The 57,671-nt window shown below is 73.0% G+C and carries 48 protein-coding genes, 1 rRNA gene, 1 pseudogene and 2 riboswitches (1 of these 52 running past the window's edge); of the genes and pseudogenes, 21 read left to right on the top strand and 29 right to left on the bottom strand.

Annotated features, from left to right (window positions below; translation table 11 throughout):
* The 3 genes from ACIOGZ_RS12510 to ACIOGZ_RS12500 all read left to right on the top strand — a co-directional run.
* On the top strand, positions 1-1,540 hold the 3' portion of the coding sequence (locus tag ACIOGZ_RS12510) for a peptide-N4-asparagine amidase (protein ID WP_400985855.1). The gene continues 125 nt to the left of window position 1, outside the view; only the last 1,540 of its 1,665 coding nucleotides appear in the window; its start codon lies off the left edge, out of view; its stop codon occupies positions 1,538-1,540.
* A 522-nt stretch (positions 1,541-2,062) separates the two neighbouring features.
* A complete protein-coding gene (locus tag ACIOGZ_RS12505) occupies positions 2,063-3,646 on the top strand; it encodes a metallophosphoesterase family protein (RefSeq protein WP_363585275.1) in 1,584 nt (527 codons plus the stop codon).
* Positions 3,647-3,823: 177 nt separating this feature from the next.
* Positions 3,824-4,588: a (2Fe-2S)-binding protein gene (locus tag ACIOGZ_RS12500; protein WP_363631899.1), complete on the top strand. Its 765-nt coding sequence runs from the start codon at positions 3,824-3,826 to the stop codon at positions 4,586-4,588.
* A gap of 96 nt (positions 4,589-4,684) precedes the next feature.
* Here ACIOGZ_RS12500 and ACIOGZ_RS12495 read toward each other — a convergent pair whose 3' ends face one another.
* Entirely contained in the window at positions 4,685-5,452 is a 768-nt protein-coding gene (locus tag ACIOGZ_RS12495) for an FCD domain-containing protein (RefSeq protein ID WP_363631901.1), read from the bottom strand.
* A 180-nt stretch (positions 5,453-5,632) separates the two neighbouring features.
* Here ACIOGZ_RS12495 and ACIOGZ_RS12490 point away from each other — a divergent pair, with 180 nt between their 5' ends.
* Positions 5,633-7,165 carry an APC family permease gene (locus tag ACIOGZ_RS12490; protein ID WP_400985852.1) on the top strand — a complete coding sequence of 511 codons (1,533 nt, stop codon included), beginning with the start codon at positions 5,633-5,635 and terminating at the stop codon, positions 7,163-7,165.
* A gap of 250 nt (positions 7,166-7,415) precedes the next feature.
* Here the strand turns inward: ACIOGZ_RS12490 and ACIOGZ_RS12485 are convergent, their stop codons facing one another.
* The 5 genes from ACIOGZ_RS12485 to ACIOGZ_RS12465 form a co-directional block, all read right to left on the bottom strand.
* Positions 7,416-8,468, bottom strand: a complete 1,053-nt coding sequence (locus tag ACIOGZ_RS12485; protein WP_363631903.1) for a hypothetical protein — start codon at positions 8,466-8,468, stop codon at positions 7,416-7,418.
* A 173-nt stretch (positions 8,469-8,641) separates the two neighbouring features.
* The gene (locus tag ACIOGZ_RS12480; protein WP_400811844.1) at positions 8,642-10,222 is read right to left on the bottom strand and encodes an alpha-amylase family glycosyl hydrolase; all 1,581 of its coding nucleotides are present in this window, start codon (positions 10,220-10,222) and stop codon (positions 8,642-8,644) included.
* A gap of 171 nt (positions 10,223-10,393) precedes the next feature.
* Entirely contained in the window at positions 10,394-11,035 is a 642-nt protein-coding gene (locus tag ACIOGZ_RS12475) for a bifunctional 4-hydroxy-2-oxoglutarate aldolase/2-dehydro-3-deoxy-phosphogluconate aldolase (protein ID WP_208869124.1), read from the bottom strand.
* A complete protein-coding gene (locus ACIOGZ_RS12470; protein ID WP_400985849.1) occupies positions 11,032-12,651 on the bottom strand; it encodes an amidohydrolase family protein in 1,620 nt (539 codons plus the stop codon). Before ACIOGZ_RS12470 ends, ACIOGZ_RS12475 begins: the two co-directional genes overlap by 4 nt.
* Entirely contained in the window at positions 12,651-13,952 is a 1,302-nt protein-coding gene (locus tag ACIOGZ_RS12465; protein ID WP_363585283.1) for an alanine racemase, read from the bottom strand. Before ACIOGZ_RS12465 ends, ACIOGZ_RS12470 begins: the two co-directional genes overlap by 1 nt.
* A 126-nt stretch (positions 13,953-14,078) precedes the next feature.
* Between ACIOGZ_RS12465 and ACIOGZ_RS12460 the strand changes: the two genes are divergently transcribed.
* Genes ACIOGZ_RS12460 through ACIOGZ_RS12450 form a run of 3 tightly spaced genes read left to right on the top strand, consistent with a single transcriptional unit; the run spans position 14,079 to position 16,421 of the window.
* Positions 14,079-15,182: a sugar kinase gene (locus ACIOGZ_RS12460; RefSeq protein ID WP_363631908.1), complete on the top strand. Its 1,104-nt coding sequence runs from the start codon at positions 14,079-14,081 to the stop codon at positions 15,180-15,182.
* 37 nt (positions 15,183-15,219) lie between these two features.
* The gene (locus tag ACIOGZ_RS12455) at positions 15,220-15,969 is read left to right on the top strand and encodes an IclR family transcriptional regulator (protein ID WP_363631910.1); all 750 of its coding nucleotides are present in this window, start codon (positions 15,220-15,222) and stop codon (positions 15,967-15,969) included.
* 26 nt (positions 15,970-15,995) lie between these two features.
* On the top strand, positions 15,996-16,421 hold the full coding sequence (locus ACIOGZ_RS12450; protein ID WP_363585285.1) for a RidA family protein: 426 nt from the start codon (positions 15,996-15,998) through the stop codon (positions 16,419-16,421).
* Positions 16,422-16,498: 77 nt separating this feature from the next.
* Here the strand turns inward: ACIOGZ_RS12450 and ACIOGZ_RS12445 are convergent, their stop codons facing one another.
* The gene (locus ACIOGZ_RS12445) at positions 16,499-17,713 is read right to left on the bottom strand and encodes an MFS transporter (RefSeq protein WP_363585286.1); all 1,215 of its coding nucleotides are present in this window, start codon (positions 17,711-17,713) and stop codon (positions 16,499-16,501) included.
* A 179-nt stretch (positions 17,714-17,892) separates the two neighbouring features.
* Here ACIOGZ_RS12445 and ACIOGZ_RS12440 point away from each other — a divergent pair, with 179 nt between their 5' ends.
* Positions 17,893-18,612: a DUF2470 domain-containing protein gene (locus ACIOGZ_RS12440; protein ID WP_400985847.1), complete on the top strand. Its 720-nt coding sequence runs from the start codon at positions 17,893-17,895 to the stop codon at positions 18,610-18,612.
* A gap of 261 nt (positions 18,613-18,873) precedes the next feature.
* Here the strand turns inward: ACIOGZ_RS12440 and ACIOGZ_RS12435 are convergent, their stop codons facing one another.
* A complete protein-coding gene (locus tag ACIOGZ_RS12435) occupies positions 18,874-19,830 on the bottom strand; it encodes a LysM peptidoglycan-binding domain-containing M23 family metallopeptidase (RefSeq protein ID WP_363631913.1) in 957 nt (318 codons plus the stop codon).
* A gap of 2 nt (positions 19,831-19,832) precedes the next feature.
* Positions 19,833-20,015: riboswitch (cyclic di-AMP (ydaO/yuaA leader) on the bottom strand.
* Between the two features lie 312 nt (positions 20,016-20,327).
* Here ACIOGZ_RS12435 and ACIOGZ_RS12430 point away from each other — a divergent pair.
* Positions 20,328-21,860, top strand: coding sequence for an MFS transporter (locus ACIOGZ_RS12430; RefSeq protein ID WP_363585289.1), 1,533 nt, complete (start codon positions 20,328-20,330; stop codon positions 21,858-21,860).
* Between the two features lie 7 nt (positions 21,861-21,867).
* On the opposite strand, the gene purB is transcribed toward ACIOGZ_RS12430, so the two are convergent.
* The 4 genes from purB to ACIOGZ_RS12410 all read right to left on the bottom strand — a co-directional run bounded on the left by purB (position 21,868) and on the right by ACIOGZ_RS12410 (position 25,179).
* Complete coding sequence (gene purB, locus ACIOGZ_RS12425) at positions 21,868-23,298, bottom strand: adenylosuccinate lyase (protein ID WP_363631915.1); 1,431 nt, start codon at positions 23,296-23,298, stop codon at positions 21,868-21,870.
* Between the two features lie 137 nt (positions 23,299-23,435).
* Positions 23,436-23,891, bottom strand: coding sequence for a MarR family transcriptional regulator (locus ACIOGZ_RS12420; RefSeq protein WP_363585291.1), 456 nt, complete (start codon positions 23,889-23,891; stop codon positions 23,436-23,438).
* A gap of 119 nt (positions 23,892-24,010) precedes the next feature.
* The gene (locus ACIOGZ_RS12415; RefSeq protein ID WP_363585292.1) at positions 24,011-24,427 is read right to left on the bottom strand and encodes a DUF3037 domain-containing protein; all 417 of its coding nucleotides are present in this window, start codon (positions 24,425-24,427) and stop codon (positions 24,011-24,013) included.
* The gene (locus ACIOGZ_RS12410; protein ID WP_079136059.1) at positions 24,424-25,179 is read right to left on the bottom strand and encodes a HipA family kinase; all 756 of its coding nucleotides are present in this window, start codon (positions 25,177-25,179) and stop codon (positions 24,424-24,426) included. Before ACIOGZ_RS12410 ends, ACIOGZ_RS12415 begins: the two co-directional genes overlap by 4 nt.
* A gap of 169 nt (positions 25,180-25,348) precedes the next feature.
* Here ACIOGZ_RS12410 and ACIOGZ_RS12405 point away from each other — a divergent pair, with 169 nt between their 5' ends.
* Entirely contained in the window at positions 25,349-26,707 is a 1,359-nt protein-coding gene (locus tag ACIOGZ_RS12405; protein WP_363585293.1) for an NAD(P)/FAD-dependent oxidoreductase, read from the top strand.
* A gap of 142 nt (positions 26,708-26,849) precedes the next feature.
* Here the strand turns inward: ACIOGZ_RS12405 and ACIOGZ_RS12400 are convergent, their stop codons facing one another.
* Both ACIOGZ_RS12400 and ACIOGZ_RS12395 read right to left on the bottom strand, forming a co-directional pair.
* On the bottom strand, positions 26,850-28,067 hold the full coding sequence (locus ACIOGZ_RS12400; RefSeq protein WP_363585294.1) for a GDSL-type esterase/lipase family protein: 1,218 nt from the start codon (positions 28,065-28,067) through the stop codon (positions 26,850-26,852).
* Positions 28,068-28,292: 225 nt separating this feature from the next.
* Positions 28,293-29,630, bottom strand: a complete 1,338-nt coding sequence (locus ACIOGZ_RS12395) for an aminotransferase class I/II-fold pyridoxal phosphate-dependent enzyme (RefSeq protein WP_400985845.1) — start codon at positions 29,628-29,630, stop codon at positions 28,293-28,295.
* 34 nt (positions 29,631-29,664) lie between these two features.
* Here ACIOGZ_RS12395 and ACIOGZ_RS12390 point away from each other — a divergent pair, with 34 nt between their 5' ends.
* The 6 genes from ACIOGZ_RS12390 (at position 29,665) to ACIOGZ_RS12365 (ending at position 35,374) form a co-directional block, all read left to right on the top strand.
* Positions 29,665-30,336, top strand: coding sequence for a pyridoxamine 5'-phosphate oxidase family protein (locus tag ACIOGZ_RS12390; RefSeq protein ID WP_400985843.1), 672 nt, complete (start codon positions 29,665-29,667; stop codon positions 30,334-30,336).
* A gap of 14 nt (positions 30,337-30,350) precedes the next feature.
* Positions 30,351-31,004, top strand: coding sequence for an FMN-binding negative transcriptional regulator (locus tag ACIOGZ_RS12385; protein ID WP_363585297.1), 654 nt, complete (start codon positions 30,351-30,353; stop codon positions 31,002-31,004).
* Between the two features lie 242 nt (positions 31,005-31,246).
* Entirely contained in the window at positions 31,247-32,656 is a 1,410-nt protein-coding gene (locus ACIOGZ_RS12380) for a sugar porter family MFS transporter (RefSeq protein ID WP_363585298.1), read from the top strand.
* Between the two features lie 54 nt (positions 32,657-32,710).
* On the top strand, positions 32,711-33,412 hold the full coding sequence (locus ACIOGZ_RS12375) for an alpha/beta fold hydrolase (RefSeq protein ID WP_363631920.1): 702 nt from the start codon (positions 32,711-32,713) through the stop codon (positions 33,410-33,412).
* Positions 33,413-33,472: 60 nt separating this feature from the next.
* Complete coding sequence (locus tag ACIOGZ_RS12370) at positions 33,473-34,741, top strand: MFS transporter (RefSeq protein WP_363585300.1); 1,269 nt, start codon at positions 33,473-33,475, stop codon at positions 34,739-34,741.
* A gap of 96 nt (positions 34,742-34,837) precedes the next feature.
* Positions 34,838-35,374 (top strand): HAD domain-containing protein, encoded by a 537-nt coding sequence (locus ACIOGZ_RS12365; protein ID WP_380426624.1) that lies wholly within the window; start codon positions 34,838-34,840, stop codon positions 35,372-35,374.
* Here the strand turns inward: ACIOGZ_RS12365 and ACIOGZ_RS12360 are convergent.
* Together ACIOGZ_RS12360 and ACIOGZ_RS12355 are read right to left on the bottom strand one after the other, a co-directional pair.
* Positions 35,352-36,140: a CPBP family intramembrane glutamic endopeptidase gene (locus ACIOGZ_RS12360; RefSeq protein ID WP_363585301.1), complete on the bottom strand. Its 789-nt coding sequence runs from the start codon at positions 36,138-36,140 to the stop codon at positions 35,352-35,354. The two genes, ACIOGZ_RS12365 and ACIOGZ_RS12360, sit on opposite strands and share 23 nt — an antisense overlap.
* A gap of 76 nt (positions 36,141-36,216) precedes the next feature.
* Complete coding sequence (locus tag ACIOGZ_RS12355; RefSeq protein ID WP_363585302.1) at positions 36,217-37,722, bottom strand: glutamate--cysteine ligase; 1,506 nt, start codon at positions 37,720-37,722, stop codon at positions 36,217-36,219.
* A gap of 367 nt (positions 37,723-38,089) precedes the next feature.
* Between ACIOGZ_RS12355 and ACIOGZ_RS12350 the strand changes: the two genes are divergently transcribed.
* Positions 38,090-38,662: a hypothetical protein gene (locus ACIOGZ_RS12350; RefSeq protein ID WP_400985841.1), complete on the top strand. Its 573-nt coding sequence runs from the start codon at positions 38,090-38,092 to the stop codon at positions 38,660-38,662.
* 394 nt (positions 38,663-39,056) lie between these two features.
* Entirely contained in the window at positions 39,057-39,248 is a 192-nt protein-coding gene (locus ACIOGZ_RS12345) for a DUF5999 family protein (protein WP_363585304.1), read from the top strand.
* Between the two features lie 90 nt (positions 39,249-39,338).
* Here ACIOGZ_RS12345 and gcvP read toward each other — a convergent pair whose 3' ends face one another.
* Positions 39,339-42,239 carry an aminomethyl-transferring glycine dehydrogenase gene (gene gcvP / locus ACIOGZ_RS12340; RefSeq protein WP_363585305.1) on the bottom strand — a complete coding sequence of 967 codons (2,901 nt, stop codon included), beginning with the start codon at positions 42,237-42,239 and terminating at the stop codon, positions 39,339-39,341.
* A gap of 237 nt (positions 42,240-42,476) precedes the next feature.
* A riboswitch (glycine riboswitch) is annotated at positions 42,477-42,580 on the bottom strand.
* A gap of 223 nt (positions 42,581-42,803) precedes the next feature.
* Here gcvP and ACIOGZ_RS12335 point away from each other — a divergent pair.
* The 3 genes and pseudogenes from ACIOGZ_RS12335 to ACIOGZ_RS12325 all read left to right on the top strand — a co-directional run.
* Positions 42,804-43,166: pseudogene (locus tag ACIOGZ_RS12335) on the top strand (PRC-barrel domain-containing protein); the annotation flags it as partial.
* 129 nt (positions 43,167-43,295) lie between these two features.
* A complete protein-coding gene (locus ACIOGZ_RS12330) occupies positions 43,296-43,976 on the top strand; it encodes a YsnF/AvaK domain-containing protein (RefSeq protein ID WP_400986007.1) in 681 nt (226 codons plus the stop codon).
* Between the two features lie 179 nt (positions 43,977-44,155).
* On the top strand, positions 44,156-45,652 hold the full coding sequence (locus tag ACIOGZ_RS12325) for an MFS transporter (protein WP_363585306.1): 1,497 nt from the start codon (positions 44,156-44,158) through the stop codon (positions 45,650-45,652).
* Between the two features lie 145 nt (positions 45,653-45,797).
* Here the strand turns inward: ACIOGZ_RS12325 and ACIOGZ_RS12320 are convergent, their stop codons facing one another.
* The 12 genes from ACIOGZ_RS12320 to rrf all read right to left on the bottom strand — a co-directional run.
* Positions 45,798-47,225 (bottom strand): DNA polymerase IV, encoded by a 1,428-nt coding sequence (locus ACIOGZ_RS12320; protein ID WP_400985839.1) that lies wholly within the window; start codon positions 47,223-47,225, stop codon positions 45,798-45,800.
* Positions 47,226-47,276: 51 nt separating this feature from the next.
* Entirely contained in the window at positions 47,277-47,999 is a 723-nt protein-coding gene (locus tag ACIOGZ_RS12315; RefSeq protein ID WP_400985837.1) for a vancomycin high temperature exclusion protein, read from the bottom strand.
* Positions 48,000-48,092: 93 nt separating this feature from the next.
* Complete coding sequence (locus ACIOGZ_RS12310; protein WP_363585308.1) at positions 48,093-48,737, bottom strand: MerR family transcriptional regulator; 645 nt, start codon at positions 48,735-48,737, stop codon at positions 48,093-48,095.
* 237 nt (positions 48,738-48,974) lie between these two features.
* Positions 48,975-49,451 (bottom strand): bifunctional nuclease family protein, encoded by a 477-nt coding sequence (locus ACIOGZ_RS12305; protein ID WP_063350203.1) that lies wholly within the window; start codon positions 49,449-49,451, stop codon positions 48,975-48,977.
* A 133-nt stretch (positions 49,452-49,584) separates the two neighbouring features.
* Positions 49,585-50,280 (bottom strand): MerR family transcriptional regulator, encoded by a 696-nt coding sequence (locus ACIOGZ_RS12300; RefSeq protein WP_363585318.1) that lies wholly within the window; start codon positions 50,278-50,280, stop codon positions 49,585-49,587.
* A gap of 179 nt (positions 50,281-50,459) precedes the next feature.
* Positions 50,460-51,341 carry an FHA domain-containing protein gene (locus tag ACIOGZ_RS12295; RefSeq protein WP_400811828.1) on the bottom strand — a complete coding sequence of 294 codons (882 nt, stop codon included), beginning with the start codon at positions 51,339-51,341 and terminating at the stop codon, positions 50,460-50,462.
* A gap of 226 nt (positions 51,342-51,567) precedes the next feature.
* Positions 51,568-52,464 carry a DUF881 domain-containing protein gene (locus tag ACIOGZ_RS12290; protein ID WP_400811871.1) on the bottom strand — a complete coding sequence of 299 codons (897 nt, stop codon included), beginning with the start codon at positions 52,462-52,464 and terminating at the stop codon, positions 51,568-51,570.
* Between the two features lie 187 nt (positions 52,465-52,651).
* On the bottom strand, positions 52,652-52,984 hold the full coding sequence (locus ACIOGZ_RS12285) for a small basic family protein (RefSeq protein ID WP_030062488.1): 333 nt from the start codon (positions 52,982-52,984) through the stop codon (positions 52,652-52,654).
* Positions 52,981-54,075, bottom strand: coding sequence for a DUF881 domain-containing protein (locus ACIOGZ_RS12280; RefSeq protein WP_363620831.1), 1,095 nt, complete (start codon positions 54,073-54,075; stop codon positions 52,981-52,983). Before ACIOGZ_RS12280 ends, ACIOGZ_RS12285 begins: the two co-directional genes overlap by 4 nt.
* Positions 54,076-54,243: 168 nt before the next feature.
* A complete protein-coding gene (locus tag ACIOGZ_RS12275) occupies positions 54,244-56,739 on the bottom strand; it encodes a mannose-1-phosphate guanyltransferase (RefSeq protein ID WP_063350200.1) in 2,496 nt (831 codons plus the stop codon).
* Positions 56,740-56,865: 126 nt separating this feature from the next.
* Positions 56,866-57,486, bottom strand: coding sequence for a CDP-diacylglycerol--glycerol-3-phosphate 3-phosphatidyltransferase (gene pgsA / locus ACIOGZ_RS12270; RefSeq protein ID WP_363585311.1), 621 nt, complete (start codon positions 57,484-57,486; stop codon positions 56,866-56,868).
* A gap of 98 nt (positions 57,487-57,584) precedes the next feature.
* Positions 57,585-57,671 (bottom strand): 5S ribosomal RNA (rrf, locus tag ACIOGZ_RS12265); the annotation flags it as partial.

Below are 57,671 nucleotides of genomic sequence, written 5' to 3'. Positions count from 1 at the left end.
GGTCACCGCCACCCGGCCGCTCACCCGCCCCGACACCCGCTCCTGCACCGTCGAGGTGATGCACGACCAGCAGTTCCGCAACGGGTACGGCAACCCGCCCGACACCCCGTACACCACCACCCTCACCCCGCCCGCCGACTGCGCCGGGCCCTGGTCGGCGGTGGTCCTGGACCTCCACGGGCAGGTCGCCGGGCGGCAGTTCGACCGCATCTTCAGCGCCCGCGTCGGCGGCGTCCAGGTGCTGCTCTCCTCCACCCCCGAGCCGTCCAAGGACGGCATCGAATGGAAGCTCGAACGCGATCTCACCCGCTACGCCCCGCTGTTCGCCGCCGGCCCGCAGCCGTTCTCCCTCGACCTCGCCAACGTCACCGACGCCACCTACACCGGCGTCTTCACCATCAGCGCCAGTGTCACCTTCTACACCGCGAACGACCGCCGGCCCGCCGCCCGCGCCGCCGACCGCCTGCTCACCACCGGGCCGTTCGCGCTCACCCAGGCCGCCCCCGCCGCCACCCGCGAGCTCACCTTCCCGCAGAACCTCGAACGCCTCACCGCCGAGGTCTACACCCGGGGCGGCGGCGCCTGCGAGGAGTTCGCCTACGCCTCCGCGCCCGACGCCTTCGTCAGCGCCAACCCCGGCCTCGGCTCCTGCGGCAAGGGCCCGTTCCGCGAACTGCGGCTCACCGTCGACGGGCGGACGGCCGGCGCGGTCTGGCCCTACCCCGTCATCTACACCGGCGGGTGGGATCCGCTGCTCTGGCGGCCCGTCCCCGGCGTCTTCGCCTTCGACCTGCCCGCCTACCGGCTCGACCTCACCCCCTACGTCGGACTGCTGCTCGACGGCCGCCCGCACACCGTCGGCATCGCGGTGAACGCCACCGAGGCGCAGAACAACGACACCTGGACCGGCCAGGTCAACCTCTTCGCCGACGTCGACCACGGCACCGCCCGCACCACCGGGCAGCTCACCGACCACCGGGTCGCCCCCGAGGCCGCCGTCGACACCCGGCTCACCGACCACGGCGGCGGCAGCGGCGACTGGACCGTCACCGCAGGCCGGCACGACCTCGCCCGCGGCTGGGTCCAGACCTCGCACGGCCGGATCACCACCGAGGTCCGCGACGACCTCGCCTTCCGCTCCGCCCAGCAGCTGCGCGACAGCGGCAACGACGTGACCCTGCACAACCGCACCGACCTCACCCGCACCACCGCCACCTGGGGCGGCGGCCCGCACCGCACCACCACCGTGCGCGAGGGCGAACCGCTGGACGTCACCTACCGCGTCACCCACGACGCCGCCGGCAACACCGACCAGCGGACCGCCATGGACCTCGGCTACCACCGCGAGGCCACCGCGGCCACCGGCGGCCACGTCACCGAGCGTTCGACCGTCGACCACACCCTGCGCCCCACCGCCCGCCGCCACGACGGCGACTCCACCGTCCGCACCGGCACCAGCACCGAGGACTACCGCAGCACCGGGCCCGACGGGCCGTACCACCGCACGCTCGCCTTCGTCGACGGCTGGCCGAAGCCGTAACACCGCCCCGAATCTCCCGACTTGCGAAATCCATCCGATTTCGGGCGGTTGACCCCTGGTGCACACGGCGTGGGAAGCGCATGATGGGAGGTGGACCTGCGAGGCAGCTGAAGGAGTTCGACCGCAGGAGGCAGTGGTGACAGATCGAGACGGATCAGGGTCTGCCACTGGCACTACCTCGGTCGACGATCGAACTGCCAGGCCGGAGGACACGATGTCCGGAGGCCACCCCCGCCTCGTAGGTTCCCCGCGTCCACGGAGCGCCCCCTCGGCTCCGTGGACGCGTCCGTCGCGGCAGGGCCCGTCACTGCGGCGCCCGTGACCGCGGGGCCCATCGCCGCGGCGCCCGTCACTGCGGCACCCATCACTGCGGCACCCATCACTGCGGCACCGGGTAGCCCGTCCCCCAGGCGTGGACGGCGATGCCGACCGGCGCTCCCCGTCCGCCGCCGATGCGGCCCGGCGGGAAGTTCACGTCACGGCCCCGGCGCGGTTCACCAACGCGCGGTGAGGCTGGCGGCCATGAACGCTTCCAGTGGACATCTCCCCGTCAGCCGGCGCGGGATCCTGGCCGGTGCCACCGGTCTCGGTCTCGGCGGCGCCGTCTCCCTCTCCGGCATCGCGGCCACGCCCGCCGCCGCCTCTCCACTGCTGCTGGAGCGGCCGGACCGCTCCGGCGCCCCGCGCGTCGCCGGGCTGCACCTCCAGTTCGGCTCGGACGCCTCGCGCGAGGTCGTGGTCTCCTGGCACACCACCGCCTCGGTCGGCAACCCCCGTGTCCGGTACGGCACTTCGCACGGCGGCTTGGGCCGCAGCGTGCAGGCCGACACCAACACCTACCGGGACGCCAAGTCCGGCACCGAGGTCCAGATCCACCACGCCCGGCTGAGCGGCCTGCACCCCGACACGGACTACGTGTACGCCGCCGTCCACGACGGTGCCACCCCGGAGCTCGGCACCGTCCGCACCGCCCCGCGCGGCCGGGCCGCCTTCACCTTCACCAGCTTCGGCGACCAGGGCACCCCCACCCTCGGCAAGAAGACCGCGAACGGCTACGCCAACGACAACCTGGGCAGCCCCGCCGCCGGCGACACCACCGCCGGAGTCGAGCGGATCGCCCCGCTGTTCCACCTCGTCAACGGGGACCTCTGCTACGCCAACCTCGCCACCGACCGGGTCCGCACCTGGTCCGACTGGTTCGAGAACAACACCCGCTCCGCCCGCCACCGCCCCTGGATGCCCGCCGCCGGCAACCACGAGAACGAGCGCGGCAACGGCCCGACCGGCTACGGCGCCTACCAGGCCTACTTCGACCTCCCCCCGTCCGGCTCCGACGACGAACTGCACGGCCTCTGGTACGCGTTCACCGCCGGCGCGGTCCGCGTCATCAGCCTCAACAACGACGACGTCGCCTACCAGGACGCCGGCGACTCCTACGTCCACGGCTACTCCGGAGGCGCCCAGCAGCGCTGGCTGGAGCGGGAGTTGGCCGCCGCCAACGCGAACCCCGAGATCGACTGGATCGTGGTCTGCATGCACCAGGTCGTCATCTCCACCGCCGACAAGTTCAACGGCGCGGACCTCGGCATCCGCGAGACCTGGGTGCCGCTGTTCGACAAGTACGGCGTCGACCTGGTGGTCTGCGGCCACGAGCACCACTACGAGCGCTCGCACCCGATCCGCGGCCAGCAGCAGACCGACACCCGCACCCCCGTCCCGGTCGCCACCGACACCGCCACCATCGACACCACCCGGGGCACCGTCCACCTGGTGATCGGCGGTGGCGGCACCTCCGCCCCCTCCAACCACCTCTTCTTCGAGCCCGCCAAGGCCCGCGTCATCACCGGCGTCGGAGCCGTCGACCCGGCCACCGGCAAGCGGCCCCCGCAGTACGTGATCGAGGACGCCCCCTGGTCCGCCTTCCGGGACGCCGAAAACCCGTACGGCTTCGCCGCCTTCGAGGTCGACCCGGGCGAGCGCGGCGGCCGGACCACCATCGACGTCACGTACTACTCCGTCAGCGGCCCGTACGGAGACCTCGTCCCCGTCGACCGCTTCACCCTCACCCGCCCGCGCGGCGCCCGCGGCGGCGGCCGGGGACGCTGACCCCGGGCGCGCCCGGGGCGGTGGCGCCGGCCCGGACCGGCGCCACCGCCCCGGCAGCGCGCTCACCCCCCGACAGGCGCGGTACCGTTCCTCCGCGCGCCCGAACGCACCGAGCGCACCGAGCACACCGAGCACACCGAGCACACCGAACGCCTGAACGCCCTGGAGGCCCGCCCGATGCCCGTCGACCGCCCCGCCGACGGCACCGGGAACGCCGGCCGCCCCGACTACGGCCGACTCGCCGCCGTCGGCCCGTACTTCGCGCTCGACACCCCCGCCACGCCCGGCGCGGGGCCGCCCCCGGGCTTCCGGCCGCTGCCCGAGCTGTACGGCGCCGGGCCGGACGCGCCGCTGGCCCGGCGGATCCGGGTGGTGGCGCAGCGGCTCGGCACCGCCGAGCCGCGGGTCGCCGCGTCGATCCTGCACCTCGGACTGGCCGCCCGTTTCTGGTCGGTGGGCCTCGGGGCGGCCGTCCTGCTGGGTACGGTCCCGACACTGGAGCACGCCTGGGTACGGATCCCGGATCAGGGGCCGCTCGACCTCTGGGCACCGCCGGAGCCCCCGCTCCCCGCTCCGTTCCCCACTTCGCTCCCGCTCGCCGACCAGCTGTACGAGGCTGTCCTGGTGGGCCAGTTGGAGCCGCTGGCGGCGGCGGTGCGGTCCGCCGTCCCGCTCTCCGCCCGGCTGCTGTCGGGCAACGCCGCCTCCGCCCTGGCCGGTACGCTGCGGGTCCTGGACGCCCACGCACCGGTCCCCGCAAGGGCGTTGGTGGCGGAGCTGCTCGCGCGCCCGTCACTGGCCGGTACCGGGACGCTGCGGACCGGCCCGCGCGGCGCCGCCTTCCGGCGGACCAGCTGCTGCCTGTACTACCGGGTGGGGCCGGGCGCCGGGGTCTGCGGCGACTGCTGCTTCACCCGGCCGCCCGCGCCAAAACGGGGCTGATACATCCAGGAGTGGAGGTCATGTCCGGACCACCTCCCGGTTCGCCGCCGCCGACGGCACCGCCGCCCGCCCCACCACCGGGCCTCCGGTCACCCGTCACCCGTCCCCCGTCACCCGTTCGTCCGCCAGCTGGAGGTGCCCCCGCACCAGGTGGTGCACGCAGGCGACGGTGTGCACCTCGGCGGCGGCCCGGGCCCCGGCCGCGTCGCCGGCCAGGACGGCGACCAGGATCTCCCGGTGCTGCTCGGCGAACCGTTCCTGGTCGGGGCCGTGCGGTGCGGGCAGCCAGAGCAGCGGCCCGAGTTCGGCCTGGAGCCGGACGGCGAGCCGGGTGAGGCGCACGGACTGGGCGGCGACGGCGAGTTCGATGTGGAAACGGGCGTCGGCGCGGCGCTGTTCGGCGGGCCCGGCGGCGTCGCGCAGGTCGTGCACCAGCCGGGTGAGCCGGGGTGCGAGGTCGACGGGGGCGCGTTCGGCAGCGAGCCGGGCGGCGGTGCCGGAGACGGCCAGTTCCTCGTCGCCGAGGTCACGCAGGTCGACGGTGGCGAGGTCGCGCAGCCGGGCGAGTTGGAGGCGCTCGGGGCCCTCGCCGGGGGTGCGGACGAAGCTGCCGCCGTTGCGGCCACGCCGGGTCTCGATCAGGTCGGCCTCGCGGAGCAGGGCGAGCGCCTCGCGGACGGTGCCGTTGGCGACGCCGAGTTGGTCGGCGAGGTCGTTCTCGCTGGGCAGTTGATCCCCGTCGGCGACCAGGCCGAGGGCGATCGCCTCGGTGATCCGGCGGGCCACGGCATCGGCGCGGCCGAGGTCGGTCAGCGGCGCGAGGACGGCGCTGAGCAGCGGGGTCGCGCTCCCGATCGTCGCCACGCCGACCCTCTCCTCGATCACCGTCGGACTGGGTGCTTCCGGCAGGGTACCTCCCGGTCGGGCACGCACCCTTGCCGCTAGAAACCCGATCTCGTATGTTTTCCCGCGATCCCGGTCCGAGCACCACCCCCCGGTAAGCCCTCACGCGTCACGCCACGTTCCCAGGAGCAGGAGCAGGTCATGACCGATGCCAGCGCACGTGCCACCTCCCCGACCGGCCCCCTCCCCCCTCAGGGCCCCGACCTCGGTGCCGATGCCGACGCCGCACGGCTGGCCGCCCTCGGCTACGCCTCCGAGTTCAAACGCGACATGAGCCTCTGGGCGAACTTCTCCCTCGGCTTCACCTACCTCTCCCCGGTCGTCGGCGTGTACACACTCTTCGCCTCCTCCCTCGCGACCGCCGGCCCGCCGATGGTGTGGAGCTTCCTGATCGCCGGGGTCGGCCAGTTGCTGGTGGCACTGGTGTTCAGCGAGGTGGTCGCCCAGTTCCCGGTGGCGGGCGGGGTGTACCCGTGGTCGCGCCGGCTCTGGGGCCGCACCTGGGGCTGGCTGACCGGCTGGGTGTACCTGCTGGCGCTGATGTCCACCATCGCCGCGGTCTCCTACGGCGCCGGCCCGTACGTGGCCGCGCTGCTGGGCGTCGAACCGAGCACCGCGACGACCGTCTGGTGCGCGCTCGGCCTGCTGCTGCTCGCCACCGTGATCAACCTGGGCGGCACCAAGGTGCTGTCGGCGGCGGCCGTGTTCGGCTTCGCCGCCGAGCTGCTGGGCGCCCTGGCGGTCGGCGCCTGGCTGCTGCTGACCCACCGCTACCACGGGCTCGGTGTGGTCTTCGACCGCTTCGGCGCGGGCGACGGCGGCTCGTACACCGACGCCTTCCTGGCCGCCGGACTGATCGCGGTCTTCCTCTTCTTCGGCTTCGAGGCGTGCGGCGACGTCGCCGAGGAGGTGCCGAACCCCGGTCGACAGATCCCCAAGTCGATGCGGCGCACCCTCTACGTCGGCGGCGCGGCGGCGATCGGCGTCAGCCTGGCGCTGGTGATGTCGATCCAGGACATCGGCGCGGTGGTCTCCGGCGACGACAAGGACCCGGTGGCCTCGGTGCTGCACGACGCGTTCGGCGCCACCGGCGCCCGGGTGGTGATCGGCGTGGTGCTGATCTCCTTCCTGTCCTGCGTGCTGAGCCTCCAGGCGGCGGCGAGCCGGCTGGCGTACTCCTTCGCCCGGGACCGGATGATCGTGGGCAGCCGGCTGCTCGCCACCGTCTCGGACCGCCTGCGGGTACCGCCGTACGCGCTGCTGCTCGCTGCGGCAGTGCCGGGCGTGATCATCGTCGGCGCCTCGGCGCTCTCCGAGGGCGCCCTGACGAAGATCATCTCCTTCTCCAGCATCGGCATCTACCTGGCCTTCCAGATGGTGGTGCTGGCCGCCCTGCGCGCCCGGCTGCGTGGCTGGCGCCCGAGCGGGGACTTCCGGCTCGGCCGCTGGGGCCTGGCGGTGAACATCGGCGCGCTGGTGTACGGGCTCGCCGCGATCGTCAACATCTGCTGGGGCCGCACCCCGGACGCCGCCTGGTACGACGACTACCTCGTGCTGCTCTCGGCCGTGGCGGTGCTCGCGGCCGGCGGGCTCTACCTGCTGCTGGCCCGCCCGCACCTGCGCGGCGACGCCCCGTCCGGCGACGCGACGGCCCCCGCCGGGGACGCCCGATGACCCTCACCCCTGGAGGAATCCCCGTCGCCGCCCTCGACTGCCTCCCGGACGACGGGCACCCCGAAGGCGCGCCATGAGCCCGGAGCCATGAGCCCGGAGCCACGGAACCCGGAGTCACAGAGCTTGAGTCACGGAACCGGAGCCGCGAAACCGGCCCGCGTCCGGCTTGTCCAGAGCCGGGCGCGGGCCGCCGGTCCCCACCCGGTGCCGATGCCCTTGGCGGCGGGTGAAGCACTCGCGTGCGGTGCGGTCAGACCGCGACCGCCTCCGCCATCTCCCCCTCGGCCTCCACCGGGCTCTCCACCGCCCGGCGCCCGCGCCCCTCGTAGAGCGCGGCGGCCACCAGCGCGGCCCCGCCCAGCAGCAGCCAGACCGCCAGGGTCACGACGTGCCCGCCGAGGCCCGCGCCGCCGTCGAAGTACAGGATGCTGCGCGCGCCCTCCAGGAAGCCGGCGCCGGTCCAGAAGCCGTGCAGCGCGCCGAAGAAGCCGTTCTGCAGCTCGGGCCGGAAGACGCCGCCGGAGCTGGTGAAGTTCAGCATCACGAACAGCACCATCAGGGCCAGGGTGGTCCACCTCTTCAGGAAGCTGTGCAGGCCGATGCCGATCAGGACGACGCCCGCCGAGTAGAGCCACCCGAGCGCCCACACCGCGGCCAGGTCGTGGTCGACCACATGGAAGACCGGTCCGGCGGTGACGATCCCGATCACGCTCACCACCAGCGACACCGCCACGCCGACCAGCGCCCGGATCCGCATGCTCAGCCCGGCGCCGGCCGCGCCGATCACGGCGACGCTGGCGTAGGAGCCGATGCTCAGCGCGACCAGCAGGAAGAACAGGCCCTGGCCGGTCGGGTCGCCCTCGGCCGGGGTGGTGAGATCGGTGACGTGCAACGGCACGCCCTGCCGGTCGGTGACGTTGCTGAACACCGCCGTGGCGGCCACCGCCGAGGTGTCCGAGTTCCCCTTGGCGACGAGCAGTTCGGGGCTCCTGGCATCCGGGAGGAAGGCCCCCACCAGGTCGCGGTCGCGCAGCTGCTGCTCGGCGGTCGCCCGGTCTGGCAGGGTGCGGACGTCGACCGCCGCCCCGGCCTTGGCCTGGATCGCCTGTGCCAGGCCCTGCGCCTGCGGGGTGGTGCCGACCACGGCGACCTTCAGGTGGTGCGGCTCGGGCTGGTGGAAGGCGCCCTGGTAGGCGAGCGCCATGCCGAGGCACATCAGCAGCGGGGTGATCAGGTGGAGGGCGAGGTGCTTGAGCGAGTGCCCCAGGGCGGGCGCTGCGGCAGGGGTCTGGGATGTGCTCATGGCGTTCGTACCGTCCTCCGGTGGCGTCGAGTCAAGATAGGTGGCAAATACAACCATGAGGGGTGTCGAATGCGCCTACATCAGGTGGTAAATGCAACTATCTTGGATGTAGCTTACAACTATCTGACGCCGTTCGAAAGCCGGCCGCCCCAGCAGGGGACACGGCCGAGCGCTCAGGACAGCTCGAACACGCCGTACGAGAAGCCGTCCGCCCGCAGTTCCCCGTCCGCCACCCGCACGCCCCGCACCTCCAGCGGGCGCACCCCGCCGTGCTCCAGCCGCACCGCCCCCGGCTCCCGGCGCGGATTCACCGCCACCAGGTACCGTCCGGCCCGGGTGTACACCAGCGGGTACCCGGCGTGCCGGACCTCCACCCCGCCGGAGGCACCCAGCCCCGGATGCGCCCGGCGCAGCGCGATCAGCCGCCGGACGGTGTGCAGCAGCGACGTCGGATCGGCCCGCTGGGAGAGCACGTCCGGGCGCCGCGGGTCCGGGTCGACGGGCAGGTAGAGGCGCTCGGGCGACGCGCTGGAGAAGCCCGCCGTCGGCCCGGGCTCCCACTGCATCGGGGTCCGCGAGCCGGCCCGGTTGTACCGCGGGCCGAGCACGCTGCCCTCGACGTCGGGCAGTCCGGGCAGGTAGCGCATGCCGATCTCGTCGCCGTAGTAGACGGCCGGCAGGGTGGGCCAGGTGAGCAGGAACGCGAAGGCGGCGGCCAGTTGCCCGTCGGCGCGCGGGCCGGTGGCCAGCCGGGAGAAGTCGTGGTTGGCGGTGGGCAGGGCGATGTGGCCGACACCCCCGGTCGCTTCGGCGGCGGCGCGCCAGGCGTCCAGGAACACCTGCGGGGTGCCGCGCCCCTCGGCCTCGAAGTAGCACGGGCCCTGCTGCCAGAACTCCTCGACCGTGCCGGCGCCGTTGTTCCACAGCGAGCGCAACGCCAGGCCGTGGTCGGCACCGCCGAACTGCAGGAAGAAGTCCGCGTGGAAGCCCGCCGCGACGGCGGCCGCCGGATCGCCCCACTCGGCGAACAGCGCGGCCTGCGGGTGGGCGCGGTCCAGCCAGTCCCGCAGCCCGGTCCACAACTTGGCGGTCTCCACCAGGCCCGGGTCGTCCTTGACCAGCGAGGAGGCCATGTCGACCCGGAAGCCGGCCAGGCCGAGGCCGAGCCAGTGCGCCATGATGTCGCGCAGGGCCGCCCGGTTGGCGCGCGGGCCCTCGGCGTCCACCGGCTGGCGCCAGGGCTCCTCGGAACTCGGGCGCGCGTAGCCGAAGTTGAGCGCGGGCTGGCAGTCGAAGAAGTTCGGCCGGTACCAGCCGGGGCGGCTACCGGGCGAGGCGACGAAGCCGTCCACCCGCTGGTCGGACCAGATGTACCGGTGGTCGGACGGGTCCTCGGCGGCGGCCAGGAACCAGGGGTGGCGGTCGGAGGTGTGGCCGGCGACCAGGTCGAGCAGGATCCGGATGCCCTTGCGGCGGGCGGCCTCGACCAGCGCGACCAGGTCCTCGGTGGCACCGTAGCGCGGGGCCGGGGCGAGGTAGTCGGCGACGTCGTAACCGGCGTCGCGGAACGGGGAGGCGAAGCAGGGGTTGAGCCAGACGGTGTCGACGCCGAGCCAGGCGAGGTGGTCGAGGTGCGCGGCGATGCCGGCGAAGTCGCCGATGCCGTCGCCGTCGGAGTCCGCGAAGCTCTGCGGGTAGATCTGGTACAGGACGGCGTCGGCCAGCCAGTCGGGGCCGGGGCGGGGCGGGGTCATGGGGTGGGTCCTCCTGCCGGATCCGGGGGCCGGGGCCAGGGCTGGGGCCGGGGCTGGGGAGCACGATTCTCGCCCATCCCCGGCCGCGCCGACAGCCCGCCGACAGCCCGCCGAGGCCGTCCCGACAACTCGCCGACCGACCGCCCCGGCACCCCGCCGCCCACCGGCCCCTCAGGCCCGCGCCACCGCGCACGCCGCGGTGAACGCCCGGGCCCGCCGGGTGATCTCCGCCCAGTCCCCCGCCGCGACCGCGTCCGGCGGCACCACGTCCGTGCCCGCGCAGACCGCGAGCGCGCCGTGCGCCAGGAAGTCGGCGGCGTTGCCCGCGTTCACCCCGCCGGAGGCCACCAGCGGGACGTCCGGGTACGGGCCGCGTAGGTCCTTGAAGTAGCCGGGGCCGAACGCCCGGGCCGGGAAGATCTTCACGGCGGCGGCCCCGAGGTCCACCGCCCGGGCCACCTCGGTCGGGGTGAGCGCCCCGAGCACCACCGGCACCCCGGCGGCCCGGGCGGCCTGCGCGACCTCGGGCCGGCAGCCGGGGGTGACCAGGAAGGACGCCCCGCTCGCGACCCCGCGCTCGGCCTGCTCGGCGGTCAGCACGGTGCCCACGCCGACCCGCCAGCCCGCGTCCGCGGCACGCCGCAGGTGCGTCGTCACCTCCGGTGTGGTGTAGGTGAATTCGGTCCAGTTGATGCCGCCGTCGGCGAGCGCGGCGCACAGCGCGGCCGCGTCCGGGATGCGGGGCGCGCGGACCACGGCGATCACCGGGTCGTCCCGCAGATCGGCGAGGGGGTTCACGGAGGGGGGATTCACAGGGATCTGGTTCCTCGGTCGGTGCGGCGCAGGGCGCGCCCGGGCCGGGCGCCCGTGGTGCGGCCCTGCCGGACGACGGCGGTGCCGTTGACGTACACGTGCTGGACGCCCTCGGCGGGCAGCCGGGGGTGCTCGAAGGTGGCGGCGTCCCGGACCTTCTCGGGGTCGAGGAGCACCAGGTCGGCGTGGTGGCCGGGGGCGATCAGGCCGCGCCGGTGCAGCCCGAGCCGGGCGGCGGGCCGACCGGTCATCCGGGCGATCGCCTCCTCCAGTGTCAGCACGCCCAACTCCCGGCTGTAGTGGCCGAGGTAGCGGGGGAAGGTGCCCCAGGCGCGCGGGTGCGGCCGGGCGCCGACCAGCAGTCCGTCGCTGCCGACGGTGTGCGCCGGGTGGCGCATGATCGCCCGGACGTTCTCCTCGTGCCCGACGTGCTGGAGGATCGTGGTGGCCAGTTCGTCGCGGCGCAGCAGGTCGAGGAAGACCTCCGTGCCGCTGCGGCCCCGCTCGGCGGCGAGTTCGGCGACGGTCCGGCCGACCGCCCGCGCCAGCTCGGCCGTCCGGACGCCGGAGATCTGGATCGTCGCCCAGTCGGTGACGACGCCGTGGCAGCCGTCGCTGCCCTTCTCCTCCACCTCGTACCGGATCCGCTCGCGGGCGGCCGGGTCGGCGAGCCGGGTGAGTGTCGCCACCGGACCGCCCTCGGTGGCCCAACTGGGAAGCAGGGCGGCCAGGGTGGTGGAGCCCGGCAGGTAGGGGTAGCTGTCCAGGGTGAGGTCGACGCCGTCGGCGAGCGCCTGGTCGACCAGTTCCAGCAGTTCGCCGGCCCGGCCCCGGTTGACGCCGAAGTTCATCGTGGCGTGGGTCAGGTGCAGCGCGCAGCCGGTCCGCCGGGCGATCTCCACCATTTCCGCGTAGCCCTCCAACGCGCCCTCACCGTACGAGCGTTGGTGCGGGGCGTGGAAGCCGCCGTAGGCCGCTACCACGGTGCACAGCTCGACCAGCTCGGAGGTGTCCGCGTACATCCCGGGGGTGTAGCTGAGGCCGCTGGACATGCCGACCGCGCCGTCCAGCAGGCCCTGCGCCAACTCCTGGCGCATCCGGTCGAGTTCGGCCGGGGTGGGCGGCCGGTTGGCCCAGCCCATGGCGAGCATCCGCAGCGAGCCGTGCGGGACGAGGTAGCAGGCGTTGACGGCGACGCCGGTGCGGTCGATCCGGTCCAGGTAGCCCGCGACGCCGCGCCAGTCCCAGTCGAAGCCCTCCGGATCGCCGTTCCAGCCGGCCAGTTGGCGACGCAGCGCGGGCAGCGTGGCGTCGTCCACCGGGGCGTAGGACAGGCCGTCCTGGCCGAGGACCTCGCAGGTGACGCCCTGGGTGACCTTGGCCGGGTGCTCGGGTTCGAGCAGCAGGGCGAGGTCGGAGTGGGCGTGCATGTCGATGAAGCCGGGGGCGAGGACCAGCCCGTCGGCGTCCACCACCGTCGGCGCGTCGAGGCCGTGGCCGATCCCGGTGATCAGCCCGCCGGCGATCCGCACGTCCGCCCGGTAGCGGTCCGCGCCGGTGCCGTCGACGACGGTGGCGCCCCGGAAGACGGTGTCGGGCGCTCTGCCGCCCGCCATCAGAAGAACGTCCTGACCAGCCCGGTGACCTTCGGCTCGGCCGCGTCGGCGGAGTCCAGCACCGGGATCGCGGTCCACTTGTCGAAGGCCGTGCACGGGTGGGAGACGCCGAGCCGCAGCACCGCGCCGATCGGGGCGAGGTCGCCCGCGTCGCGCAGGAAGGCGTGCTGGTCGTTGAGTGCGGTGATCCGGGCCGCGGTGCCGGTCAACTCGGCGCCGCCGCGCACGCGTTGCGGCTCGGGCAGGCCCTCGTCGAAGGGCAGGTCGCGCTTGCCGGCGTCCAGCAGGGCCAGTTGCGGCTCGGGCCGGGACACCACCCGGGCCCAGCCGTGCAGCGCGCTGCGGAACGGCGTGGCGCCGGCACCCCGGACCAGCGGCGAGATGCCCCGGTAGAAGCCGTCGTCGTGGGCGATGTACGCGCCCGAGCGCAGGACCACGAGGGCGTCCGGCAGGCCTGCCAGTTCCTCGACGACCAGGTCGAAGTAGGCGCTGCCGCCGGCCGTCACGATCGGCCGGGCATCGTCCGGGTAGGCGCGGGCGAGCCGACCGTGCAGGTCGGCGAGCGCCTTGAGGTAGTCGCGGACGGTGGCCAGCCCGTCGGCGGTGGCGTCGTGGGCGAGCGCGCCCTCGTAACCGCCGACGCCCGCGAGGCGCAGGGTGGGGGCGCGCAGCACGGCGGCGGCGATCTCGACGGCCGCGTCCACGCCGCGGGCGCCGGTGCGCCCGCCGGGGCCGCCGAGTTCGACCAGGACCTCGACGGGCCGCTGGGCCCCGGCGGCGCGCAGCGCCTCGTCCATCAGCCGGACGCTCTCGGTGGAGTCCACCCAGGAGACGAAGGCGAACGCCGGGTCGGCGGCCAGTTCGGCGGCGAGCCAGGCCAGTCCGGCCGGGTCGAGCAGGGTGTTGGCGAGCAGGATCCGCTCGACTCCGAAGGCCCGGGCGACGCGCACCTGCGGCAGGTTGGCGAGGGTGATGCCGTGGCTGCCGGCGGCGAGCTGCGCCTGCCACAGGGCGGGCGCCATGGTGGTCTTGCCGTGCGGCACGAGCGCGACCCCGGCCTTGGCGCACCAGTCGGCCATGGTGCGGAGGTTGTGGTCGAGCGCGGCACCGTCCAGGGTGAGCAGCGGGGTGCCGAGCCCGGTGAGGGTGGGTCCGGTGGCCAGCCAGTCGCGGACGGAGTGCCCCCAAGCCTCCGGAGGGGCGGCCTTGAACCGCCAGTCGAGCGTCTCGTCGGCGAGGGCCGCCACCGCGCCGTCGTCGATGCCCGGCCCGGTGCCGATGCTTGCGAAGGTCTGCTCCACCGTCTTCCTCCATCTGCCGTGTTGCAACATGTGCAATGAGGGTTGCACATGTTGGCATGACGGTTCTAGCATCGGCGCCGGATCACGGTCAACGGAACGGCCGCCGCAGACGGAGGAGCCCAGCAGATGCCGCGACAGGACACCCCGGGCCCGGCCCGCCCCGGTCCTTCCCCGACGGCCGTGTGCGTGGGCGAGTCCATGGCGGTGCTGCTGCCGGACCGGCCGGGCCCGCTGGAGGCGGTGGAGAACTTCCGGTTGTCGGTCGGCGGCGCGGAGTCCAACGTGGCCGGCGCGCTGGCCGCGCTCGGCGTCCCGACCGCCTGGATCAGCCGGGTCGGCGACGACGGCTTCGGCCGCCGGCTGCTCGCCGAGGTCGCCGCCCGCGGCGTGGACGTCTCGGCGGTCGCCGTCGACCCGCACCGCCCCACCGGCCTGTACCTCAAGGAGGTCGGCGGCGCCACCGGCCACCACCACGACCTCGGCCCCGGCCGCAGCCGGCTGCACTACCACCGGCGCGGCTCCGCGGCCGCCGCGCTCTCCCCCGCCCTGCTGGCCGACCCGGCGGCCGTCCGGCTGCTGTCCGGCGCCCGCCTGCTGCACCTGTCCGGCATCACCGCCGCGCTCTCCGACGACTGCCTGGCGCTGCTGCGCGCCCTGCTCGCCGACCGCCGCCCGGAGCGGACCGTCAGCTTCGACCTCAACTGGCGCCCCGCGCTCTGGCACGACCGCGACCCGGCCGTCCTGCCGCCGCTGCTGGACGCCGCCGACCTGCTGCTGATCGGCGCCGACGAGGCCGAGGCCGCGTTCGGCACCGGGGAACCGGCCGCGCTGCGCCGCCGCTTCGCCTCCCCGGCCACCGTGGTGGTCAAGGACGCCGCCCGGCTGGTCACCGCCCTGGAGCGGGACGGCACGGCGGTGAGCGAACCGGCCCTGGCCGTCGAGGTGGTCGAGGCCACCGGCGCGGGCGACGCCTTCGCCGCCGGCTACCTGGCCGGCACCATCCGCGGCCTGGACCAGCGCCGCCGGCTGCGGCTCGGCCACCTGAGCGCCGCCTGCGCGCTGACCGCCCACGGCGACCAGGCCGAACTGCCGCCCGCCGCCGTGGTGGCCGCGCTGCTCGACGCCTCGCCCGCCGACTGGGCCGCCACCCGGGTCTCGGTGGAGGGCATCACCGGCCCGGCCGTCCCCGCGGACCGGTCCCGCGACACCCGGCGGGCCCGGGCACAATGAGCACGAACCCGAGCCCGAACGACCCCGGCGGAGCACGATGAGCCAGACCGTCACCCGCGCCCTGCGCCTGCTCGCCGAACTCGGCGAGGGCGAGCGCTCCCTCGACCAGCTGGCCGAGGTGCTCGGCGTCCACAAGACGACCGTGCTCCGACTGCTCCAGAGCCTGGAGGAGGAACGGTTCGTCTACCGTGACGCCGCCTACCGCTACCACCTGGGCGCCGGCCTGTTCGCCCTCTCCGGCCTCGCCCTGGAACAGCGCGGCGTCCGCCGGATCGCCGCCCCGCACCTGGCCGAGCTGAACGCCACCACCGGCCAGACCGTGCATCTGGCCGCGTACGAGGGCGGCGAGGTCGTCTACATCGACAAGTTCGACTCCCGGCACCCGGTCAGGATGTACTCCCGGATCGGCCTGCGCGCCGCCCTGCACAGCGCCGCCGTCTCCAAGGTGCTGCTGGCCGACCTGCCGCTGCCCGAACGCCGCCGGGTGGCCGCCGGGATCGACTTCACCCCGCACACCCCCCGCACCCTCAGCACGCCCGAGGCGCTGCTCGCCGAGCTGGAGAAGGTCGCCGTCCAGGGCTGGGCGCAGGACCACGCCGAGCACGAGGCGTTCATCAACTGCGTGGCCGCACCGATCCGGGACGCCAGCGGCCGGGTCGTCGCCGCCGCGTCCATCTCGGTGCCGGACGTCGTCCTCCCCTACGAGCAGGTGCTGGACCTCCTCCCGCAGCTGCTCGCCACCACCCGCGCCATCTCGGCCGACTGCGGCCACCCGGACCACAACTGATCAACCGTCAGACCGTAAGGAACCCCATGAACGAGCAGCACCCGACCAGCGGCAAGACCGAGGTCCGCACCGACGGCGCCCCCGCCCCCGCCTGGATGTTCTCCCAGGGCGTCCGCAAGGGCCCGATCCTCCAGGTCTCCGGCCAGGGCCCGCAGGACCCGGCGACCGGCGAGTACCTGTACCACGGCGACGTGAAGGCGCAGACCCGGCGCACGCTGGAGAACGTCAAGGCGATCGTCGAGGCCGGCGGGGCCACCATCGAGGACGTGGTGATGTTCCGGGTCTACCTCACCAAGCGGGCGGACTTCCCGCTGATGAACGAGGTGTACGCCGAGTTCATCGACGAGAACATCAAGCCCGGCGGCGTGAAGCCCTGCCGCACCACGATCTTCGTCGAGCTGCCGCAGGAGCCGATGCTGGTCGAGATCGACGCCCAGGCCGTCGTCGCCTGAGACACCGTCGAGCGGCCCGACCACCGCAAGGGCCCGGACGCGCACCAGGCGTCCGGGCCCTCCGCCGTCCCCCTCGCTCACCGCCCCGCGGGCACGCCCTGCTCGGCCGGGGCCCCCGAGCGCGCCACGACCCGCCCCTCGCCCGCCGCGCCGCGCCGGTCGAGCGCCGCCGCGAACACCGTCACACCGAGGGCGACCGCGGTGAGCAGCCCGCCCACCCAGTTCGGCGCGTCGTAGCCGAGGCCGCCGGAGATGACCAGCCCGCCGAGCCAGGCGGCCAGCGCGTTGCCCAGGTTGAACGCGGCGATGTTGGCGGCCGAGGCCAGCGTCGGCGCGCCCGCCGCCTGGTCCATGACCCGCTTCTGCAGCGGCGCGACGGTCGCGAAGCCGAACAGCCCGATCAGCGGGATGAGGACGATCGCGGCCGGCTTGCTGTGCGCGGCGAAGGTGAAGGCGAACAGCAGCACCGCGAGCACCGCGAGGATCACGGTGAGGCTGCGCATCAGCGCGCGGTCGGCGAACCAGCCGCCCAGCAGGTTGCCGACGAACAGGCCGACGCCGAACAGGAAGAGCAGCCAGGTGACGCTGCTCGGGGCGAAGCCGGCCAGTTCGGTCATCATCGGCGTGATGTAGGTGAACATCGCGAAAATGCCGCCCCAGCCGAGCACGGTCATGGCGAGCGCGAGCCAGAGCCGCAGGGTCCGGAAGACGGCCAGTTCGGGGCCGAGCCGGGCGGCGCCCGCCCGCGGCTGGACGGGCACCAGCGCCGCGATCCCGGCGAGGCCGAGCAGGCCGAGCCCGGCGACGACGTAGAACGTGGAGCGCCAGCCGAAGTGCTGGCCGAGCAGGGTGCCCATCGGGACGCCCAGCACGTTGGCGGCGGTGAGGCCGGTGAACATCAGGGCGATGGCGCCGGCCCGCTTGTGCGGGGCGACCAGGTCGGCGGCGACGACCGAGCCGATGCCGAAGAACGCGCCGTGCGCGAAGGCGCTGACGATCCGCCCGATCATCAGCAGCCCGAAGGCGGGGGCGACGGCCGCGATCAGGTTGCCCACCACGAACAGGCCCATCAGCGTCAGCAGCATGCCCTTGCGGGGGGCCCGGGTGCCGAGGATGGTGAGCAGCGGGCCGCCGACCACGACGCCGAGCGCGTAGCCGGAGATCAGCAGACCGGCGGTGGGGATGGAGACCGAGAAGTCGCCGGCGACCTCGGGCAGCAGGCCCATGATCACGAACTCGGTGGTGCCGATACCGAAGGCGCTGATCGCCAGCGCCAGGAGCGCGAGGGGCATGAGGGACCGCTTTCCAGAGAGAACCGTTGCGCATGCAACTACCAGCGTCGACAATACGAGACACCCGCGGGTACTTGCAAGCGCCACCTATCCCCGACGACAGCAATCCCGGCCACGCCACTTGCCACACCCTCGAGCGGAGATTAGGTTAGGCTCACCTAACTAACTGGAGGTCCGTCATGAGCCTGCCCGCCGGCGACGCCGAGGTGCCCGAACCCACCACCGCCGAGCGCGTCCAGAGCCTGCTCAGCGCGACCTCCTCGCTCACCGTCCGCGCCTTCGGCGAACACCACGACCTCGACTCCCCGGTCTCCGTCCACGGCTCCCGGCTGCGCCTGCGCGCCCGACTGGGCGACCCGCTCGCCACCGCCGCCGCCCGCGCCACCGACGGACTCGCCGTCGTCCTGGACGTCACCGACATCTCCCCCGTCGCCGTCCGCGACCGGATCCGCGCCCGCCTCACCCTGGCCGGCCGACTGCACCTGGCCCACCTCGCCGACGACGGCCTCAGCGTCCACCTGCGCGTGGACGTCGCCCACGCCGTCCTCGCCACCCCGTACGGCACCGGCGCGCTCACCGCCGGCGACCTCGCCCTCGCCACGCCCGACCCGCTGGCCCGCTACGAGGCCGCCATGCTCACCCACCTCGCCGACGACCACGCCGACGCCCTCGCCGTCCTCACCCGGCTGCTCGACCCGGACCTGCTCGCCCAGCACCCGGAGGTCCGCCCGCTCGCCCTGGACCGCCACGGCCTGGTCCTGCGCCTGGACCACCCGCACGGCCACCGCGACGTCCGCCTGGTCTTCCCCGAACCGGCCGCCGACACCGAGGACTTCGGGCAGCGGATGCACGAGCTGCTGACCGCCGCCCAGCACGGGCTGCCCGCCCACCGGCTCTGAACCGGCCCGCCAGACCGTCGGCCTGACTCGTCGCCACTTCGCCTCGGGGGCAGCCGGCAAGGCCCGGAAACGACAGCGGCCGGCCCGGCTCGCGAGAGAAGTCTCGCGAGCCGGGCCGGCCTGGGCGTGTCCCGCGCCCATGTCCACTGCTGCGGCGATCACCCGGTCGAGCGGTCACCCGACATGACCATCCCGGGCGGTCGATTCGCCCCGTAGCAGCGGTGGTTCCTCATCCGGCAGATCCGGCACATCCGGTACGGGTCAGAGCGCGACGCCGTGGGCCCGCAGGTAGGCGACCGGGTTGATGTCCGAGCCGTACTCCGAGCCGTTGCGGATCTCGAAGTGCAGGTGCGGGCCGGTCACGTTGCCGGTCGCGCCGGAGAGGCCGATCTGCTGTCCGGCCTTGACGGCCTGACCGATCTTCACACCGATCGAGGAGAGGTGCGCGTACTCGGCGTAGTGGCCGTCGGCGAGCTTGATCTCGACCTCGTTGCCGTAGGCGCCGCCGTTGCCGGCCTTCACCACGACACCGTTGCCGACGGCGCGCAGCGGGGTGCCGGTGGAGGCGACAAAGTCCTGGCCGGTGTGGTGGCCGGAGGCCCACATCGAGCCTGCCACGCCGTACGCGGTGCCCAGCTTCGGGCCGGCCAGCGGGGCGACGAAGGCCGAAGCGGCGGCGACCGGCACGGCGGTGACCACGGCGGACGGCGCGGCGGTCTGCAGCTGGGCCTGGAGCTGGGCGGACGGCTTGGCCGCCTCGGTCCGGACCTCCGGCTGGGCCTGCGGCTTGGCGGTGGTGGCCGGCGCGGCGTCCTGGGCGGACGGCTGGGCGGGCTTCGCCGGGGCAGCGGGCTTGGCCGGGGCGGCCTGGCCGGCGATCACGAGCCGCTGACCGGGGAAGATCAGGTCCGGGTTGCCGCCGACGACCTCACGGTTGTGGTCGTACAGCGCCTGCCAGCCGCCGTCGACGTGCTGGGCGTCGGCGATCCGGGACAGGGTGTCGCCGCTGACGACGCGGTAGCTCTCCTGCGACGAGGCCTGGGCCTGGTCGGCGGGAGCGGCGGCCGGGGCGGCGGTGACCGCGGCGGCCGGCGCGGGGTGGGCCTGGGCGCTCATCGCGGTGACGAGCGGCAGGGCGAAGGAGACACCGGTGACGGCGGTGGCGATCCCGATGCGGGCGGCGCGGGGCAGGGCGATACGACGAGCCTGTGCAGGCATGGAATTTTCCTCTCCGACGCCTGCGAGGTGAGCTGTCGGGTTCGGGCTGGAGTTGCCCGGCCGCACATGCGGCTTCACCCCTAGCCGGCCCTGGATCCGGGTACGCGAAAGCGTGCCGTTTCCGGTCCGGCGACTTACCTGTGGGTCCCCCGCTCCTGCCGTACAGAGTTCGGTGCGAGCCACCGGGCAGCGGCAGGATTCGGCGTTCCACCCGGTGGATCCGTCCGGACTGGCCGGGCGGTCGCTGAACTAAAACCCATCCGTTCGGGTGAAGCAATGTCGATCACTTGAACCGGCAACAACCCCCCGAGCTGCGGTGACCCTCCGAATGATCGGCTGCACCGTACGTGCACAATCCATTCACCCGGCGCCACTGATCCACGACGCTGCGCCGATTCCGCCACCGCTGCGCACCCGCCCGCTCACGCACCGCGCACCCACCGACACACCCCCCGGTGACCCTTGTCACGTACGCCCCACGGGCGCAGGATCGGCCCGTGGCCACCTCCGAAGCAGGAACACTGCGCCTGGGCACCTCGCGGGGACGCTGGGTCCTCCTCGCGACGGTGCTCGGCTCCAGCATGGCGATGCTCGACGGCACCGTGGTGAACGTCGCGCTGCCCCGCATCGGCACCGATCTCGGCGCCTCCCTCGCGTCCCTGCAGTGGACGCTCAACGCCTACCTGCTCACCCTGGCCGGACTGATCCTGCTCGGCGGCGCGCTCGGCGACCGGTACGGCCGGCGCCGGGTCTTCCTGATCGGCGTGCTCTGGTTCGCCGCCGCCTCCGCGGCCTGCGCCGCCGCCCCCACCATCCACGTGCTGATCGCCGCCCGCGCCGTCCAGGGCATCGGCGGGGCGCTGCTCACCCCCGGTTCGCTCGCCATGCTGCAAGCCGTCTTCCACCCGGACGACCGCTCGGCGGCGGTCGGCCTGTGGTCGGGCCTCGGCGGGGTGTCGGCCGCGGTCGGCCCCTTCCTCGGCGGCTGGCTGGTGGACGGCCCCGGCTGGCGGTGGATCTTCCTGCTGAACCTTCCGCTCGCGGCCGCCGTGGTCGCGGTCACCTCCCGGTTCGTCCCCGAGAGCCGGAACGAGAGCGCCGTCGGCCGCTTCGACGTCCCCGGCGCGCTGCTCGCCGCGCTCGCCCTCGGCGCGATCACCTACGCGCTGACCGCCGCCGGGGAGGGCCTGTCCCCCGCGGTCTGGCTCACCGGCGCGATCGGCCTGCTGCTCGGCGCTGCCTTCATCGCGGTCGAGCGCCGCGCCGCCGAGCCGATGCTGCCGCTCGGCCTCTTCTCCTCCCGGCTGTTCACCGCCGTCAACCTGGTCACCCTCTGCGTCTACGCGGCGTTCAGCGGGGTGTTCTTCCTGCTGGTGGTGCAGTTGCAGATCGTCTCCGGCTTCTCCCCGCTGGTCTCCGGCCTCGCCCTGGTCCCGATCACCGTGCTGATGCTGACCCTGTCGGCGCGCGCCGGGCGGCTGGGCAAGCGGATCGGCCCCCGGATCCCGCTCACCGTCGGTCCGCTGCTGTGCGCCGCCGGGGTGCTGCTGATGCTGCGCACCGGCCCCGGCTCCTCCTACTGGGCGGACGTGCTGCCCGCCGTCACGGTGCTGGGCTGCGGGATGACCCTGTTGGTCGCGCCGCTGACGGCGACGGTGCTGGCCGCCGTCGAGGTCCGGCACGCGGGCATCGCCAGCGGCGTCAACAACGCCGCCGCCCGCGCGGCCGGGCTGCTCGCGGTCGCCGCGCTGCCCTCGCTCGCCGGGCTGAGCGGCGACGCCTACCGGGTGCCGTCCGCGGTGGACTCGGCCTTCCGCACCGCGATGCTGATCTGCGCCGGGCTGCTGGTCACCGGCGGTCTGACGGCCTTCGCCACCGTCCGCGGCAACGTGCTCGCGCCGGTGGACCGCCCGGTGGCCGAGCCGGACTGCGAGTGGGCCTGCGGCACCACCCCGCCGCTCGACCCGGGCCACGTCCACACGGACGAGGGCCCCGCCACCGGATCGGCAGCAGGGCCCTCAGCCAGCTGACGAATCGTCAGAGGATGTCACCGGGCGCGTACTTGGCGGCCTCCGGGTAGGCGGCGGCGACGGCCTCCACCTGGCGGACCACCTCGGCGACCTGGGCACCGGCCGCACCGGTGAAGGAGAGCCGGTCGGCCAGCAGCGCGTCCAGCCCGGCCCGGTCCAGCGGGATCCGCTCGTCGGCGGCCAGCCGGTCCAGCAGCTCGTTCTCGCGGGCGCCCGCACGCATCGCCAGCGCGGAGGCGACGGCGTGCTCCTTGATGACCTCGTGCCCGGCCTCCCGGCCGACGCCCGCGCGCACCGCGCCCATCAGCACCTTGGTGGTGGCGAGGAACGGCAGGTAGCGGTCCAGCTCGGCCTCGATCACGGCGGGGAAGGCGCCGAACTCGTCGAGGACGGTCAGGAAGGTCTCCAGCAGGCCGTCGAAGGCGAAGAAGGCGTCCGGCAGCGCGACCCGGCGCACCACCGAGCAGGAGACGTCACCCTCGTTCCACTGGTCGCCGGCCAGCTCGCCGGTCATCGAGGCGTAGCCGCGCAGGATGACGGCCAGGCCGTTGACGCGCTCGCAGGAGCGGGTGTTCATCTTGTGCGGCATCGCCGAGGAGCCGACCTGGCCCTCCTTGAAGCCCTCCGTGACCAGCTCGTGGCCGGCCATCAGACGGATGGTCTTGGCCAGACTGGACGGCGCGGCGGCCAGCTGGACGAGGGCGGTGAGCACCTCGAAGTCCAGCGAGCGCGGGTAAACCTGGCCGACGCTGATCAGCACGTTCTCGAAGCCGAGGTGCCCGGCGACCCGGCGCTCCAGCTCGGCGAGCTTGTCGGTGTCGCCACCGAGCAGGTCCAGCATGTCCTGGGCGGTGCCGACCGGGCCCTTGATCCCGCGCAGCGGGTAGCGGGCGATCAGCTCCTCCAGGCGACGGAAGGCGACCAGCAGCTCGTCGGTGATCGACGCGAAGCGCTTGCCCAGGGTGGTGGCCTGCGCGGCCACGTTGTGCGAGCGGCCGGCCATGACCAGCTCGGAGTGCTGGGCGGCCAGGCGGGCCAGCCGGACCAGCACGGCCACCGTGCGGTCGCGCACGTGCTCCAGCGACTGGCGGATCTGCAGCTGCTCGACGTTCTCGGTCAGATCCCGGGAGGTCATGCCCTTGTGGATCTGCTCGTGGCCGGCGAGCTCGCTGAACTCCTCGATCCGGGCCTTCACGTCGTGGCGGGTGACCCGCTCACGGGCGGCGATCGAGCCGAGGTCGACCTGGTCGATCACCCGCTCGTAGTCGGCGACGGCGTTCGCCGGTACCTCGACACCGAGGTCCTGCTGGGCCTTCAGGACGGCGAGCCACAGGTGGCGCTCAAGGACCACCTTGTGCTCGGGGGACCACAGCTGGGCCAGGGTCGCCGAGGCGTACCGGGAGGCCAGGACATTGGGGATCTGGGGCTTCGCGCTCACGCTTCGCAAGCCTAACAGCCGAGGTCAGCCGGAACGTCGGCGCATCGGGCGGCTCCGGCCCGGGCCGGAGCGGACGGCTCCGACCGGGCCCGCCCGACGATTCCCGCCGGGCGCGGGGCGGCCCGCTGCCGGGCGGCCTACTGGGCGGCGCCGGACCGGCCGGCCAGCACCGGCAGGACCTGCGCGCAGATCGAGTGCAGCGCGATCCGCTGCTCGTCGGTCATCGCCTCGAACGCCTGGTGGGTGCGGGCCATCTCGCCGCGGATGCGGTTCAGGATCTCCCGGCCCTCGTCCGTGATCACGACGATCTTCACCCGGCGGTCGCCGGCGGCGGCCTCCCGGTGGGCCAGGCGCAGCGACTCCAGCCGGTCCACGATCCCGGTGACGTTGGACGCGTCGCAGCCCAGCCGTCCGGCCAGCGCCCGCATCGGCACCGGCTCCTGCACCGCGCCGAGCGCCTTGGCCTGCGAGGAGGAGAGCCCGTGCCGGGCCGCGGCCGCCGCGAAGTCCTGGAAATACGCGGCGCCGACGGCGGCCAACGCTTCCATCAACTCGGCGTTGGTCGGTACGGTCGTCGTCGCTGTCGAACCCATGGGGTCAGCGTACGGCCAAGTGCTTCAGCAACTCAAGCTTTGACCACGGCAACCGTCGACGGCTTGACCGGAACTGCAGCATCGGCCGGTCGACGAAGCCTCCGGCCGGTCGACAGAGCTTAGAGCACCAGCTGATCGAACAGGTGCCGCAGCTCCGGGTCCGGGTCCGCGGTCAGCCCGGTGTGCACCGGCCCCGGCTGGACGATCGCGCTGCGCGGAGCGGTCAGCCAGCGGAACCGCTGCCCCGGACTGTCCCCCGCCGCCGGGCCGGCCTCCGGCCCCCCGGCGCAGACCGCCTCGATCCCGTGCAGCGCCCGCCGCACCCCGTTCACGTCCGCCACCGGGTCGAGCGCCAGCAGCCGGGCCTGGTCCAGGTGCGTGCGCGCGGCCAGGTACCCGTTCTGGCGGCAGTACAGCAGCACCCCGACGTTGACGCACTCGCCGCGTTCCACCCGCGGCACCGCGCGGATCACGGCGTACTCGTAGTCGTGCAGCTCGACGGCGGCCGGCAGCGCGGGCGTCCTCGGCTCGGTCATGCGGGCACCTCCGGCAGCCAGTCGCGCGGACCGGCCAGTCGGCCGGTCAGCTGGGCGCGGTACGCGGCGCGCACCGCCTCGGGCGAGTCGAAGCCGGGCTCGTCCAGCAGCCAGACCTCCGGGATCCTCGCCACCGCGCCCTCGATCGCGGCCTCCGCGAGCGGTGCGAGCGCCTTGTCGGCGGCCGTCAGGTCCGGCCGGGCCCGCAGCAGCGCGTGGTCGGAGGCGTCGTACGGGCGGCGCACCCAGGCGGCGGCGCCCGCCCAGTGGTGGTGGAAGATCAGGCTCGCGCCGTGGTCGATCAGCCGCAGCCCGCCGGTCGCCACCAGCAGGTTGGGGTTGCGCCAGGAGCGGTCGACGTTGCCGATCAGCGCGTCGAACCAGAGCACCTGGCCGGCCAGCTCCGGATCCACCTCGAAGCAGAGCGGGTCGAAGTTGAGCGCGCCGCTGACGAAGGCCATCCCGAGGTTGGTCCCGCCACTGGCCCGCATCTGGTCCTGGACCTGCTGGTCCGGCTCGCTGCGGGCCAGCACCGGATCCAGGTCGACCGTCACCAGCTCCGGCACCGGCAGCCCGAGCCGCCGGCCCAACTCCCCGGCCAGCACCTCCGCCACCAACGCCTTCCGGCCCTGCGCCGCGCCGACCCATTTCAGCGCGTACAGCCGCCGGTCGTCGGCCTCGACCAGGCCCGGCATCGAGCCGCCTTCTCGCAGTGGCGTCACATAACGGACCGCCGTCACCTCGGGGAGCACGCCCGACAGCCTATCGGTGCCGACCCGTCACCTCCTCCCCTCCGTACGCCCCGTCCCACCCCTCCACCATCCGCCCCACCCCGGTGGCAGCCCCCGCTGCTCCGTGCGAGTGTGGCGGACAGCAATGGGGACCTTCGCGGTTACGACCTGCACGGCAAAGGGATGAGCGATGGAACGACCTCGGATCCTGATCGTGGGCGGCGGCTTCGCCGGCCTGGAGTGCGCCCGCCGACTCGAACGCAAGCTCGCGCCGTCGGAGGCCGAGATCTCGCTGGTCACACCGTTCAGCTACCAGCTCTACCTGCCCCTGCTGCCGCACGTCGCGGCCGGCGTGCTGACCCCGCAGTCGGTCGCGGTCTCCCTGCGCCGCACGCTGCGCCGCACCCACATCGTTCCGGGCGGCGCGATCGGCGTGGACCCGGCCTCCAAGGTGTGCGTGGTCCGCAAGATCACCGACGAGGTGGTGGCGCAGAAGTACGACTACCTGGTCCTCGCCCCCGGCAGCGTCACCCGCACCTTCGACATCCCCGGCCTGACCGACTACGCCCGCGGGATGAAGACGCTCGCCGAGGCGGCCTACGTCCGCGACCACGTGATCGCCCAACTCGACCTCGCCTCGGCCACCCTGGACCAGCGGGAGCGCGAGTCCCGGCTCCAGTTCGTGGTCGTCGGCGGCGGCTACGCGGGCACCGAGACGGCCGCCTGCCTGCAACGCCTGACCACCGCCGCGTCCCACCGCTACCCGCGCCTGGACGCCCGGCAGATCAAGTGGCACCTGATCGACATCGCCCCGAAGCTGATGCCGGAGCTGGGCGACGCGCTGGGCCTGGCCGCTCTGGAGGTGCTGCGCGGCCGCGGGATCGAGGTGTCGCTGGGCGTCTCGGTGGCCGAAGTCGGCGCCGAGTCGGTCAAGTTCACCGACGGCCGAGTACTGCCCTGCCGCACGCTGATCTGGACCGCCGGGGTGGCCGCGAGCCCGCTGATCGGCACGCTGGACGCGGAGACGGTCCGCGGCCGGCTCGCGGTGACGGCGGAGATGCGGGTGCCGCAGTTCGAGAGCGTGTTCGCGCTGGGCGACGCGGCCGCCGTGCCGGACCTCGCCAAGGGCGACGGCGCGGTCTGCCCGCCGACCGCCCAGCACTCCGCCCGGCAGGGCCGCGTGGTGGCCGGCAACGTGATCGCCGCGCTCCGCAACCAACCTCTGGAGCCCTACTATCACAAGGACTTGGGCCTTGTGGTCGACCTGGGCGGCAAGGACGCGGTGTCCAAGCCGCTCGGCGTGGAGCTGCACGGAGTGCCGGCCCAGCTGGTGGCCCGCGGCTACCACCTGATGGCGATGCGCACCAACGCGGCCAAGTTCCGGGTGGGCGCCAACTGGCTGCTCAACGCGACCGCCGGGGACGACTTCGTCCGGACCGGCTTCCTCGCCCGCCAGCCCGCCCGGATGCGCGATTTCGAGTACACCGACTCCTACTTGACGAAGGATCAGGTCCGGGCGCACGCCCAGGCCCTGCTCGCCAAGGGCTGAGCCGCCCGGCGCCCGCCTCCGGAACCGATCCGGAAACGGGCACCGGGCATCGCGTCACAACAGCCCAGCGTCACGACATCACGGCGTCACGACAGCCGCGCGCCGGAACAACCCAGCGTCACAACGTCCCGGTGTCACGACGTCACCGCGCCGCCAGGTACATCCCGCCCGCGTCCTGCCCCGCCGTGTTGCGGCACGCGTAGTCGCCGCTGCTCTGCCCCCACAGCAGGGTCAGGCAGCGCCCGAGCGCCTGCTGCCCGTAGTAGTTGGGGTGCATCGACTCCTGCAGCACGCCCTGCGTGGAGTTGAGGCCGCCGTCCAGGAAGCGCGCCCATTCGCTGGTGGTCGCGGACGGTCCGGCGGTGGCGGTCGGCTGCCGGGTGGCCGTCGAGCAGACCTCGCGGCCCTGCAGCATGTCGGAGAGGTCGAGGAACTGGGCGCCCTTGGACGCCGCGACCCCGGCCAGCGACTTGGAGATCTGCGGCACCATCGAGTCGCGCGCCCAGTCGGCGTCACCGTCCCAGAACGGGCAGCCGCCGGTGTTCGAGCGGGTCCAGCCGCTCTCCGGGTAGCGCATCTCGGCGCTGCGCGGGATCGGCGAGGGGTAGGACTGCAGGACGAGGCGGTAGTCCCCCTGCGCGTAGCCGGCCCCGGCCATCACCGCGCGGATCTCGTCGATCGCCTTGCCGACGCCGGCCATCGCCGTGGGCATCTTCGAGTCGATCGAGGACTGCGCGGAGTCGTGGCAGTAGGAGTACCAGATGAGGTAGTCCTGGACGCAGTTGGAGATGATGCCGCTGAAGCCGAGGTCGTTGCCGCCGATCGACAGCGTGATCAGCTTGACGCTGTTCTGCCGTGCCACGGTGGCGAGTTGGTCGGCCTGCGGGGCCTCGCCCTTGAGCGTCTGGCCGCCGTTGGCGGCGCGGAAGATGTTCGCGGTGACGGCGCCGGAGCAGGCCAGGTTGATCTCGTTCTGCGCGCCGGTGGAGGCGCTGAGCACCTCGGCGACGTCGGAGCGGTCGCAGCCGCTCGCGGCCGTGGGGCCGTAGATCCGGGAGGCGTCGGCGGAACTGCCGTTCCAGGCGCGGTCGGTACCGGCCCGGCTGCCGCTGGTGCCGGCGGCGTTGCCCATCCAGCGGCCGGCCTCGCCGGAGATGTAGCTGTCGCCGAGCGTGACGCTGGCGGTGGGGCCGCCCGGTGCGGCGAGGGGTACGGAGGGGGCCGCGGCGGCCGACGCGGCGGTGGCGAGGCCGCCGGCCATCAGACCGCCGGCGGCCAGCGGGAGGGCGAGGGCCGCGGTGAGCAGCCGTCGGCGGAGTCGAGGGGCGCTGCGGGTGATGCTCGAACTGTTTTCGGGCACGGCGGAACTCCTGCGGCTCGGTCTCCCCGTGCGGTGGGGACGGGGAGACGCCTAGGTGAGGGTGGGCCGCCGGCCGGTGGCGCGATGAACATGACATGCCCGCACTGGTTACCGCTAGGTATCTGCACCAGGTTTCCCGCTTTGTTACCGCCGGGTTCAGACCAGCGGAGCACCGGGTTCAGACCGGCGGAGCGCACGGGTCGAACCGGACCGGCGCGGCCCGGTTCACACCAGCCGCGAACCGGCCCCGCCCGCCCCCAGCACGGCCGCCAGGTCCTCGGCCAGCCGCTGCGCGTCCGCCGGTTCCAACTGGGCCACGGTGAGCCGCAGCCCGGGCGGGGACTGGACGCGGTAGCGCGCGCCGGGCGCCGCGACCCAGCCGCGCTGCACCAGCGCCACCAGCACGGAGGTCTCGTCCGGCACCGGCACCCAGACGTTCAGCCCGCTCTCGCCGTGCGCCTCGATGCCGCGCGCGGCGAGTTCGCCGAGCAGCGCGTCCCGGCGGGCCCGGTAGACGCCGGCCACCCGGGCGACCGGCACCGCGTCGGTGCGCCACAGTTCGGCGACGGCCCGCTGGAGCAGGTGGCTGACCCAGCCGGCGCCCAGGCGCAGCCGCCCGGTGACCCGCCCGATGGTGTCCTGGTCGCCGACGGCCACCGAGAGCCGCAGGTCCGGGCCGTACGCCTTGGCCGCCGAGCGCACCACGGCCCAGTGCCGCGCGCCGGCGCCCACCAGCGAGTGGTACGGCTGGTCGACCATGCCGTGCCCGTGGTCGTCCTCGATCAGCAGCACGCCGGGGTGCTCGGCCAGGACGGCCCGCAGCTCCTCGGCCCGGCGGGCGGTGAGCGCGGCGCCGGTCGGGTTCTGCGCCCGGCTGGTGACCACCACCGCACGGGCGCCCTCGGCCAGCGCGGCGGCGAGCGAGTCGGGCAGCGGGCCCTCGTCGTCCAGCCGGACGGGCGCGGGCCGCAGGCCGAGCGCGGGCAGCAGGTCGAGCAGGCTGCCCCAGCCCGGGTCCTCGACGGCGACGGCGTCGCCGGGGCGCAGCCGGATGGCGAGGATGCGCTCGATGGTGTCGAGCGAGCCGGAGGCGACGGCGATCGGGCCGCCGGGCAGGCCGTCGGCCTCGAAGGAGGCGCGGGCGAGCGCGAGCAGCCCGGGGTCGACGGCCGGGTGCCCGTACAGGACGGGCTCGGCGTGGGCGGCCCCGGCGGCGGCCGCGAGGACCGGGGCGAGGTCGGGCAGCAGAGCCGGGTCGGGGTTGCCGCCGGACAGGTCGCGGGCGTGCGGGGGGACGGGGACGCGGATCTGGTCGCGCGGGGTGAGCGCGGGCCTGGGGAGGATCCGGCTGCCCTTGCGGCCGGCGGTCTCGATCACCCCGCGGTCGCGGAGCAGCCGGTAGGCGGCGGCGACGGTGTTGGGGTTGACGCCGAGTTCGGCGGCGAGGTCGCGCAGCGGGGGCAGCGCGGTTCCGGGGGCGAGGCGCCCGGTGCTCACGCCCTGTTCGATGTGGGACGCGATTTCGCTGGCGCGTCGCCCTTTCAGCGGATAGTCTCCTAGCACAAAGTAAATTATGCACTAGTACATAGAGGTTGTCATGTCGGCCCCTTCCGAAGGCTCCGCCAGCTACTCCCGTACCCCCCGCACCACCCCCACCCGCTACAAGGACCGCGCCACCTGGGAGCAGGAGGCGATCCACGACATCCTCGACCACGCGTACATCTGCCACCTCGGCTTCGTCGCCGACGGCGCCCCCGTCGTCCTGCCGACCATCTACGCCCGCGTCGGCGGCCGGCTGTACGTCCACGGCTCGACCGGCAGCCGTCCGCTGCGCAACGCCTCCACCGACCAGGGCCTGCCGGTCTGCCTCACCGTCACCCTGGTCGACGCGCTGGTGCTGACCAAGTCCGCGTTCAACCACTCGGTCAACTTCCGCTCGGTCATCGCGCACGGCACCGCCCACCAGGTCACCGACCCCGAGGAGCTGGACGTCGCGCTGGCCGCGCTGGTCGACCACGCGATCCCCGGCCGCTCCGCCGACGTCCGCCCGGCCAACGCCAAGGAACTCGCCGCCACCGCCGTCCTCCGGCTCGACCTGGACGAGGTCTCGGCCAAGACCCGCGCGGACGGCGCCGACGACGACCCGGAGGACCTCGACCTGCCCCACTGGTCCGGCCTGATCCCGGTCACCACCGTGCACGGCACCCCCGAGCCGGCCGCCTCCACCACCGTCCCGCTGCCCGCGCACCTGCGCGGCTACCCCCGCTGACGGAGGGCCCGCCGATGCTGATCAGATCCTGGGACCGCGGCGACGAACAGGAGTGGCGCGCCTGGCTGGCCGAGGGCCGCGACTTCGGCCTGCTCGCCGCCAACGGCGGACCGGGCGAGGGCCCGGTGCTCGTCCCGACGCACTTCCTGCTGGACGCCGGGCGCGGCGAGATCCTGCTCCACCTCGCCGCGCCCAACCCGCTGCTGGCCGCCGTCCGGGCCGACCCGCAGGTCACCCTCGCGGTCACCGACGGCTACGCCTTCGCGCCCGGCCACTGGCGCGGCGAGCCGGGCACGCCCACCAGCTACTACGCCTCCGTCCACTTCCACTGCACCGCCGAGCTCGTCGAGTCCGCGGCGGGCAAGGCGGAGATCCTCAACCGCCAGCTGGCGCACTTCCAGCCGGAGACGCCGGACACCCGGGTGGTGCCCGGTGAGGGCGAGTTCTCCCGGCTGCTCCCCGGCCTGCGCGGGCTCCGCCTGACGGTCCGCGAGGTGCGGGCCAAGTTCAAGTACGACGACAAGAAGCCGGCCGACGCCCAGCACGCGATCGCCGACCGGCTGGCCGAGCGCGAGGCCGACCGCGCGAACGCCCCGCACCCCCGGCGCGACCAGGACGCCGCCGCCCGCACCCAACTGCTGCGCCGGCACCAGCGGCGCGTCGGCTGACCGGGACGCACCGAGTGACCGGGGGGCACGTCAACTGGCCCGGCAGGCGCGCCGGCTGACCGTGGGGCGCGTCCGACCGTTCACGCTCCCGGCGCGAACGGCCCATCACACCGCGGGTGACTGACCCCGGATCACCCGATCGGCCTCCAATTCGAGCAGGGCGGCCCCGTCGCTGCTCGAATGTGAGACGAGTCCTGCCCACTCGGCCGTCAGAGCGGGCCCGTCCACCTCGGGGAGCGCGCTTGTCCACACTCAACAGCCATCGGGCGGGCGAGGCCCACCTCGGGCACGTCATCTTCATCTCCGCCGCCGCCGCGATGGGCGGGTTCCTGTTCGGCTACGACAGCGCGGTGATCAACGGTGCGGTGACGGGCATCCAGAAGCACTTCGCCGTGGGCAACGGCGAAACGGCCTTCGTGGTGGCCATCGCGCTGCTCGGCTCGGCGGCCGGCGCGGTGGCCGCCGGCCGGCTCGCCGACCACCTCGGCCGGGTCCGCACCATGCTGCTGGCCGCCACCCTGTTCGCGATCAGCGGCATCGGCTCGATGTTCCCGCCGAGCATCCAGGTGCTCGCCACCTGGCGCGTGGTCGGCGGCATCGCGATCGGCATCGCCTCGGTGATCGCGCCCACCTACATCGCCGAGGTCGCGCCGACCGCCTACCGGGGCCGGCTCGCGTCCTTCCAGCAGATGGCGATCGTGCTCGGCATCACCGTCTCCCAGCTCGCCAACTGGGCGATCAACCAGGCCGCCGGCGGCGAGTCCACCGGCCACCTGGGCGGCATCCAGGCCTGGCAGTGGATGCTCGGCGTGGAGACCATCCCGGCCCTGGTGTACGGGCTGATGGCGCTCGCCATCCCGGAGTCGCCGCGCTACCTGATCGCCGACCACCGGGAGGATCAGGCCCGCAAGGTGCTGCGCGAGGTGGAGGGCGAGGACGTCGACCTGGACGCCCGGGTCGCGGAGATCCGCACGGTGCTGGAGTCCTCGCACAAGCCCCGGCTCAAGGACCTGCTCGGCGGGCGGTTCGGCCTGCTGCCGATCGTCTGGGTCGGCATCGGGGCCTCGGTGTTCCAGCAGTTCGTCGGCATCAACGTGATCTTCTACTACTCCTCGTTCCTCTGGCAGTCGGTCGGCATCAACGAGTCCAACTCGCTGCTGATCAGCCTCTCCACCTCGATCATCAACGTGATCGGCACGGTGATCGCGATGGCGCTGGTGGACCGGATCGGCCGCAAGCCGCTCGCCCTGGCCGGCTCGATCGGCATGGCGCTCGCGCTGGGCACCGCCGCCTGGGCGTTCTCGTACCGGCACGGCACGGGTGACACCGCCACGCTCGACAACACCCACGCCACCGTCGCCCTGGTCGCGGCGCACGTCTTCGTGCTCTGCTTCGCCTTCTCCTGGGGCGTGGTGGTCTGGGTCCTGCTCGGCGAGATGTTCCCCAACCGGATCCGCGCGCTCGCGCTGTCCGTCGCCGCCTCGGCCCAGTGGATCGCCAACTGGGCGATCACCGTCAGCTTCCCCGACCTCGCCGACTGGAACCTGTCGGCGACGTACGTCATCTACGCGGCCTTCGCGCTGCTCTCCATCCCGTTCGTGGCCTTCTGCATCAAGGAGACCAAGGGCCGCGCCCTGGAGGAGATGGGCTGAGCCCGCCCCCGTCGAGTCCCCGCCGCATCCGGCCCGACCCACCGCGAGGAACCCATGCCTGACCAGGGCGGCTCCCGGCAGAACGTCGCCTTCCCGAGCAACGGCCGCACCGCGCACGGGTACCTGGCCCGCCCGCCCCAGGGCGTCGGGCCGGGCCTGGTGGTGGTGCAGGAGTGGTGGGGCCTCACCACGCACGTCGCGACGATGGCCGACCGGTTCGCCGCCGAGGGCTTCACCGTGCTGGCCCCCGACCTGTTCGGCGGCGCCACCACCCACGACCGCACCGAGGCGGCCCGGCTCACCCGCGAACTCCCGGTCGAGCGGGCCGTCGAGGACCTCTCCGGGGCCGTCGACCACCTGCTCGCCCTGGAGGGCGTGGTCGGCGACGCGGTCGGCGTGGTCGGCTTCTGCATGGGCGGCGGCTTCGCCCTGCTGCTGGCCGCCCGGGAGGGCGACCGGGTCGCCGCGGTGGTGCCCTTCTACGGCCTCCCGCCCGACCCGGACTTCGACTACCGGGGCCTGACCGCCCACGTCCTGGGGCACTACGGCGAACTGGACGGCTCGATCCCGATGGCCGCCGTCGACGAGGCCGCGATCCGGATCGGCGAGGCCACCGACGTCCGCCCCGAGATCCACTTCTACCCGGCCGGCCACGCCTTCATGAACGACGAGAACCCGCTCGGCACCTACGACCCGCTCCAGGCCGCGACCGCCTGGCGCCGCACCCTCACCTTCCTCTGGGGCCACCTGGGCTGAGCCCGTCCCAACCATGAAAACCCGTTGGACAGCCGTACGAGCCGCGGCCATAGTCTCCAGGTGCCGACCCGACCTCCGCGCCCCCGCCGCCTCGCCTGGGCGAGCCGCAACTTCCGCATCCAGACCGCCGCCACCGTGGTCAGCGGCCTCGGCAACGCCGGTGCCCCCATCGCCACGGCCTTCGCCGTGCTCGGCCACGGCGGCACCACGTCCGAGGTCGGCTACGTCACCGCCGCCCGGCTGCTGCCCACCGTCCTGCTCCTGGTGGTCGGCGGTGCCCTCGCCGACCGGATGCCCCGGCACCACCTCATGGTCGCCGCCAACCTGTTCAGCGGCCTGTCCCAGGTCGTCCTGGCGGCACTGGTGCTGGCCGGGGACATCCGGCTCTGGCAGCTGATGCTGCTCTCCGCCGCCGGCGGCGCCGGGTACGCGCTCTACTCCCCCGCCTCCGGCGGCATGATGCTGCAGGCCGTCGCCCCGGAGCACGCCGCCCGGGCCTTCTCGGTGTTCCGGATGGGCCAGAACGCCTCCCAGATCGGCGGCGCCGCGCTCGGCGGCGCGCTCACCGCCGCCGTCGGCCCCGGCTGGGTGCTCGCCCTGGACGGCGCCTGCTTCCTGGTCGCCGCCTCGCTCCGGTTCTTCCTGGAGGCCGAGCAGGCGCCCGCCCCGCAGGGCCACAGCATGCTGCGCGATCTGCGGGAGGGCTGGCGGGAGTTCGCCTCCCGCCGCTGGCTCTGGGTGGTCGTGGCGCAGTTCTCCGTCCTGGTCGCCTGCATCGGCGCGGTCGAGTCGGTGTACGGGCCGACGGTCGCCAAGGAGCGCCTCGGCGGGGCGTCCGACTGGGGCCTGGCGATGGCCGCCTACGGCGTCGGGCTGGTGGTGACCGGCGTGCTGATGGCCCGCTGGCGGCCCCGCCGGATCCTGCTGGTCGGCAACTGGGGGGTGTTCCTGTTCGGCGTGCCCGCCCTGGCGCTGGCGGCGGAGGCGCCGCTGCCGCTGCTCGCCCTCGCGATGTTCCTGTCCGGGGTCGGCGTCACCGTCTTCGGCGTCAACTGGATGGTCGCGCTCCAGCAGGAGATCCCCGAGGAGATGTTCTCCCGGGTCGCCGCGTACGACGAGCTCGGCTCCTTCTCGCTGTCCCCGATCGGCATCGCGCTGGCCGGCCCGGCGGCCACGGTGCTCGGCCTCTCGGGCGCGCTGTGGGCCTGCGCCGTCGTCTGCCTGGTGCTCAGCGCGGTCGTGCTGCTGGAGCCTCAGGTCCGCCGGCTGGCCCGCAGGAGCACCGTCGACGCACCGGTGGCCGCCGCCGAGCCGGTGGCCGCGCCGTGAGCGCCCCGTGCGCCCCGCGTGCGCCCGGCCGTACGCAACCACTGGTACGCCAGGTTCGTCCGACCAGGTAAGTCACACCACCGTCTCTGGGGGCCACTGGTGCCGAAGCCGCTGCTGTTCCTGGACGTCGACGGGGTGCTCAACCCGGTCTGCCCGCACCCGGACGCCGGGTTCGACACCCACACCCTGCTCGGCTACTCGGTGCTCCTCTCCGCCCGGCACGGCGCCTGGCTGCGCGAGCTGGCCGGCACCTACGAACTCGTGTGGGCCACCACCTGGGAGGAGCACGCCAATGCGCACATCGCCCCGGCGATCGGCCTGCCCGCCCTCCCGCTGGTCCGCTTCACCGGCGACGTCCCGCAGCCCGGTGACCCGCGCGTCCCGCTGATGGAGCTGCTCTCGGCCCGCAAGTGGGCCCCGCTGCTGCGCTACGCCGCAGGCCGCCCGTTCGCCTGGGTGGACGACGTCATCCCGCCGCGGCTGGTCCGCAACTCCCTCTGGCGCCGCGACCGCCTGCTGCTGCCGATCGACCCGGGCCCGGGCCTGGAGCGTCGGCACGTCGACCGCCTGCTCGCCCGGCCGCCGCGCACCCCGGCCGGCCGCCTCCCGCTCAGGGGGTCGGCAGCCAGCTGACGTGCCCGGCGAGCAGCGCGTACCCGACGAAGGCCACCGTGTCGATCAACGCGTGCGCCGCGACCAGCGGCATCACCCGCCCCCAGCGCCGGTAGAGCAGGCAGAACACCGCCCCCATCACCATGTTGCCGACCAGCCCGCCGACCCCCTGGTACAGGTGGTACGAGCCGCGCAGCACCGAACTCGCCACCACCGCCGCCGGCCACGACCAGCCCAGCTGCCCGAGCCGGCGCAGCAGGTAGCCGAGGACGACGACCTCCTCCAGGGCGGCGTTCTGCCACGCGGAGAGCACCAGCACCGGGATCCGCCACCACACGTCCGGCAGCCCGGACGGCGCCACCGTCAGGTTGTAGCCGGCCGCCTGCGAGGCCAGGTACAGCACCAGCCCGGAGCCGCCGATCGCGGCCGCCACGGCGGCGCCACGGCCGAGGTCGCGCAGCTTCTGCCCGAGGTCGAAGCCGAGCACCCGCAGCGCGGCGCCCTCGCGCACCAGCAGGTACCCGACCAGCACCACCGGCATCAGCCCGCGCCCGATGTAGTACAGCTGCCACACCAGGTCCAGCCAGGGCCGGCCGGGCGCCCGCGAGCCGTTCAACGTGGCGACCTGCTGGCCGAGTTGGATCGGTTCGGTGAGCGAGGCCGCGAAGCTGATCAGCGCGCTGACGCCACTGGCCCCGAGGGAGAGTCCGAGGACGATCAGCAGTTCCACGCCGAGCAGCCGGCGCGTGGGCTTCGCGGTCTCCGGTGCGGTCGGGAGGGTGGTCACGGGGGCTCCAGCGTGGCGGGCGTCGCTCCGGCCGTCGGCCGACCGCCGGAGCGATCATCCTGACACAGCGGTCCGGCTACCCGACCGGCCAGGTGTGCACCGGCTCGCCGGTGCGCATGTGCTCGATGTAGCGCCTGGTCATCGCGGCGAGCGCGGCCGGGCGGTCCATCCCGTACTGCTCGCGCAGCCGGTGGAAGGTCGCGCTCTGCCAGGCCGCGCCGTTGGTGCGGCGCAGGCAGCGCTGCTCGATGATCCCCAGGTAGCGGTCCCGGTCGGCGGGCTCGACGCCCCACTCGTCCAGGCCCTGGTGGGCCATCGGCAGCAGTTCGTTGAGCACCAGGTCGACGGCGGACACCGTGGTCAGCCCGCCGCCGCGGCCCGCCCGGCCCGCCCGCGGCCACTGGAACACCGCGTCGATGCCGTAGCGGGCGCCCTGCCGGAAGTTCTCGTCGGCCCGCTCGAACGGCAGCCGGGTCCAGACCGGCCGGGGCTGCTCGGCGAGCACCCGGACCAGCCCGTAGTAGAAGGCGGCGTTCGCGAGCGTGTCGGCCACCGTCGGCCCGGCCGGCAGCGCCCGGTTCTCCACCCGCAGGTGCGCGGTCCCGCCCGCGATGTCGTACACCGGCCGGTTCCAGCGGTAGATCGTGCCGTTGTGGAGCCGCATCTCGGCGAGCCGGGGCGCGCCGCCGGAGGCGAGCACCTTCAGCGGGTCCTCGTCGTCGCAGATCGGCAGCAGGGCGGGGAAGTACCGCAGGTTCTCCTCGAACAGGTCGTACGCCGAGTCCACCCAGCGCTCGCCGAACCAGGTGATCGGCCGGACGCCCTGCGCCTTGAGTTCCGCCGTACGGGTGTCACAGGCCTGCTGGAACAGCACCGGACGGGTCTCCCGCCACAGCTCCCGCCCGAACAGGAACGGCGAGTTGGCGCCGAGCGCGAGCTGCGCCCCGCAGATCGCCTGGGCCGCGTTCCACACCGAGGAGAAGCGTTCCGGGGTCACCTGAAGGTGCAGTTGCAGGGAGGTCGCGGCGGCCTCGGCCACCATGGTGATGGTCTCCAGCTGGAGGTGTTCGACGCCCTCGATGTCCAGCGCGATGTCCTCGCCGCGGGCGGCCAGGATCTGGTCGCTGAGCAGGCTGTAGCGCGGGTTGTGGGAGATCGCGTCCAGGCCGGTGTGACCGTGCTCCAGGGTCGGCAGGATCCCCACCATGACGATCCGGGCACCGGCCTCGGCGGCCCGCCGGTCGGCGTAGCGCAGCCCGGTTTCGAGCTCCTCGCGCAGATCCTCGAAGACGTGCCCGCACAGCCGGTGCGGCACGATGTTCACCTCGACGTTGAACTGGCCCAGTTCGGTCTGGAAGTCGCTGGAGCCGATCGCGCTCAGCACCTGCGCGTTGCGCAGTGCCGGCAGGCCGTCCTCGTCGGCCAGGTTGAGCTCGATCTCCAGGCCCATGACCGCCCGCGGCCGGTCGAACCGGTCCTCGCGCAGCATCCGCCCCAGCGCGTCGAGGCAGGCCTGGAGCTTGCGCCGGTACAGCTGCCGGTCCGCCAGATCAGCCCGAGTCGCCACGACCTTCTCGCCCACGGTCCCCTCCTCCTGAGACACCGGCCGACCCGACCGTGCAAGCATCATGCCCACCTCGAAGATCGATACCCGAATGCTCGTACTGGCTTGCAATGCAAGGAAACTGACGGATATTCAGCAGATCTGCCGACTTGCCCGGCGCCACCGCCTGTGATAAACAGGTCACCCTGCGCACCTGTTCGATAGAATTCGCACTGCGCTCCGGCCGGCCCGCTCCGCCTCGAAACCCTCGTCGACGGCGGCGACCGCGCCGGCACCGCGATCATGCACAACCGGACACGGCCAGGTCCCGTCACCGATGACACGCCGCGCCACGCCGGTATGCCGCACTCGCACGCCGATCTCGCACGGAGAGGCGGACCCCGCCATGACTCTGCAGACCCCCCAGCCCCCGCCGAGCGCCCTGCGCGCCGTCCTGGCCGCACTCGACTCGGAGACCGCGCTGCGCCAACCCGCCGCCGCAGCACTGCGCCATCCGATCGGCCCGCTGCTCCCCGCGCACCCGCTCGCCGTCCACGTCCTGGACGGGCCGCGCCCGGAGCTGCGCGCCGCCCGCCGGACGGGCTGGCGCTTCCTGATCAAGGACGGCGCCGAGGTCGCCGCCGCCGCGGAGGTCGTCCAGGCCGTCGAGGGCCACACCTTCTCGCACTTCACCGCCGGCCCCTACCTCGACTCGACGGTCCGGGCGCTGCGCCAGGCCTGGCAGCTCGCCCAGGGCTCCCGGTCCCGCCAGCAGCCCCGGCTGCTGACCTTCCCCGGGCAGTACGCGACGGCACTGTGGCTGCACGGCCCCGACGCCGACCCGGCCGCCGACCAGCTGATCCCGCTGGCCCCGGCCCCGCTCGGCGTCACCGCGCACCGCGCCTACCCGGCCGGCGAGCTGCTGCCGCTGCTCACCCGGGCGCCGCTCGCCAAGCCACTGCTGCTCGGCTCCTCCTGAGCCGACCCCACGCCGCCGGGCCGCCGGGCCACCACCCGGGGGCCCGGCGGCGTGCGCGTCGCCCTCGCCCGCCCGAACCACCCGGACGGGCCATCCGCCCTGACCTCCTCGGGCCATGCCGCAGCTGACCCATCGGTGCGCCGTCTCCCGCCGGACCCACCTGAACGGGTGATCTCTACCCGGGAGTTGTGGCGCATGTCACGAAATCCCTGCGCGCGCCCCCACAGATGCCGACACTGGGAACCAGCGTGGAAGGACCACCTGTCCTACCCACTTGAGCGCCGGTCCACACCTGGTCGGCGCGCGGACAGGATCCGGCTACCGCGGCGGCTCCCGACGGCTCCGCCGGCGGCCGCACCACGGGGGAGGATCGCAGAGCGAAGCGAGGGTACGTATGTGCCAGCACCGTCCTGAGTGCCCGTCGGCCGAGTCCGAGGACCGCGAGGCGGCCGTCACGGTGGCCTGCCACCCGGAGCAGGGCTGGAGCCTGCTCTGCAACGGCGTCGTGCTGTTCGAGGACACCGGAGAGCTGCTGCCCGACGGCCGGGTGATCGCGCCGCGCCGCCCCGTCGCCCGCGCGGCCTGACCGCACCGGCGGGGCAGCCGCCGAACGACGACAACGGGCAGGGCCCCGACGGTACGTGCCGTCGGGGCCCTGCCGTACGTCCGGTCCGGATCAGACGCCGTACTCCTCCAGCGGCGGGCAGGAGCAGACCAGGTTGCGGTCGCCGTACGCGCCGTCGATCCGGCTGACCGGCGGCCAGTACTTGTCCGCCGGGTTCACGCCCGCCGGGAAGACCGCCTCCTGCCGCGAGTAGCCGTGCGCCCAGTCGCCGGCCAGCTCGGCGGCGGTGTGCGGGGCGTTGCGCAGCGGGTTGTCCGCGGCCGCCCACTCGCCCGAGCCGACCTTGTCGATCTCGGCCCGGATCTCGATCATCGCGTCGCAGAACCGGTCGATCTCGTGCAGGTCCTCGGACTCGGTCGGCTCGATCATCAGCGTGCCGGCCACCGGGAAGGACATCGTCGGCGCGTGGAAGCCGTAGTCGATCAGGCGCTTGGCGATGTCGTCCACCGTCACGCCCGTCTCCTTGGTCAGCGGGCGCAGGTCGATGATGCACTCGTGCGCGACCAGCCCGCCGGGGCCGGTGTAGAGCACCGGGAAGTGCGGTGCCAGCCGCTTGGCGATGTAGTTGGCGTTCAGCACCGCGACCTGGGTCGCGCGCTTGAGGCCCTCGCCGCCCATCAGCCGGACGTACGCCCAGGAGATCGGCAGGATGGCCGCCGAGCCCCACGGCGCCGCCGAGATCGGGCCGACTCCGGTGGCCGGACCGGCCTCCGGCTGCAGCGGGTGGTTCGGCAGGTACGGCGCCAGGTGGGCGCGCACCGCGACCGGGCCGACGCCCGGGCCGCCGCCGCCGTGCGGGATGCAGAAGGTCTTGTGCAGGTTCAGGTGCGAGACGTCCGCGCCGAACTTGCCCGGCTTGGCGAGGCCGACCAGGGCGTTCAGGTTGGCGCCGTCCACGTACACCTGGCCGCCGGCCTCGTGCACCAGGGCGCAGATGTCGGTGATCTGGGTCTCGTACACGCCGTGGGTGGAGGGGTAGGTGACCATCAGCACGGAGAGGCTGTCCCGGTGCTGCTCGATCTTGGCCTTCAGGTCCTCGACGTCCACGTCACCGTCGACCAGGGTCTTCACCACGACCACGCGCATGCCGGCCATCACCGCGGAGGCCGCGTTGGTGCCGTGCGCGGAGGACGGGATCAGGCAGACGTCGCGCTGGGTGTCGCCGTTGGCGTGGTGGTAGGCGCGGACGGCCAGCAGGCCGGCCAGCTCGCCCTGCGAGCCCGCGTTCGGCTGGATCGAGACGGCGTCGTAGCCGGTCACCTCGACCAGCTGGCGCTCCAGCTCGCGGATCAGGCTGAGGTAGCCCTGGGCCTGCTCGATCGGCGCGAAGGGGTGCAGCTGGCCGAACTCCGGCCAGGTGACGGCCTCCATCTCGGTGGTCGCGTTGAGCTTCATGGTGCAGGAGCCCAGCGGGATCATGCCGCGGTCCAGCGCGTAGTCCCGGTCCGACAGGCGGCGCAGGTAGCGCAGCATGGCGGTCTCCGAGCGGTGGCTGTGGAAGACCGGGTGGGTCAGGTACTCGTCCTGGCGCAGCAGCGCGGCCGGCAGCGCGTCGGCGCCCTCGGCGACCTCGACCGCGGGGACGCCGAACGCGGCCCAGACGGCGGCGAGGTGCTCGCGGGTGGTGGTCTCGTCGGTGGAGACCGAGATCCGGTCCGCGCCGTCCTGGTGGACGTTGACGCCGTTGGCGCGGGCGGCGGCCGCGATCTCGGCGGCACGGCCCGGGACGACGGCGGTGACGGTGTCGAAGAACTCGCCGTGCAGCAGCTCGACGCCGCCGGCCCGCAGGCCCTCGGCGAGGGCGGCGGCGTAGCGGTGGGTGCGGCGGGCGATGTCGGCCAGGCCGTCCGGACCGTGGTAGACGGCGTACATCGAGGCCATGACGGCGAGCAGCACCTGGGCGGTGCAGATGTTGCTGGTGGCCTTCTCGCGGCGGATGTGCTGCTCGCGGGTCTGCAGCGCCAGGCGGTAGGCGCGGTTGCCGTCGGCGTCGACCGAGACGCCGACCAGGCGGCCGGGCAGCGAGCGGGCGTACTCGGCGCGCACCGACAGGTAGCCGGCGTGCGGGCCGCCGAAGCCCATCGGCACGCCGAAGCGCTGCGAGGTGCCGCAGGCGATGTCGGCGCCGAGCGAGCCCGGCGAGGCGAGCAGGGTCAGCGCCAGCAGGTCGGCGGCGACCGCGACGATCGCTCCGAGGCCGTGCGCCTGCTCGATGACCGGGGTGAGGTCGCGGACCACACCGGTGGCGCCCGGGTACTGGAGCAGCACGCCGAAGACGCCGCGCTCGGCGATCTCGGCCGGGATGCCCTCGGACAGGTCGGCGACGACGACCTCGACACCGGTCGGCACCGCGCGGGTGTTGATCACCGCGGTGGTCTGCGGCAGGGTCTCGGCGTCGACCAGGAAGACGCCGCCCTTGACCTTGGTGACGCGGCGGGCGAGCGCCATCGCCTCGGCGGCCGCCGTGCCCTCGTCGAGCAGCGAGGAGCCGGAGGTCGGCAGGCCGGTCAGGTCGGAGACCAGGGTCTGGAAGTTGAGCAGCGCCTCCAGGCGGCCCTGGGAGATCTCCGGCTGGTACGGCGTGTAGGCGGTGTACCAGGCCGGGTTCTCCATGACGTTGCGCAGGATCACCGGCGGGGTGAAGGTGCCGTAGTAGCCCAGGCCGATCATCGGCTGGAGCACCTGGTTGCGGCTCGCCAGCTCGCGCAGTTCGGCGAGCACCTGCGCCTCGCTGCGGCCGCCGGGCAGGTCCAGGCCGGTGATGGAGCGGATCGCCTCGGGAACGGCGGTGGCGGCGAGTTCGTCCAGCGAGCCGTAGCCGATGGACGCCAGCATCTTCTGCTGCGCGGCGTCGTCGGGGCCGATGTGGCGGTTCTCGAAGGGGCTGGCCAGCTCAAGCTCGGTGAGGGTCGAGGCGCCGGTGGGGCGTCCCGCGTTCGGCTGGGCGTTCATGGTGGTCGAGGCCTCCTGGTCACGGACCGGCGGGGGTGCGCACGCCGACCGGCCGGAGCCGCTGCGGACAGCGGCTCGACCCGGGCGGGCGAACCCGACAGGCCTCCCCCTCTGTCATCGGGACCTGAGAGCTTCACCCGCACGGCGCGCTGTGGGCACGCCGCCGGCTTGCACCGTCGGTGAGGGTGGTGCCCGTCGGCTCCCTGCCGACGGTCCTGCCCTGCTTTCCAGAGTGACCTACCCCACACGGTACGGATGCCTGAGAGATTCCGGGGAGGAGTTGCTCCTTCGGCGCCCCGACCAGCGCTTTCCGTGGCCGGGGACTCTCCCGAGCGGGCTCGGCGGTCGCCGCCCAGGGTACCAGCGGCAGGCCCCCTGATCACGGTCGCGTCGGGTCGCTCGGGGTCTACGCGCGTCCCCCGGACGGTCCAGCCCGGAGCCCGTCCGGCGCACCCCGGTCGCGCCCGTCCGATTCATGGCCTTTGGTGTGAAGTGGCAGGCGGAACGGGTGCTCCGGCCACGGTCCTGCGGGAGTTCCGCAGGCGCAGCGCACTGGAGGAAAGAGTGCAAACCGATATCGATCCCCGGGACCTCATCGGCCACAAGGCGGTCGACCGCAACGGAGACAAGATCGGCACGGTCGACGAGGTCTACCTGGACGACGCCACCGGCCAGCCGGAGTGGGCAGCCGTCCGGACCGGCATCTTCGGCCGGGACGCCTTCGTCCCGCTCACCACCAGCGAGTTCTCCGGCGACGAGCTCCGGGTGCCGTACGACAAGTCGCTGGTGAAGGAGTCGCCGGACTTCGGCGTCGGCCAGCACCTGTCGCCCGCCCAGGAGCTCCAGCTCTACCGCTACTACGGCCTGGACACCCCGGCGAACGGCCGCCCGGTCGGTCGGGACAGTGACCTCCCGGTCGGTCGGGACGGCGACCGGCCCGCCAGTCGTGAGGGTGACCGGCCGGCCGGCCGCGAGAGTGACCGCCCGGTCGGCCGGGACGGCGGCCGACCCGCACGCCCCGACCTCGACTTCGGCACCACCTCGGCGGCCGAGCCCGTGAAGCCCATCGCCTTCCACTCCCTCGACCCCGCCCCGACCACCACCCCTGCCGACCCCACCGGCACCGCGACGGAGGTCAGCGTGCGGACCCTCAACACCCCCGCACCCGCGGCCGCCCCCACGACGACCGAGCCCAAGCCGCAGCCCGCCCCGATCGTGACGACCACCGCGACCACGAACTCGGCCGTGGCCCCGCCGGCCTCGGAGCGCTCGACCGGTCCGGCCCCGTCGTCCCCCAACGGCCCGGTGGAGATCACCTGCCGCGAGGAGCGCCTGGACATCACCACGGACTGGCACATCGTGGGCACCGCGAAGCTGCGCAAGTACGTGACCAGCGAGCAGGTCGAGCGCCGCGTCCCGGTGGTCCGCGAGCGCGTCCGGGTGGAGCGGATGCCGGTGAGCGAGGCCGAGCGCGCCTCGCTCACCGAGAAGGAGATCGCCGAGGCGGTGGAGGAGGTCACCCTGCGCGAGGAGCGCCCGGTGGTCCGCAAGTACCTCACCCCGATCGAGCGGGTCCGCCTGGTGGTGGAGCGCTACACCGCCGAGGAGGTGATCCGGGACGAGCTGCGCCGCGAGCACGTCGAGATCCACGACAACACCGCCGCCGCCCCGGCGACCCCGGTGGCCACGCCGGCGGCCGAGGCCCCCCGCCCGGCCGTGCTGCGCCCGTTCGCCTGACCCCTCGCCCCAGGGCCCCGGACCCATCGGTCCGGGGCCCTCGGCATGCCTCGTCCCGGTCGCCGCCCGGCCGGAATCCTTCGATTTTGCCAAAGCGTCACCAATGGATATTTGACACTCTGAAGTATCTCCCGGCATGGTTACTTCAGTTCATTCACTATGTACGGGAGGAAGCAACCGTGAGTGAGGCACCACAGCCCACCACCGCGGCCGAGAAGCAGAGCAGCGCCCGGGTCCTGCCGGCCCTCATCCTGGCGATGCTGTCGTTCAGCGTGGTGCAGACCGCGGTCGTCCCGATCCTGCCCTCGCTGGCCAAGGAACTGAGCGTCTCCGCGTCCAGCGTCACCTGGCTCATGACCGCCAACCTGCTCTCCGCCGCCGTGCTGACTCCCCTGCTGGGCCGCTTCGGCGACCTCCGGGGCCGTAAGCCGATGCTGCTGATCTCGCTGGCCGGTCTGGTCGCCGGCTCGGCACTGGCGGTCAGCACCCACTCCTTCACCTGGCTGGTCGTCGCCCGCGTCCTTCAGGGCGCCGGCGGTGGCGTGCTACCGCTGGCGATCAGCATCGTCCGCGACGAGCTGCCCAAGCAGAAGGTGACCGGCGGCGTCGCCGCCATCAGTGCCTCGATGGGTGTCGGCTCCGGCCTCGGCCTGGTCGCGACCGGTCTCCTGCTGGAGCACTGGAGCTACAAGTCGATCTTCTGGATGGGCCTGGTCTTCGGCCTGATCGCGGTCGCCCTGGTCGCGTTCCGCGTCCCGTCCGACCCGGTCACCGACAAGGAGGGCGGCGCCGACCCGCTCGGCGCCCTCACCCTGGCCGGTTGGCTCTCCGCGCTGCTCGTCGCGGTCAGCCAGGGCAACCACTGGGGCTGGACCTCGACCAAGACCCTCGGCCTGTTCGCCGTGGCCGCCGTCGTCGCCCTGATCTGGGGGGTCATCGAGACCAAGGTCGCGCACCCCCTGGTGGACATGAAGATGATGTCCCGTCCGGCCGTCGCCTTCACCAACCTGGCCGGCCTGCTGATCGGCTTCGGCATGTACGGCTCGTTCATGGTGATCAGCAACTTCGCCCAGACCCCGGAGAAGCTCACCCACTACGGCTTCACCGCGACCGTCCTGCATGCCGGTCTGCTGCTGCTGCCGTCCGCGATCGGCTCGATGGTGGCGGCTCCGGTCGGCGCGATGCTGATCGCCCGCCGCGGCCCGCGCCTGCCGCTGGTCCTCGGTGGCGTCCTGGGTGCCGTCGCGATGGCCTACCTGGCCGTGCGGCACAGCCACGAGGGCGACATCTACACCTCCTCGGCGATCTTCGGCCTCGGCATCGGCCTGGCGTTCTCCGCGATGCCGGCCTACATCAACGGCGCCGTCCCGGTGGAGCAGAGCGGCATCGCCAACGGCATGAACGCCGTGCTGCGCACCGTCGGTGGCGCGATCGGCACCGCCGTGATGGCCGCCATCCTGACCGGCGACACCATGAAGCTGCCGCCGCAGATCCCGCTGCTGCTGCCCACGCTGGACGCCTACAAGCACGCGTTCTGGGCCGCGGCCGTCGTCTGCGCCGTCGCCGGCGTCGTCCCGTTCCTGATCCGCGGCGTCAAGCCGGCCGCCACCGTCGTCGCCTCGGGCGGCACGGCCGAGCGGAACTCCAGCCCCGAGCTGGCCAAGACCGACGCCTGACCAGGCGTCCGGCCGCCGCGCTCAGGGACAGGGCGCGGCGGCCCGGCCTTCGGACGGTCGCGAGGGCATCACGACCGCACGAAGTCCGGCACGGTATGCGGCCCCAACCGGTACTCCCCCCCACCGGTCGGGGCCGCTTCGCGTTTCACACCCCCGGCGCCCCCGTCTCCTCCGGCGCCTCCCTCTCCCCGGGCGCCCCCGTCTCCTCCGGCCCCTCGGCCCCCCAAAGCGGCAGCGGACGGGCCGGTTCCAGCGCCGGATCGTCCACCGCGAAGGTCCGGATGCGCCCCGGCCCGCTCCACGGCGTCTCGAACCGCACGGTGACCCGCCCGACACCGCTGCCCTGCACCCACCCGGGCCCCAGCTCGGTATGGCGGACGTCCTGCCCGGGCATCCAGCGGCGCGGCGCGACCGCCTCCGGTTCCTCCTCGGCCGTCTCGACCTCCGCCTCCGCGTGCTCGGCCGCCTCCTCCCGCAGGGCCTGCGCGAACAAGTCCTCCTGGGTGTAGTCGGCCAGCTGGGCGACCCCCACCCCGAGCAGCCGCACCCCGCCGGTGATGTCCACCTGGGAGGCCAGCCGACGCGCCGTCTCGATGACCACCGCCTCGTCGTCGGTGGGCCCGCGCAGCGTCTCCGAACGGGTCAGCGTCGAGAAGTCGAACCGCCGGACCTTGAGCACCACCGTCCGCCCCGAGCGCCCGGCCGCGCGCAGCCGCCGCACGCACCGGGCGGCCAGCACCTCCACCTCGCGCAGCACCCGCTCCCGGTCGGCGAGGTCCACCTCGAAGGTGTCCTCCACCGAGACCGACTTGGCGTCCTGGTCGGCCACCACCGGCCGGTCGTCCAGCCCTATCGACATCTGGTGCACACCCGCGCCGTGCGCCCGCCCGAGCAGCTGCACCAGTTCGCCCTCCCCCGCCTCGGCGAGGTCCGCCACGGTGTTCAGTCCGGCCCGCCGCAGCACCTGTTCAGTGGCCGGCCCGATCCCGGGCAGCGCCCGGACCGGCATCGGGCCGAGCACGGTCCGTTCCTGCCCGGGTTCGATCAGCACCAGCCCGTCCGGTTTGGCCTGCTCGGAGGCGATCTTCGCCATCAGCTTGGATCCGGCCGCCCCGACCGACCCGGTCAGCCCGGTGCGCCGCTGGATGTCCGCCCGCAGGTCCTCCGCCAGGGCGAGCACCAGCCGCTCCCCGGTCTCGTGGTCGGACTCCGCCAGCACCGGACCGTAGGGGCCGGCCTCCAGGTCGACGAAGGCCTCGTCCAGGCTGAGCGGCTGCACCAGCGGCGACAGCTCGCGCAGCAGACCCATCACGAGCTCGCTGACCTGCCTGTAGGCCTCGAACCGGCCGCTCAGAAAGGCCGCGTTGGGGCAGAGCCGGCGCGCCTGCGCCATCGGCATCGCCGAGTGCACCCCGAACCTCCGCGCCTCGTACGAGGCGGTGGAGACCACCCCGCGCCCGCCGAGCCCGCCGACGACCACCGGTTTGCCGCGCAGGCTCGGCTTGGCCGCCTGCTCCACCGCCGCGAAGAAGGCGTCCATGTCGAGGTGGATGATGCTCGGCAGTGATCGCACCCGCCGATCATCCCGCAGGGGTCCGACAATGCGTACGAACCCGAGCAGGCCCTAGCGCTGCGCGGCGTCCGCCAGCGCCTTCGGGATGCCGTCCTCCCGGGGGCCGAGGAACAGCGGGTCCGGCCGCAGCCAGGCGTTGACCGCCGCCTTGCCCGCCCCGGGGATCTCCCGCAGCCCGCCGTACAGCCAAGTGCCGTCGTGCGGTTCCGGCACCCCGACCGCGTACGCGTCGATGCCCGCCGCCTCGCACAGGGCCAGCGCCCGGCGGACGTGGAAGTCCTGGCTGACCAGCACCGCCCGCTCCACCCCGAAGACCCGCCGGGCCCGGGTGCAGGAGTTCCAGGTGTCGAAGCCCGCGTAGTCGCCCACCACCCGGACCGCCGGCACCCCGTGCTCGATCAGGTACGTCCGCATCGCGTCCGGCTCGTCGTAGCTGTCCCGGCCGTTGTCGCCGGTCACCAGGATCGCCTGCACCTTCCCCGCCCGGTACAGGTCCAGCGCCGCCTTCAGCCGGTGCTCCAGGTACGGCGACGGCTTGCCCTGGTCCAGCCCGGCGCCGAAGACCACCGCGACCGGCGCGGACGGCACGCCGGCCACCGTGCCGACCCGGTCCCCGGCCGAGCACCACAGCCACGCGCTCGGCGCCAGCGCCAGCGAGCAGAGCACCGTCGCCGTCTGGAAGGCCCTGCGCTGCACGGACCGCCGCCGAAACCGGACCTTCAGCAGCCCGCCCCGACGCCGCAGCAGACCCGCTATCCCGGTGCCGAACCCCACGTGTCCTCCCTCGATCGCCTCACCAGGCGCAACCACGAGGCCGCGGGCCCGGACGGTTCCCCGTCCGGGCCCGCGGCCTCGTCAGTTCTGCGTTCAGACCGCCCGGTTGCGCCGCTGGGCCAGCTCGTCGGACGGGTCGTGGCCGACCAGCGTCTCGCCGGTGTCGGTGCGCTCCGCGTGCAGCCGCCCGAGCGTCAGCTCCAGCTCCCGCCAGACCGCTCCGACCGCGATGCCGAACACGCCCTGACCGCCCTTCAGCAGGTCCACCACCTGCTGCGGCGTGGTGCACTCGTACACCGTCGCGCCGTCGCACATCAGCGTCATCCCGGCCAGGTCGCCCTGCTCGGCCGCCTGCAGATGGGCGACCGCCACCCGGATGTTCTGCAGCGAGACGCCCGCGTCGAGCAGCCGCTTCACGATCTTCAGCAGCAGGATGTCGCGGAAGCTGTAGAGCCGCTGGCTGGTGGCCGGGTACGCCGAACGGACGCTGGGCTCCAGCAGTCCGGTCCGGGCCCAGTAGTCCAGCTGGCGGTACGTGATGCCGGCCGCCGCGCAGGCCGTCGGACCGCGGTAGCCGATCAGTTCGGACGTCGGGGCCAGCCGCTCGATGGCGGGCTGACCGGGCTGCACGGCCGGGAACCTGCCCACCCGGGGCAGGTCCGTCACGGTGCGAGCGGTGCGCGGCAGGTGCACGGCACACAGGCCTCCCACGGCCGTGTCATCGCCGGTGCTGCTCATGCCTGCCTCCGTCCACTGGTGCTGCGGGCAACCCGAACTGCGGGCATCGGTCACCCGGACAGCCACTCCTGACGGTAGGCAGTCCCCTATGACCCGTCAACGATCGCCACGCCGGGCCAGCCAAACCACATCACTCAGGAGAGTGGTTTTTCGTGCCCCTAGTGTGGGTAGGTCGACGGTTTTTGGCAAAACGGCAAGCCAAACAACGGCCTGACCTGTAGGGAAATCCGGTTCGCACTACTGCGGACCGCTGCCCCCGAAGTCCTCGGGCGACACCTGGTCGAGGAACTCGCGGAACTTCTCGACCTCGTCCTCCTGCTCGTCCGGAATCGCGATGCCCGCCTCGGCGAGCACCTCCTCGCTCCCGTAGATCGGCGTGCCGGTGCGCAGGGCCAGCGCTATCGCGTCGGACGGCCGGGCGCTCACCTCGACCCCGCCAGTGAAGACCAGCTCGGCGTAGAAGACGCCCTCCCGCAGGTCGGTGATCCGGACCTCGGTGAGCTGCTGCCCGAGCGCCTCCAGGACGTCCTTGAACAGGTCGTGCGTCAGCGGGCGGACCGGCGTCATGCCCTGCTGGGCGAAGGCGATCGCGGTCGCCTCGCCGGGACCGATCCAGATCGGCAGGTACCGATCGCCCCCGACCTCCCGCAGCAGCACGATCGGCTGGTTGGAAGGCATCTCCACTCGGACACCCACGACGTCGAGCTCATTCACACAGGCAACCCTATGGCTCAGGCCCCGGATATGAAAGCGCAGGGCCGACGCCGCTGGTCAGCGCGGTGCACGCCGACCGCCCGGGGTCTGGACAGCCACCCCGCAGGAGCCCCGCGGGAATCCCACGGGGACGCTATCCGCGGCTGCGCAGACCGGCCTGGACCATCGCCGCGTGCAGCCGCACGGACAGTGTCGCCAGCTCCCGCGCGGTGGCCTCGGCATGGGCCCTGGTCTGCGGGTTCCGGTGCCGGCGCAGTGGCGCCACCACCTGTTCCACCAGCGCGATCTCCCGATCCGCCGCGGCCTTCATGGCCCGCAGGTGCCGCGGTTCCAGCCCGTACCGGCCGAGTTCCGCGACCAGCCGGGCCACCTGCAGCGCCTCGCCGTCGTACCCGCCGTCCGGACCGGGCGCGACCAGACCGTAGGACTCCCATTCGGACAGCTCGCGCTCACCGGACTCGGCGGCCGCCAGCAGTTCGGCACGCCCCAGCCGGACTCCGGACGGGACGTCGGCCGAGGCCCCCAGCTCCCGGTCCGCTTCCTCCACCGGCCCGGGTCGGGTGTCGGCGGAGGGCGGCAGCGCGGGCGGTGCCTCACCGCGCTCGATGGCGTCCAGGTGCTCGCGGATCACCCGCAGCGGCAGGTAGTGGTCACGCTGCATCCGCAGGACGTAGGCCAGCCGCTCGACGTCGGCCGGGCTGAACTTGCGGTACCCCGAGGGCGTGCGCTGCGGCTCGACCAGCCCCTCCGCCTCCAGGAACCTGATCTTGGAGATGGTGACCTCGGGGAAGTCGTCGCGCAGGAAGGTCAACACCGCGCCGATGCTCAGCAGCTCGTCACCGCCGCGCCGCCGCCCACCCGGCCGGTCCGGGCGGACCGGCTGCCTGGGGCCCGCGACCACCCCGCGCGCGCCGCGGTCCGCGTGCGGACCGGACGATGCGGGGGTGGCCGCCCCGAGAGAAGATGAAGGGGTATTCGTACTCACTCGGGCTCCTACCGACGTTGGGTTCAGTACCCCCGGTTGTGGCCGGCGAAGAACACCAGCCGGTACTTCCCGATCTGCACCTCGTCACCGTTGTTCAGCGACACCTCGTCGATCCGCTCCCGGTTGACGTAGGTGCCGTTGAGGCTGCCGACGTCCGCGACGCTGAACCCGGCCTGCGTCCGACGGAACTCCACGTGGCGCCGCGAGACCGTGACGTCGTCCAGGAAGATGTCGCCCTGCGGGTGACGGCCGGCCGTGGTGACGTCCGAGTCCAGCAGGAAGCGGCTGCCCGAGTTCGGACCGCGCTGGACGATCAGCAGGGCCGAGCCCGGCGGCAGCGCGTCGATCGCCGACAGCACCTCGGCCGACAGGGCCGGCGTCGCGCCGGTGCCGGTCGTGGTGTTGGGGTCGTACGACTCCAGGCCGGAGATGGAGATGGTCGACGTGGTCTCCGCCGCCCCCTCCGGAAGCAGGCCACCGCGCAGGGCCGTACCGCAGTTGGAGCAGAACCGGGCCGATGACGGGTTCTGGTTGCCGCACCTGGGGCACGGAGTGGGGCCAGCCATGTTCACAGCCTCCTGGCGCGGCACACCCGACGGGTTGTGCCCGGCGTACGGATCGGGGGCAAACCCTCCACCAGAGGTTGAGGGTCCTGACTGGAAACCTATGCGCGGGTCGCCGGAAGGGTCAACCGACGCGCCGTAGCCCACCGGATTCCCTGCGTACTGGGCGGCGGCGCCGTCCCGGAACAGCTGCTGCTCGGCGTACGGCGCCCCCTCTGGAGCGGGGCGCATGCCCGGCACGGCGGCCTCGTCCTCGGGCCGGCGGTGCCGCGCGGTCGGCGCCTCGACGGAGGCCGCGCCACGGCCCTTGTTACGACCGAACAACTTCGAGAAGAAACTCACGGGCGAATCCCCTTGCGTGTGACAGACCCGCCCGCGGGGCAGGGTGAGAACCTCGGACAGACTGCGGGCCCGGTTGCGGATCGGGCCTGCTGGAGTGGTACTCCGACGGTTGGTACTGCTGTTGGTGCTCCGGTGCGTGCTGGTACGACCCAGTCTCGCCCACGCGACGGCGGCGCCCCGCACCGGGTGCCGCCCGCAGGTGACGGGCCGTTCGTCGGGCGCCCCGTCACTTCGAAGCCGGCTTGGCGTACTGCGGCGTCTTCAGATCCACGAGGGCGTCCACGACCACCTTCTGCTGCTGGGTGATCGTCGCCCGCGCCTGGTGACTCTCCAGAGTACGGACGACACCCCCCGGGATGTTCAGCGCGGGTGTCAGATCCTGCGGGTTCCCCACGACGGTGAACCGATAGGGCTGCGAGACCTTCTTCCCGTCGATCTGCACCCCGCCGCCCGACACGTCGGTGAAGTAGGTGTTGACCACCACGCGCACATCGTTGATCTGAATCGCCTCCGCCCCTGCCGCTCGAAGTTCTTGCAGGGTGTCCAGCAGCATATCTGCCTTCACCTGCCCTTGGGGATCATCGACCGTGAGTACGATGCCCGGACCAGTGGCTTTGACGGTACCGGCGAGCACGCCGAGCTCCGTCGCCTTCTTCCTGGTCTGCTCCTGGGCCTCCTTGGCCTGGTTGGAACTGTTCTCCAACTTGGCCAGGGACTGCTCCAACTCCGCCTTCTCCTGCTGAAGACGCTGCTGACGGCTGTCCAGTTCGTCGAGGATGCGCACCAGGTCCTCCTGGCGGGCCCCGCGGAGCTGGCTGTGGTGGTCGTTGGTCGACCGCACCTGGATCGCCAGCCCCAGACCGAGCGAGAACAGCAGCAGCGCCACCACCAGCTGCCCGCGCGACATCCGCGGCGGCCACAGGGCTGCCTTGAGGCGCCGCCGTCCCGCACCGCGGTCCAGGGCGGCCGGCTCCACCACGGGCTCAGGCTCGGGCTCAGACGCAGGCACGGGCGCAGGCGCTGCGGCCTTCGCGAGCCGCACCGCGGGCGTGGGCGCCGCCTCCGCATCAAGCTCAGGCTTAGCGTCAGACTTCGCCGCAGCCTGTTCCTCGGGCTCCCCCACCGCCGCCACGGGCCCCTCGGCCCTCCCCGGCTCCTCGGCCGGTTCGGCGCGCTGGACCTCCCCGGCCCCGTCCACCGGCTCGACCGGGCCCGCCTCGGCCGCCGACTCCGGCCCCGGCGCCTCGGCAGCCCGCTCCGACGCCTTCCCGCCGCCGTCCGCGTGCTCCTCCGCCGCCCCGCGGCCCGGCTCAGGCGCGGAAGACATGGCGCCGAATCGCGGCCGCGTTGGAGAAGATGCGGATGCCGAGGACGACGACCACACCCGTGGACAGCTGCGAGCCGACGCCCAGCTGGTCACCGAGGAAGACGATCAGTGCCGCGACCACCACGTTCGACAGGAACGAGACGATGAACACCTTGTCGTTGAAGATCCCGTCCAGCATCGCCCGGACGCCGCCGAACACGGCATCCAGCGCCGCCACCACCGCGATCGGCAGGTACGGCACGACGGCGTCCGGCACCTCGGGCTGGACGAAGAGTCCGACGACCACCCCGATCACGAGACCCAGTACGGCAATCACGGTCTAGCTGCTCCTGTCCCTGCGGACGACGACCCGGTCGGGGCCGTCGTGGACGAGTGGGCTGTCGTGGTCTTCGCGGACCCGCTCGGCGTACGCCGACCGGTGCTGCCCGCAGACGGTGAAACGGACGCGCTCGGGCTCCCGGAGGTTCCGGCGGTGGGTGACGGCGTCGGGGTGACCGAAGCCGCCGACGGGGACGCCGGGGGCGAGGGCTCGGGCGTGACCGGCTGGGCGGTCCGCAGCGTCACGCCCACCGCGGCCGGCAGCGTCAGGCTCTTCTGCGCGGACATGGTCGACTTGATGCCGTACTTCTCCTGGAGCAGCCGCAGGTACTGCCCGGCCATGTCGTTCTCGAAGGCGGTGAGCAGCTTCGGCCCATCCCCGATCGCCTGGATGTTGTACGGCGGGACGAGCGGTCGGTTGTCCACCAGCACCGCCTCTCCCGCAGCCCGGATCGCCGAGAGCGCGGTGAGCCGCTGACCGTTGATCGCCACGGCTTCCGCACCGGATCCCCACAGGCCGTTCACCACCAACTGGAGGTCGCGGTCCCGTAGCCGGCCGCTGTTGGAGAAGCCCTGCCCGGCCCGCGGGTCGACGTTTCCCCCGCCGCCGGTCCCCGCCGCGTCCTCCAGGACCAGCTTGACGCCCGGCCCCGCGACCTCGCCCAGGCCCACCGCGCCGGTCAGACCTCCCTGGTCGCCGTCGCCCGTGGCGAGCGCCTGCTGCTGCGTGCTCTCGACCTTGCGCCGCAGGTCCTGGACCTGCTGCTGGAGGTGGTCGGCCGAGCCGTTGGTGTCGTTGATCCGGTGGATCAGCGCGTCCCGTTCCTTGGCCAGCGTCGGCTCCGCCTTGTGCGCGTTCACCGCGCCGACCGTCACCACGACCCCGACCAACGCCAGCCCGGCGGCCAGCGTGAGCAGGCCTCGGGCCGTCCTGGGTATCCGGCTGTCGTGGTCTCCGCCCCGCGCCGCGGCCGCCTCGGCGTAGCCCTCGTCGAGGCTGTGGTCCATGACGTTGGTCAGCAGGGACATCGAGGCGTCCGGGCGGTTGTACCGTCCGTTCGGGGCACTCGGCGTCGGCGTCGCTGGCATGCGGACCATCGTCCCACGTCGGCGAAGGGGCCCGCGCACACCCCTTGAGCTGCACACACGACACAAAGTGACGGATCATTGCGAACAGTGTTAAAACGGACAGCGGGGCGCGCGGACCATGCCGCGCGCCCCGACCGTCAGGACCGTCGGACGATCAGGCCGGTGTCGTCACCTCCCGGCCCCGTCGACCACCGCCGCCCACTCGTCCAGCAGCGCCTCCGTGGCCTCGTCGTCCGGACCCTCTGCCCACAGGTGGGTGGTCGCCTCGGCCGGGTCCGGCAGCACCAGCGTCCAGCGCCCGTCCGCCTCGACGACCCGGACGCCGTCGGTGGTGTCCAGCCGCCGACTGCCGGCCGCCTCGACCACCGAGCGCATCACCATCCCCTTGGCCGCCCACGGCGTCGCCAGGTCCCGACGACGGATGTGCGCCTGCGGGATGCGCGCGTCGATCTGGCTCAGCGTGAGCTGGGTCCGCGCCACCAGGCCGACCAACCGCACGAAGGCCGCGGCCCCGTCCAGCACTCCGCTGAACTCCGGCACCACGAACCCGCCGCGCCCGTCCCCACCGAACACCGTGCCCTCGGTGGCGGCCGCCTTCGCCAGGTCGTCCGGCGTCGTCGTGGTCCAGATGACCTGGGTGCCGTGGTACGCGGCGACCTGCTCGGCGATCCGGGTCGTGGTCACCGGCAGCGCCACCTGCCCGCTGCGCCGTTCTGCCGCGACCAGGTCCAGCAGCACCAGCAACGCCCGGTCGTCGTCGATCACCCGGCCCAGTTCGTCGACGAACGCGACCCGCTCGCCGACCGGGTCGAAGCGGACGCCGAAGGCCGCCCGGGAGGAGGCCACCAGCTCACCGAGCCTGGCCAGCCCGGCCCGCCGCTCCTCCGCGTCCTCCGTCGGCCGCGCCTCGTCCAGCCCGCTGGAGACGGTGAGCGCCTCCACTCCGAGCCGTCCGAGGATGCTCGGCAGAACCAGGCCGGCGCTGCCGTGCGCGGTGTCCACGACCACCTTCAGTCCGGCCTCCCGGACCCCGGTGGTGTCGACGGCCCGCAGCAGGTTGCCCGCGTAGGAGTCGAAGACGCTGGACGGGAAGGTCAGGTCCCCGATCTCACCGGGGAAGGCCCGCCGGTACTCCTGGCGCGCGTACACGCGGTCCAGCTTGCGCTGGCCGGCCTGCGAGAGATCGGCCCCGCGCTCGTCGAAGAAGAGGATGTCCAGAGAGTCGGGCACCCCCGGCGTGGTCCGCAGGAAGATCCCGCCCGCACTCCCTCGCGCGGTGTGCTGCCGGGCCACCGGCATCGGCACGTTCTCCAGGTCGCGGACGTCTATGGCCGACGTCTGGAGCGCCGAAATCATCGCCCGTTTGAGCGCACGCGCACCACGCGAGTGGTCACGCGCAATGGTGACGGTCGCCCCCTTCTTCAGGGTCGTGGCGTACGCGCCGGCCAACCGCACGGCCAGTTCCGGGGTGATCTCGACGTTCAGGATCCCCGACACGCCACGCACGCCGAACAGGTGCTCCTGGCCGCGGGACTCCCAGATCACCGACGTGTTGACAACGGCGCCGGCCTCGATGGTCTTGAACGGATAGACCCGGACGTTCGCACCGATGATCGACTCCTCGCCGATCAGGCACTCGTCCCCGATCACCGCGCCGTCCTCGATCCGGGCGGCCCGCATCACGTCGGTGTTCTTTCCGACCACGCAGCCGCGCAGATTGCTCTGCGGCCCGATGTAGACGTTGTCGTGCACGACCGCCTTGTGGAGGAAGGCCCCGCGCTTGACCACCACGTTGCTGCCGAGCACGGTGTGCTCGCGGATCTCGACGCCGGCCTCGACCTTGGCGTAGTCCCCGATGTACAGCGGCCCACGCAGCACGGCCTCCGGGTCCACCTCCGCGCCCTCGGCCACCCAGACGCCCGGCGAGATCTCGAACCCGTCGAGCTCGACGTCGACCTTGCCCTCCAGGACGTCCGCCTGGGCCTTGCCGTAGCTCTCGTGGGTGCCCACGTCCTCCCAGTAGCCCTCGGCGACGTAGCCGTAGACCCGCTTGCCCTCCTTCAACAATTGCGGGAAGACGTCACTCGACCAGTCGACGGACTCACCTGCCGCGACGTAGTCGAAGACCTCTGGTTCCATCACGTAGATACCGGTGTTCACAGTGTCCGAGAAGACCTGCCCCCAGGTCGGCTTCTCCAGGAAGCGCTCGACCCGTCCGTCGTCGTCCGTGATCGTGATACCGAACTCGAGGGGATTCGGCACCCTGGTGAGACAGACGGTGACCAGCGCGTTCTTGCTGCGGTGAAAGTCGATCAATTCCGAGAGGTCGAAGTCGGTCAGTGCGTCACCGGAGATCACCAGAAAGGAGTCGTCCTTCAACGCGTCCTCGGCGTTCTTGACACTCCCCGCGGTACCTAGCGGCGTCTCCTCGTGGGCATAGGTCAGATGCATGCCCAGGTCCTCGCCGTCACCGAAGTAGTTCTTGACCAGTGAGGCCAGGAACTGGACGGTGACGACGGTGTCGGAGAGGCCGTGCCGCTTCAGCAGCCGAAGCACGTGCTCCATGATCGGCCTGTTGGCGACCGGAAGCAGCGGCTTCGGCATGCTGGAGGTCATCGGGCGGAGTCGGGTTCCTTCGCCCCCTGCCATGACAACGGCTTTCATTACGGGTGCGTCCTCCTTTGCGGTGGTGGACCTACAGAGGTCCATCAAACCGTTCCAGAGGGATCCCTACCCGGAAGGTATCGTCCGACGCACCGATACGGCGTGGGACTTCTCTCAGATCACGTCTCAGACTGCGGACGCGGAGCCCGTCGAGCCCGCACGGGTGATCCGCCGGGCCTGAACCGCGTAAAGAATACCGGCCCACCAGTACAATGTGGTCCCCCACCAGATGAAGGCCCAGCTCACCACCTCGGCCGGCCGAGCGATCCAGCTGTCCACGCTGCCGAGCAGGAGAAGCGGAAACGCGTACATCAGATTGAAGGTCGCGGCCTTCCCCAGAAAACTCACCTGAAGCGGCCCGTAACCGTGCCGGTTCAAAATGGGCAGCAGCGCACCGATAAACACTTCCCGGGCCAGCAGAATCGCCGTCACCCACCACGGAAGAAACTCACGCCAGGTCAAACCGACCAACGTGGACAGCACGTAGAGCCGGTCGGCCAGCGGATCGAGCAGCTGCCCCACCCGGCTGACCTGCCCCCATCGCCGCGCGAGTTTCCCGTCGAGGTAGTCGCTGACACCGCTCAGCATCAGGATCAGCAGCGCCCAACCATCGTTGTTGGGGCCGTCGAAAACCGGCCAGAGAATCAGCCAGAGAAAAAGCGGAACACCGACCAGCCGGCCCATGCTGAGCAGGTTGGGGATGGTGAGGACGCGATCGGTCTGGACCCGCGTCTCCTGGACCTCCACCCGGGGGCCTCCTGTCCCGTGTGACGACAATGCACGTTGACCCTACAACAGAAAAGCCCCCGCCAGGTTCACCCGGCGGGGGCTTCTCTCGAATGATTGTTCGGCGGCGTCCTACTCTCCCACAGGGTCCCCCCTGCAGTACCATCGGCGCTGTAAGGCTTAGCTTCCGGGTTCGGAATGTAACC

It is taken from the genome of Kitasatospora sp. NPDC088160 (genome assembly GCF_044741445.1).
Lineage (GTDB): Bacteria > Actinomycetota > Actinomycetes > Streptomycetales > Streptomycetaceae > Kitasatospora.
Note: the sequence above shows the minus strand (reverse complement) of the source record. Positions and strands in the feature narration are given on the sequence as shown.

Bases quoted from the DNA above. Each gene is read 5' to 3' on its own strand.
- ACIOGZ_RS12505 (WP_363585275.1), top strand. From the start codon at position 2,063: ATGAACGCTTCCAGTGGACATCTCCCCGTCAGCCGGCGCGGGATCCTG.
- ACIOGZ_RS12500 (WP_363631899.1), top strand. From the start codon at position 3,824: ATGCCCGTCGACCGCCCCGCCGACGGCACCGGGAACGCCGGCCGCCCC.
- ACIOGZ_RS12490 (WP_400985852.1), top strand. From the start codon at position 5,633: ATGACCGATGCCAGCGCACGTGCCACCTCCCCGACCGGCCCCCTCCCC.
- ACIOGZ_RS12485 (WP_363631903.1), bottom strand. From the start codon at position 8,468: ATGAGCACATCCCAGACCCCTGCCGCAGCGCCCGCCCTGGGGCACTCG.
- ACIOGZ_RS12480 (WP_400811844.1), bottom strand. From the start codon at position 10,222: ATGACCCCGCCCCGCCCCGGCCCCGACTGGCTGGCCGACGCCGTCCTG.
- ACIOGZ_RS12470 (WP_400985849.1), bottom strand. From the start codon at position 12,651: ATGGCGGGCGGCAGAGCGCCCGACACCGTCTTCCGGGGCGCCACCGTC.
- ACIOGZ_RS12460 (WP_363631908.1), top strand. From the start codon at position 14,079: ATGCCGCGACAGGACACCCCGGGCCCGGCCCGCCCCGGTCCTTCCCCG.
- ACIOGZ_RS12455 (WP_363631910.1), top strand. From the start codon at position 15,220: ATGAGCCAGACCGTCACCCGCGCCCTGCGCCTGCTCGCCGAACTCGGC.
- ACIOGZ_RS12450 (WP_363585285.1), top strand. From the start codon at position 15,996: ATGAACGAGCAGCACCCGACCAGCGGCAAGACCGAGGTCCGCACCGAC.
- ACIOGZ_RS12445 (WP_363585286.1), bottom strand. From the start codon at position 17,713: ATGCCCCTCGCGCTCCTGGCGCTGGCGATCAGCGCCTTCGGTATCGGC.
- ACIOGZ_RS12440 (WP_400985847.1), top strand. From the start codon at position 17,893: ATGAGCCTGCCCGCCGGCGACGCCGAGGTGCCCGAACCCACCACCGCC.
- ACIOGZ_RS12435 (WP_363631913.1), bottom strand. From the start codon at position 19,830: ATGCCTGCACAGGCTCGTCGTATCGCCCTGCCCCGCGCCGCCCGCATC.
- ACIOGZ_RS12420 (WP_363585291.1), bottom strand. From the start codon at position 23,891: ATGGGTTCGACAGCGACGACGACCGTACCGACCAACGCCGAGTTGATG.
- ACIOGZ_RS12415 (WP_363585292.1), bottom strand. From the start codon at position 24,427: ATGACCGAGCCGAGGACGCCCGCGCTGCCGGCCGCCGTCGAGCTGCAC.
- ACIOGZ_RS12405 (WP_363585293.1), top strand. From the start codon at position 25,349: ATGGAACGACCTCGGATCCTGATCGTGGGCGGCGGCTTCGCCGGCCTG.
- ACIOGZ_RS12390 (WP_400985843.1), top strand. From the start codon at position 29,665: ATGTCGGCCCCTTCCGAAGGCTCCGCCAGCTACTCCCGTACCCCCCGC.
- ACIOGZ_RS12385 (WP_363585297.1), top strand. From the start codon at position 30,351: ATGCTGATCAGATCCTGGGACCGCGGCGACGAACAGGAGTGGCGCGCC.
- ACIOGZ_RS12375 (WP_363631920.1), top strand. From the start codon at position 32,711: ATGCCTGACCAGGGCGGCTCCCGGCAGAACGTCGCCTTCCCGAGCAAC.
- ACIOGZ_RS12350 (WP_400985841.1), top strand. From the start codon at position 38,090: ATGACTCTGCAGACCCCCCAGCCCCCGCCGAGCGCCCTGCGCGCCGTC.
- ACIOGZ_RS12345 (WP_363585304.1), top strand. From the start codon at position 39,057: ATGTGCCAGCACCGTCCTGAGTGCCCGTCGGCCGAGTCCGAGGACCGC.
- gcvP (WP_363585305.1), bottom strand. From the start codon at position 42,239: ATGAACGCCCAGCCGAACGCGGGACGCCCCACCGGCGCCTCGACCCTC.
- ACIOGZ_RS12310 (WP_363585308.1), bottom strand. From the start codon at position 48,737: ATGAGCAGCACCGGCGATGACACGGCCGTGGGAGGCCTGTGTGCCGTG.
- ACIOGZ_RS12280 (WP_363620831.1), bottom strand. From the start codon at position 54,075: ATGCCAGCGACGCCGACGCCGAGTGCCCCGAACGGACGGTACAACCGC.
- ACIOGZ_RS12275 (WP_063350200.1), bottom strand. From the start codon at position 56,739: ATGAAAGCCGTTGTCATGGCAGGGGGCGAAGGAACCCGACTCCGCCCG.